Raw genomic sequence first — 57,671 nt, forward strand, 5'->3', positions numbered from 1 at the left:
GCAAGGTAACATTGCATTATTATGATTTGAAAAAGAAAAAAAACTATGCTGTTGCAATTCCATCAGGCTATGAGTATTTGCCAAGAATTTATTTTAGTAATGATGGTGCTAAGCTATACTATATGTTGATGAATAGATGGCAAAATGAATTGGGTATATATGCTTACGATATAAAATCTAAACAACATAAGTTAGTCTATGCTGAAAATAACAATACATATGTTGAGATACCAACTTTTATTTTAAATGATGATAATTCATTCTACATTACATCAGAGAAAGAAGATTATAACCAAATATACCATTATGATGCAAATGGCAAAATGATTAAAAAAATTACCAATGGAAATTATAATGTAATGGATATTTTATGTGTAGATAATCAAAATAATAGAATTTATTTTTCATCAAATATCTTTGATTATGCAGAAACACAAGTGTATGCTGTAGATGTAAAAAATCTCAATATTTATAAAGTCACACAAGAACATGGCACGCACCAAGTATTTTTTGCACCACAAATGACTTATTATATACATCAATTTAGCTCAGACACAATTCCTACGCAAACTAAAATATTGTATAATAATAACTCATCAGCAACAGTATTGATAGACAATCAAAGGTTAAAATCTAAAATAGATACATTACCTAAAAAGATATTTTCATCTATAAAAATAAATAACGAAAAATTTGGTTCATATATGATAGTTCCGAACGATTTTGATAGCACAAAGAAATATCCAATGCTCATGTGGGTTTATGGTGGACCAGGCATCAGAGAAGTAGAAAATAAATTTGGTGGCTCAATAGAAATGTGGCATAAATACTTAGCACAACTAGGATATATTGTAGTATGTGTAGATAATAGAGGAAGTAGTGGTCAATCGGCATCATTCAAAAAAAGTACATATCTACAATTAGGAAATTACGAAGTAGAAGATCAAACTGCAGCAGCGAAGTATTATGCAACATTAGGGTTTATAGATAGCAACAGAATTGGAATGATGGGTTGGAGCTATGGTGGATACATGAGTATAATGTGTTTAGCAAAAGGCAACGATGTTTTTAAAACAGCAATAAGTATTGCACCAGTTACAAATTGGCTGTGGTACAATAAAATCTACACAGAAAGATATATGAAATCAGTTTCTGAAAATAAAAATGGATATCTAAATAGCAATACACTATTACATGCTAATAAAATAAAAGGAAACTTATTACTCATTCATGGTACTGCAGATGATAATACTCAACTACAACATACGTATGAGCTGATGGCAAAACTAGATGCAATAGATATATCATATAAAAACTATATATATATTGATAAAAATCATGGAATTAATGGTGGAAATACGAGATATAACTTATTTAAAAAAGTAACAAATTATATCTTAGAAAATTTATAAGTACTTGTATTTGGTTAATTATCAATTAATAAGTTTGGGTTTTATTGATAATTGCTTAATGATTTCTTTAATTTTTTAAACTTATTTTTGTCCTTCAAAAAAAAATAATAATGAAACAAATTTATGTATTGATTCTATTTGTAATGTTTGCATTTGGCGCAAATGCACAAATTGAAAAACAAATTGAAGGTAAAACTATTACTGCTGATGACAAGAAAAAACTAGAAGACACAACACAAGGTTGGAAATTTGGCGGAATGGGTGGTGTAAATTTCAACCAAGCAGCATTTGTCAATTGGGCAGCTGGTGGAGTAAATGCCATTTCCTTAATTGCTAATGCAAGATTTTATGCAGATTACAAAAAAGGTAAACATTTAGTTCAAAATTGGTTTGCTGCTGAGTATGGTTTGCAGTTTTCTAAACAAACTTTCCCAAAAGTGAATAAAAATGCTGATAGATGGGAAGTATTTAGTAAATATGGCTATAAAATTCAAGATAAATTATACGTAGGTGCTTATGCTAACTTACGTTCGCAATTTTCTAATACATATAAATATAATGATGATAGCTCTAGATATCTTGTATCTACATTTGCTTCTCCATTAATTTTTGAAGGTGCAATAGGTTTAGATTATATTCCAAATAAATATTTATCATTCTTCTTTTCACCATTAGCTACAAAAGTTACATATGTTAGAAATGATTCATTAGCTAACGCTGAAGTATATGGAAATAAAAGTCCAAAACATACTAAAGCAGAATTTGGCGCCACATTAATAGCTCAATACAAACAAGATTTTTGGAAACAAAATATTACAGTTAGTTCTATTTTTAGAGCATATAAAAATTATTTAAGAGCAGATATCGATCCAATAGATATCTCTATTAGAGAAACAAAATCAAGCTATAGAAAAAATATTGATATAGATTGGCAAACTACTTTAGGATTTAAAGTAAATAAATTTATAACGGCATCTGTTTTTACACATCTAATTTGGGATCATGATGTGAGAATAAATAGAAAAGATAAAGAAACAGGCAAAAGTATTGACAATACTGAAAAACCACGCCTACAGTTTAGAGATGTTATTGGAATTGGTTTAGTATATCAAACAAATTATTACAAAGCAAAAGATGTAAAAGCTATTAAATTATAATATATCTTTTATACTAATAAGTATATCATGCATCTACATTTGTAGATGCATTTTTTTTTGATACAATTTGTTAGTAATTCATGTGTTTAAAATTTATAGATGTGTTTGTATCTTTCTAAATAAAATATTTTCATAGCTTTGTACGATGGTAAATTTGTCAGTAAACATTAATAAAATTGCGCTAATCAGAAATTCAAGAGGAAGCAATTACCCAAATTTGATTGAAGTTGCAAAAGATTGTGAAAGATTTGGAGCAAATGGAATTACAGTACATCCAAGACCAGATGAAAGACACGTGAAATTTGATGATCTATTGCCATTGAAAAATATTGTAACCACAGAATTAAATGTAGAAGGTTATCCAAGTCAATATTTTATAGATAAAATTTTAGCAATAAAACCACATCAATGCACATTAGTACCAGATGCAGATAATCAACTGACATCAGACCACGGTTGGGATACAATAAAAAATTTCGATTTTCTAAAAGATATAGTTCAAACTCTTCAATCAAAAAATATTAGAACTTCATTGTTTATTGATGCAGATGTTAATATGATAGAACATGCAGCAAAACTTGGCGTAGACAGAATAGAATACTACACAGGACCATTTGCAAAAGAATATTATATCAATAAAGAAAATGCAATTTCGTCTATCAAAGAAACTGTAGAAATTGCACATCAACTAGGCTTAGGCATAAATGCTGGCCACGATTTGAATTTAGATAACCTAAAATTTTTCAAAAATAATGTACCATATCTTGAAGAAGTATCTATTGGTCATGCCATTGTTTGCGATGCACTCTACTTCGGATTAGAAAATACGATAAAAATGTATTTGCACCAAATAAATGCATAAAAAATCATATACTAAATTTAATTTCATCTATTTTGATTTATAAAATTCAATGTCTAATTTCGTTCAATCATGAGTATAAAAATTACATTTCCAGACGGTGCAGTGCGTGAATATGCAAAAGGCATAACTGCATTAGAAATAGCAAATCAACTAAGCAATAGCTTAGGCAAGAAAATATTATCAGCAAAAATAAATGATACAATATGCGATGCAACATTGCCAATAGATAATGATGCAACTTTACAATTACTAACTTGGAGCGATGGTGGCGGAAAACAAACCTTTTGGCATTCATCAGCACATTTATTAGCAGAAGCATTAGAAAGTTTATACAAAGGAGTAAAGTTTGGAATTGGACCACCAATCGAAAATGGATTTTATTATGATGTAGATTTTGGAGATATTTCAATTTCAATAAATGATTTAGCAAAAATTGAAAAGAAAATGAATGAGCTTGCACAACAAAAAAACGAATTCAAAAGAAAAGAAATTTCAAAAATTGATGCTGTAAATTATTTTGAACAAAAAGGAGATGAGTATAAATTAGAGTTACTAAATGGCTTGAATGATGGAGATATAACTTTCTATACACAAGGCAATTTTACAGATTTATGTAAAGGACCACATATACCACACACAGGCTTTATTAAAGCAATTAAGCTAATGAAAGTTGCTGGTGCATATTGGCGTGGCGATGAAAAAAGAAAACAACTTACACGTATCTATGGAGTTACCTTTCCTAATCAACAAGAGTTAGATGATTATCTAAAACTATTGGAAGAAGCAGAGAAAAGAGACCATAGAAAATTAGGACAACAATTAAGCCTTTTTGCATTTTCTCAAAAAGTAGGTTCAGGTTTGCCACTTTGGTTGCCAAACGGAACATTTATTAGAGAACAACTTGGCGATTTCCTTAAAAGAGAACAATTAAAAAGAGGCTATCAACCAGTAATTACACCACACATAGGTAAAAAAGATTTATATGTTACATCTGGTCACTATGATAAATATGGCGCAGATTCATTCCAGCCAATACATACACCAGAAGAAAATGAAGAGTTTTTTTTAAAACCAATGAATTGTCCACATCATTGTGAAATATATAATCATGTGCCAAAATCATATAAAGAACTACCATATAGACTAGCAGAATTTGGAACAGTATATAGGTACGAGCAAAGTGGAGAATTACATGGTCTTACACGCGTTAGAAGTTTTACTCAAGATGATGCACATATTTTCTGTACACAAGATCAATTAAAAGGAGAGTTTAAAGATGTGATTGAATTAGTTCAATATGTATTGAATAAAATTGGATTTAAAGAATTTACAGCACAAGTTTCATTAAGAGATACAGAAAATAGAGAAAAATATATTGGTACTGATGAAAATTGGGACAAAGCAGAAAAAGCAATTATAGAAGCTGCAGAAGAAATGGGCTTAAAAACTGTAACAGAATATGGAGAAGCTGCATTTTATGGTCCAAAATTAGACTTTATGATTAAAGATGCAATTGGCAGACAATGGCAATTAGGTACCATTCAAGTAGATTATAATTTACCTGAAAGATTTCAGTTAGAATATATTGGTCAAGATAATGAAAAACATCGTCCTGTAATGATACATCGTGCGCCATTTGGTTCTTTCGAAAGATTTATTGCAATACTAACAGAACATTGCGCAGGAAACTTCCCATTGTGGTTAGCACCAAAACAAATTGCTATTCTCCCAATTTCTGATAAGTTTTTAGATTATGCAGAAAATATATCAAAACAATTAGCAGATTTGAATTTTAGAACTCAATTAGATTCAAGAGCAGAAAAAATTGGTAAAAAGATTAGAGATGCTGAAATGATGAAAATTCCATATATGTTAGTTATTGGAGAAAAAGAACTAGAAAGCAATCAATTATCTGTAAGAAAACACGGAAAAGGAGATTTAGGTGCTTACACTATTGCAGATTTTAGTAAAATTTTGCAAGAAGAATTAAATAATTAAAAATAAAAATACTATTTTTAGACTCAAATAAATTAATACATAATTTGATACCAAAAAGAAGACAGTTTGTTCCTAGAAAGAGACAAACAGAGCACAGACTAAATAGAGATATAGATGCAATAGAAGTTCGTATTGTAGGCGACGAAACCATAGAAGCTGGTGTCTACAAAATTGAAAAAGCACTTGCTTTAGCAAAAGAAATGGATGTAGATTTAGTAGAAATCTCTCCAAATGCAAAACCACCTGTTTGTAGATTAGTAGATTATAATAAGTTTCTTTACGATAGAAAGAAAAAAGAAAAAGAAATAAAAGCTAAGCAAAAGAAAACAGAAGTAAAAGAAATTCGTTTTACACCAAATACTGATGACCACGATTTAGATTTTAAATTAAAGCATGCTACAAAATTTTTACAAGAAGGTTCTAAAAGTAAAAATCTATGTACAATTTAAAGGTAGAGCAATTCAATTTAAAGACAGAGGAGAATTAGTATTGTTGCAATTTGCTGAAGCACTAAAAGAATATGGTGCTTTAGAAGCAATGCCAAATTTAGAAGGTAAAAAAATGATTGCCTTCATTGCTCCAAAGAAAAAATAATTTCTAATACATAATTGTGCTGCCTTATGAGTTTCCAGATTGCAGATAAAACATTCCAATCAAGATTACTTTTAGGCACAGGCAAGTTTGCATCATCATTGCATATGCAAGATGCAGTTCGTTCATCAGCAACAGAAATGGTAACTGTTGCTTTAAGAAGGATTGATTTATCTACGCAACGAGATACTATTTTGCCTTACTTGCAAAATTTACCAATTCAATTATTGCCAAATACAAGTGGTGTGCGTACAGCAAAAGAAGCAGTATTTGCAGCACATGCAGCACGTGAGGCATTGCAAACAAATTGGTTGAAATTAGAAATTCATCCAGATCCAAGATACCTAATGCCAGATGCAATTGAAACACTAAAAGCAGCTGAAGAGTTAGTAAAAGAAGGATTTGTAGTATTGCCATATATTCACGCAGATCCAGTTTTGTGCAAAAGACTTGAAGATATAGGCATTCAGGCAGTAATGCCACTAGGCGCACCAATTGGTAGCAACAAAGGCTTAGCATCATTAGAGTTTTTGAAAATAATTATTGAACAAAGTAATGTGCCAGTTATTGTAGATGCTGGTATTGGAGCACCATCACAGGCAGCATGGGCAATGGAATTAGGCGCAGATGCTGTATTGGTAAATACAGCCATTGCAATTGCAGGAAATCCAAGTGCAATGGCAGATGCATTTAGAATGGCAGTAATTGCTGGACGACAAGCATATGAATCTAAATTAGCAAAAGTATCAGACAAAGCATCAAATACAAGTCCACTAGATGCATTATTGTAAGGCTAATTAGTTTTGTTTTTTCTTTAAAAATGATTGTAAATCTTTGTTATGACCATACATAACTAAAATATCGTTTGGTTCAAGCTCATTGTCAGCAGATAAAACACCTTGTATTTGTGATTCAACTTTAGTTTTTCCTAATATGCTTTTTACTTCTACTTTCTTAATGATGGTTAGTACTAATAAATTAAATTCTTTCTTAAAATTTATTTCTCTAACTGTTTTTCCAATATAATCAGCAGGCACCTTTGCTTCGATGATACTAAATTCTTTATTGAGTTCAAATGAATCTACTATATTGTTTAAGCACAATTTTTTTGCCCAACGTTCAGCTGTTTCTTCCTCAGGATGCACAATTTCATCAACACCAATTGCTTGCAAAACCTTTTCATGCAATGGATTAATAGCTCTGCTAATTAATCTTTTTACTTGCAAGTTTTTCAATAATGCTGTAGTCATCACATTGGCACCTTGGTCTTCACCAATGGCTACAATAACAATGTCAGTTTCTCTTAATGGAAGACCAGATACAGTAAATTCATCTGTTGAGTCCATACATATAGTATGTGATATTTTTTCTTTGTAAGTATCTACTTTAGACATGTTAGTATCTATTCCAATTACTTCATTGCCTTCTGCTGTTAGTTTTTGTGCTAATGATGCTCCAAAATTTCCAAGTCCAATTATTATATATTTCATATGTCTTTATTTAATTTATTGTAATTTCTTCATTTGGATATCTATAGTTTTTATGTTTTACTTTTCTAAAAATTGCAATAGCAATAGATAGCATACTCACACGACCAATAAACATTACAATGATTAAAACTAACTTGCTTGCAATGCTTAATTTACTTGTTATGCCAAGGCTGAGTCCAGCAGTTCCGTATGCAGAAAAACATTCAAATACAATGTCTTTTAATTCTATTTTTGGATCGAAATATGTAATTAAGGTTACGGCAAATCCAACCACAAATAATGATAGCGTAACTATTGCAAATGATCTTTTTACAGAAATGTCTGCTATTTCTCGCCTAAATACTTCTATTCTTGTTTTGCCTTTTGCTAATGCTAATATATTTAGAATTAATACTGCAAATGTAGATGTTTTGATACCACCACCAGTTGATTGTGGAGATGCACCAATCCACATGAGCAACATTACCATCATTACTGTTGGAAGCATCATTTTAGACGAATCGATAGAGTTGAATCCAGCTGTTCGTGGCGTAGTTGCACCAAAAATTGCAGTAACAATTTTTCCAAATCCAGAATGTTCTGCAAGCGTATTGTGGTATTCAAAAATAAAGAAAAATATAGACGCAATAATAGAAATAGATATTGTGGTGATTAATGTGATTCTACTATCTAAATTGATAAGCCATGGTTTGTGTCTTCTTGTGTTTTTTGAAAATACATTTAGAATAGATAGTTTGTATTTTAAAAATGAGAGTAGATTGACAACAATTGGAAAGCCTAAGCCACCAAGTACAAATGTGAGTATGATAATGATATGGAAAAAATAATTAAACCTAAAATCTGATTCGTATAATGAATTTGATAGTGTTGAAAACCCTGCATTGCAAAATGCTGAAACTGCATGAAATATGGAGAAAAATATTTGGTCAGAATATGAATTAAAATATTCTTCTTGTACACTTATGTATATTAAAAATGCAGAAAAAGCTTCAATTCCTATCGTAATTAGTATAATATACTTTAAGATAGAAAATACTTCACCTAGCTTTTTTGAACTTGTTATGTCGCCAAGTGCAAGATGATTTTCATATGTAGTGCCATCTTTGAAAAAATAACTAAAATAACTAGCAAAAGTTAGTATGCCTAAGCCACCTACTTGAATTAATAATAGAATGATAGATTGTCCCAATTTAGTAAAATGCATATTGGTATCTACTACAGCCAATCCAGTAACGCAAACTGCACTTGTTGATGTGAATAATGCATCTATAAATGATATTTTTGTTGTGTTGCATTAGGTAATAAAAGTAAGAGCGCACCAATGATTATGATGATAATGAAACTAATAATAAATATTTGTGCTGGATTTAAAAATGTTCTATTGAAATTTATTTTTAACTCAGAAAACTCACGAATAAATGTGAAAAATACTGCAAGTTTTAACACAATAAGTTCTTTGAATAATAAATTTGATTTTAAGTAGTCATGTGATGAAATAAATATATAGAAAATCCAAATTGTGAAACTGACTGATAAAATATCAAATACTATTGCCTTTCGTTTGAATTTGTTTGTATTTTCAATATATCTTACAATAGAAGTGAATAAGCCTACACTTAGTACTATAAAATAAAAGTATTTTAGTATAAGTTGAAATGTGTTGTTTTTTGGAAATCCAAAGTCTATAATTGTACAAATCAATGCAATTAAACTGAGACTAAATGCGATGTTGTATAATTTTTTTAGATTGAATTTCATTTCTATAAATTACTATATTTAGATTTTAGTTTTGGTATTTAATCTAGCTTTGATTTTTTAATTCATATATAAATTCATTATATAAATTGTTATTACAAGCAATGATTTCTTTTCCGTATAAGAAATTATTTTCTCCACTAAAGTCATATACAAGACCACCAGCTTCTTGAACAATAAGACTTCCTGCTGCAACATCCCAAGGTGCTAAACTATATTCGAAAAATGCATCAAACTTACCACATGCAACATAGCACAAATCTACGGATGCAGCACCAAGTCTACGAATTCCTCTTGTTTTTTGCATTAAGAATTTTAAGAAATTCAGATAGGCTTCCAACTTATTAAAATCATAGTATGGAAATCCAGTTGCAATTAAACTATCTTCTAATTTTGATGTTTGTGTTACTGAAATCTTTCTACCATTTAGGTACGCACCATTATTTTTTGTGGCATAAAAGCAATCATTTTTATTGATTTCTAACACCACGCCAAGTTGTATTTCATTTTTATACGCTAATGCAACAGAAATAGCAAATACTGGAATCTGATGAATAAAATTTGTTGTTCCATCTAATGGATCAATAATCCATTGCCAATCATTTTGTGTTTTATTTATGGTTTCTTCTTCAGTTAAGAATGAAGCATCAGGTAGTATTTTTTGTAGTTGTTCTACAAGCATTTGCTCAGAAGTAATATCTACATAAGTAACAAGACTATTTAAGCTTTTTATTTCAATATCATTTTGGTTTATTTTCCCAATTTCAGATTGAATAAATTGAGTAACTTCTTTAGTTATTTCTATGGTTTGTTGTAGAATTTGGTTGATATTTATGTTTGCAGTATATGGATTATCCATTTTTTATTGGATTTATTATTTTATGAACTAAAAGTAATAAAATATATCATAAACATTCTGAAATAGAAAAGAATATTTTTATTTTACACTAGTGAAAAAAATAGAATTGATACTACAAAATAAAGTGTATGCCATTGCAATATATTTTATTTTAATTTGTGTCATTTATTCACAAACGAAGAATTTTGATTTTACGCTTGATGATGATTTAATTACGAGCAGTATTGATACAAAAATTAACAATGCAAGCGATTTATTAGATATTTTTAAAGAAAGATACAATAGGGTAGAGTATAGACCAATTGCTGTACTTTCTTTTGGAATTGAATATTTAGTACTAGGTGAATTAAATCCAAGTGTATCACATGTAGTAAATTTTATTTTATTTTTTCTAGTCATTGTATCAATATATATACTGTTTAATTTTATTACCAAATTCAAGTATAAATACGAAGTATTTTGGATCGTTGCAATATTCTGTGTTCATCCATTGTGTACAGAAGTCGTTGCAAATATTAAATCAAGAGATGGATTGCTCAGTATGTTGTTTTGTATTTGGAGTGTATACTTTTTCTTTAAAGCAGATAGAAATAATTTCTCTATTAAATATTATTTCATTAGTTGGTTGTTATTTATTATAGGTTCTTTTGCAAAATTAGATGTTTTTGGCATGGTACTATTTGTATTATTGTATAATGCCACAAAATTTGATAAGAAATCATTTGTTAGAGCTATTGTATTATTTGCAGTTTTTATCTTAGGAATTACACTAATCAGAACTACATTGGTTGACTATTTTTTACCAATTGAAGAAAGTAATTCAACATTAGCTGTTACCACTTTTACAGAAAATCCAATTGCTGATTTAGATGGTTTTTTTATAAAAATATTTGCAGCAATTCAAACTCTCTGGATTTATTTCATAAAAATTGTTTTTCCATTAGATTTAAGATATTACTATGGCTTTAATTATTATAGCATAGATACAAAACTCACGCTTTCATTATTAGCTAAAATTATTTTCTTTATTAGTTTGTTTGTTTTTGTGTTGTTTTCTAGCAAAAAGAATAAGTATGTTTTTATAGGATTAATAGGGTTTGTTTGTTTTATATTTTATGCGTTAAATTATTATACAGAAGTTGCAGGTATTGTCGCAGATAGATATGTTTTTATGTCACTGCCTTGGTTTGTATTCATAGTTTTTATGCTCATAAATAGATTTCAATTTACAAAATATGTAGTTGTAAATATTATCTTTTTTGTTGTGTTGATTTTGTTGTTATTTCTATCTTATAATAGAACAAAAGTTTGGAAAGATACCATTACACTTGTTCAAAATGATGCACCACATTTAGAAAAATCATTTGAAGGCATGCGGATTGCAGCAAGTATTTACTATTCAGAATTTGAAAAAACTGAAGATAAACAATATCTAAATTTAGCTATTGATTGTGCATTGAAAGCAAATAAAGTCTATTCAAATAGTATGTTGATAAATACACAATTAGGTCAGTTTTATTTTAAAAATAATGAAACACAAAAATCAAAAGACTATTTACTCAAAGCATCAAAAGTAGATACTACAAACTCCACAGTATTTCATTATTTAGGTGATATTTATTATTCAGAAAAGAAATACTCAGAATCAGAAAAATATTATTTTAATGCATTGAGATTATCAAAAGAAAACCAAAAAGAATTTTAATTAATAATATTTCTACAGTCTATTTCGATCAAGGATTATATGATAAGGTTTTGCAGTTTAATCATGATTTAATAAAAAGAGATAGCACCGAATTTGCACCTTATGAAAATTTAGGCTATTACTATAAATCTAAAAATGATGAAACTCAAGCCAAAACATATTTTGATTTGGCAGTAAAGCATGGTATGGCAGAAAATGAGGTGCCACAGTAATCTTAACTCACTAAAAATTATAGAATTTAGCATAGATTTATTAATACTTAGTATTTGACGATTTTTAGTATTTTCGCAGCATGAAACACTTGAGAAATTTCTGTATTATTGCTCATATTGACCATGGTAAAAGCACTTTGGCAGATAGATTGTTAGAATTTACCAAAACAGTATCTGAAAGAGATATGCAGGCTCAAACTTTAGATGATATGGATTTGGAAAGAGAGCGAGGAATAACTATAAAAAGCCATGCTATCCAAATGGATTACAAACATACAGATGGCACAAATTATTCTATTAATTTAATTGATACACCAGGACACGTAGATTTTTCATATGAAGTTTCTCGTTCACTTGCAGCATGCGAAGGTGCTTTGCTTTTAGTTGATGCAACACAAGGTATACAAGCACAAACAATTTCTAACTTATATTTAGCTATTGAAAATGGCTTAGAAATCATTCCAGTTATCAATAAAATTGATATGGATGGTGCCATGATTGAAGAAGTTACTGACCAAATAGTTGATTTAATTGGATGTAAAGCAGATGAAATTATTCATGCAAGCGGAAAAACAGGAATTGGTGTACAAGATATTATGGATGCAGTAATTGCTAGAATTCCAGCACCAAAAGGCGATACAGAAGCACCATTGCAAGCATTAATATTTGACTCAGTATTCAATTCTTTTCGTGGTGTAATTGCATATTTTAGAATTATGAATGGTACTTTGCGCAAAGGTGATAAGGTGAAATTTGTAAATACAGAAAGAGCATATATTGCAGACGAAGTAGGTATTCTAAGAATGAACTTAGAACCTAAGCAAGAAGTAAAAGCAGGCGATGTAGGCTATATTATCACAGGAATAAAAGTATCAAAAGAAATAAAAGTAGGAGATACCATCACTCAACTACAAAATCCATGTAAGGAAGCTATAAAAGGTTTTGAAGATGTAAAACCAATGGTATTTGCTGGAATTTATCCAATTGATAATGATGATTACGAAGAACTTAGAGAATCATTAGAAAAATTACAATTAAATGATGCATCATTAGTATTTGAGCCAGAAACATCATTAGCATTAGGTTTTGGCTTTAGATGTGGTTTACTTGGATTGTTACACTTAGAAATTGTTCAAGAAAGACTAGAACGTGAGTATGATATGACTATTATTACCACAGTTCCAAACGTAACTTACTATGCATACACCAAAGCAAATGAAAAATTAATTGTAAATAATCCATCAGATTTGCCAGAACCCAATCTGTTAGATTTTGTTGAAGAACCATATATAAAATCAAGTATCATTACGAAGCCAGAATATATTGGTGCAATTATGAAATTGTGTATGGATAAACGTGGTATTCTAAAAAATCAAGTATATCTTACAGAAAGCAGAGTGGAACTTCAATTCGAAATGCCATTAGCAGAAATTGTATTTGATTTTTATGATCAATTAAAATCAATTTCAAAAGGCTACGCATCATTTGATTATCATTTGTATGATTTTAAAGAAAGTGATTTAGTAAAATTAGATATAAAACTTAATGGCGAAAATGTAGATGCTTTTTCAGCATTAATACATCGTAGCAAAGCATACCATTTTGGTAGTAGATTGTGCGAAAAATTAAAAGAATTAATTCCACGCCAACAATTTATGATAGCAATACAAGCAGCAATTGGTGCAAAAGTAATTGCTAGAGAAACAATTTCTGCAATGCGTAAAGATGTAACAGCAAAATGTTATGGCGGCGATATATCTAGAAAAAGAAAATTATTAGAAAAACAAAAGAAAGGAAAGAAGAAAATGAGACAAATTGGTACAGTAGAAGTTCCTCAGCAGGCATTTATGGCTGTACTTAAGTTGAATGAGTAATTTTCTGCACAATACTTTTTGCATGTAGATAAGCCATGAAGAAACAAACCAATATAGAAATTATTAATAAGAAAGCAGCATTCAATTATCTTTTGTTAGATACTTACAAAGCTGGAATGGTTCTTTATGGTACTGAGGTAAAATCTATTAGAGAAGGCAAAGTAAATATGTCTGACTGCTATTGTTTTTTCAAAGATGGCGAACTTTGGGTGAAGAATTTACATATTGCAGAATATGCTTTTGGTACATACAATAATCACGTTCCACTAAGACAACGTAAATTATTATTACAAAAAAGAGAATTGCAAAAATTGCATCTAAAAATAAAAGAAAAAGGATTTACAATTATTCCATATAGAATTTATTTTAATGAAAGAAATCTGTGTAAAATAGATATTTGCTTAGCAAAAGGTAAAAAGTCTTTTGACAAAAGAGAAACATTAAAAGCTAAAGACGAAAAACGCGATGTGCAAATAGCTATGAAAAAATATAGATAGTTATATTTTTTTGTTAAACATCTTGCGCAAATTTTTCTATACTTTCATTGTGTGCAATTACACGTGGATTCATAATTCTAAACCAAAGTGGTGGAATTAATGCCAATGGTATCATAGCCAAATAACCTGATGGCATTTGTGGAGCATTATCAAAATGTCTTAGTATTTGATATTTTCTACTTGCATTGTAATGATGGTCGCTGTGTCTTGTTAGTTCAAATAATAAAATTCTTCCCAGTTCATGCTCAGAGTTCCAAGAATGATGTGGCTTTACTTTCTCGTAAGCACCATTCGGCAACATTTTTCTTTGTAAACCATAATGTTCTATATAGTTCACAATTTCCAATAACACAAACCCAATTGTTGCTGCTGCAATAAAAGCAAGCATGCATTTTAATCCTAAGAAAAAATAAATACTTAGCACAAATAAAACTTGTATAATTTGAAATCTCAGCATTTCATTATTTATTGGATTCCAAATATTTAGATTTAATTTTCTTAATCTATGTTCTTCTAATTTCCAAGCATCAATCCAAGAACCAATTACTGTTCTTGGTAAAAATCTATAAAAACTTTCATTTAATCTTGATGTTGCTGGATCTAATGGTGTAGATACATTTTTATGATGTCCTCTGTTGTGCTCAATAAAAAAATGCATATATAATGTTGATAGCAAAAGCATTTTTGCCATAGTTTGTTCGTATTTTTTAGACCTATGACCTAATTCGTGTGCCACATTTATACCTAATGCACCACACGCTAAGCCCATGCCTAATGTAATGCCAAGCAACTCATACCATGCTAGTGGTTGTGTGTACACAGTATATAAATAGTAGGCTAAAATAATATATTGCAAAGGCACCATAGCATAAACTAAATAATCATAATATCTGTCGCTTTTTTCTTTAGCTTCTTCTTCGTCCGAAAAGTTTTCTGTGGTGCCAGTAAAAATAAATTCTACAACAGGAATAAAACCATACACAAATGCAAATGCAAAAAATGACCAATAACCTAAGAAATTAAATGAAATATACATCAATCCAGGAATAATGATAAGTGGTAGAAAGTATTTGTATTTTCTCCATACTTTATGCCATTTTGGTATTGGTTTGCTATTAGAAATTGTGTTGTTGGGTTGTATTGTATTCATACAGTTTCATTTTATTATTGTAAATTTATACATAATAATACAAAAAATCAAACTAAAATTGCAAAAATAGTTCGATTTTTGTATTTTATTTAACATTGGTTAATTGTATGGGAAGAAAATATGTAAGCAAAACAAGAAACAAAAACTTAGATAAACGTAATTTTTATTTACAGAAATTATTGTACAATTTTAAAATACATGGAACCAAAAAACTAAGTATAGATAAACTTGCAAATGAATTAGGTATTAGTAAATCTACTTTGTATGAATATTTTAAATCTAAAGATGAGATTGTAGGTTTGCTATTAGATGATATATTATTTAAAATAAGAGATGCTGAAAAAATATTGAATGACAAACATTCATCTTACATTGATAGATATTACCATAGCATAGATTTAATTTCAGAACATCTTTCAGATATTTCAAACGTATTGTTAGATGATTTGAAAAATGATTACCCAACGCATTGGAAAAACATTGAAGCTTTGATAGAATATTTATCAGATATACTAACTATCTATTACGACGAAGGCAAGAAATTAGGTTATTTTAAAAATATTGATACAAGAATTTTAGTATTGTCTGATAGATTATTTTTTAATGCCATTTCAGACACAACCTATCTTAAGAAAAACAATATTAGTTTAAAAATTTTATTTGATGAGTATTTTAAAATGAAAAGTTTTGGTTTTATTAAAACTGAAGCATAAAAATTACGATAGAATATCAACAATCTTCTGCATATCCAAATCTTCCATACATTTAAAATGTTTTTTTGGACATGATGAACTTCCATATTTATTGCATGGTCTACACTTCAATTCATGATTTTCTATAATTACAGTATTGCTTGTGTTTTGATATGGAATGAATCCTAATTTCTTGTCTGTGCTGCCCCAAACAGAAATAATTTTTTTCTGAAAAGCAGTTGCAATATGCATCATGCCTGTGTCGCCAGTTATTACATATTTTGCTCTTTTTATAATAGATGCAGATTGTGTGATAGAAAATCGTCCGCAAGCATTCATTATTTTAAATGCATCTATTTGACTAAGTTCATTGCCTAATGTTTCGTCTTCTTTTCCACCAATTAAAATAATTGGTACTTTAATTTCCTTACACAAATACTCCAAATGATGTTTAGGTATCGTTTTGGTATAATGTTTTGCACCAATTACAATCACAATAAATCCAGCAATGTGCGTAAATGGCAAATTGCCAATTGGAATATCTTTTTCTTCAGGAATAAAAAAATCTAAACCTTGAGCATCATTAATGATATTTAGTTTTTTTACAGCAGAAAAATATCTATCAACAACATGATTGTTTAATAAATTAATTTTAAAAGATGTAAGCAACCATCGTTTAAATGTTTGCTTGTTGTAGGAATATACTTGCTTTGCTTTTAGTGATTTAATGATTTGAAACGAACGAATGTTTTTATGCAAATCTACGATAACATCATATTGTTCATTTTTTAGCTCATTAATTACTTCATCAGTATGTTTATTTATAGAATATACTTTTTGTACATAGATATTATTTTCTACAATTTCTTTGTATATGTCTTTTGTTATAAAATGAATTTCAGCAGAAGAAATTTGTTTTTTTATACATCTAATAATTGGTGATGTAAGAACAATGTCTCCAATAGAGCTAAACCTTATTATAAGTATTTTCATATTTTAATATCTATGTATTTTTTCATCTCTGAAATGTATTCTTCAACGCCTAAAATCACACGACTTTTCACAGCATCAATTGGTAATGTTTTTACAATTTTTGCTGGCGTACCTAATACCATACTTCCATCAGGAATTTTCATGTTTTCTGTAACCAATGCATGCGCACCAATAATGCAACCATTGCCTATTTCAGCACCATTTAAAATTGTTGCACGCATACCAATTAAATTACAATCACCAATTTTTGCACCATGAATTATTGCACCATGTCCAATTACATTGTCTTTTCCAATATGTATTGGCTTTCCATGGTCAACATGCATGATTACACCTTCTTGCACATTTGTACGTTCATCAATTCTTATTTCATCAAAGTCTGCACGTAGTACAGCACCATACCATATAGATACAAAATCTGCTAAAAATACTTTACCTAATACTCTTGCTGTATCAGCAATAAATACATTATTGCTGTATTGTGCCATTTGTTCTAGTTCTTTTTGATATGAATTCATACACTAAATTTATAATTTAATATCAATATACATAAAAATTCAGAACAGAAATCGTATTTTGTAGGAGATGGTTCTTTATATCATATTTATAAGTGCATTGTTTGTACAAGTAATATTTTATGTAAATTATCTTTTTTTCTTTAATAGGAAATCAAAATACAATTTAGCCTACAAGCCATCAGTAAGTATTATTATTTGTGCGAAGAACGAAGCAGAAAATCTAAAAAGAATATTCCTAAAATTGCAAAACAAAATTACGCAACATTTGAAATATTAATTGTTGATGATAATTCAAGTGATAATACTGCACAAGTTGTGGCAGAATTAAAAAGCTATATTCTAATATACAATACATAAAGATTGATAATAAAATTGGTGTTGGCAAAAAATATTTATTGCAACAAAGGCGTGCATATAGCAAAGTATGATGTGCTTTTATTGACAGATGCTGATTGTTTTCCTGTTTCTGAAAATTGGATTGCAAATATGTCTGCACACCTTTTTAATTATGAGATTGTGTTAGGTATTTCTCCATATAAAGCTACAAAAGTATCATTGTTGTCTGATATTCAGCATTATGAAACAACACAAACGTATTTGCAATATATTGCATTTGCAAATGCTGGAATACCATATATGTGTGTTGGAAGAAATGTAATGGTAACTAAATCATTATATCAAAAATACAATGGCATGATGCAGATTTTAGTCTAGCATCTGGCGATGATGATTTAATGATACAACAATTAGCAAATATGCATAACACAAATACATGTGTTTTTTCAGATAGTTTTACTTGCTGAAAGCCTAAGAAGACTTATATTGATTGGTGTAAGCAAAAACGCAGACATTATACAACGGGAACAAAATACAAGCTCAAACATCAAGTATTATTAGCATTATTTCTTTGGTCAAAATTTTGTGTGTATGTGGCATTTTTGATATGTTTTTTTCAAACAAGAAATATTTATGTTGTATTTGCTTTAATGATATATTTTATGGTATCGTTTGTTGTTTTTTATAAGATAGATAAATTCTACAGAACAGTATTTGGTTTTTTAAGGTAATGTATTCTGATTGTATATCAATATTTAATATTGTAATATTAGGTATCGCAAGCAATATTGTACATAGCAAAAATAAATGGATTTGAAAGCAGCTGATAATATATTAATTCAAGAAGCATTGAGTGGCAATCAAAGTGCTTATACATTGCTTTTAGATAAGTATAAATATGCTGTGTATGCCGTGGCTCTAAAAATTGTGAAAAACAAAGAAGATGCAGAAGATGTGGTAATGGAAACATTCAATAAGGCATTCAATCATCTAAGCACTTATAATAATGAATATGCATTTGCTACATGGTTGTTTAAAATTGCGACAAATACGGCAATAGATTTATTAAGAAAAAATAATATACAAAAACTATCCATTGATGATAATGAATTGCATTTGGAAGAAAAGTATAGCGACAATAATAATGCAGAATTTGAGTTGATAAAAAAACAAGACAAAAATTATGTATTAAAAATTATACAACAACTAGAAAATCCATATCGCGATATGATATTTTATAGATATTTTGATGAACTTAGCTATGGTGAAATTGCAGAAAAAACAAATACAAGTTTGGCTAATGTAAAGATTATACTACACAGAGCAAAAAAACAATTGCAGAAAATAATTCTACATTCTGATTTTAGTAATCAATAATAAATGTACATTATAATGGAATGTTGCCATGTTTGCGTTTTGGTCTATCAACAGTTTTGTTTTCTAGCATTTCAAACGCAATAATTAATTTTTCTCTTGTCTGTTCTGGAAGAATTATTTCATCAATAAAACCACGTTCTGCTGCTTTGTATGGATTTGCAAATGTTTCAGTATATTCATCTACTTTTTCATTCAATTTTTGTTCAGGATTTTCAGCTTTTGCAATTTCATTTTTAAAGATGATTTCTGCGGCACCTTTTGGACCCATTACAGCAATTTCAGCACTTGGCCAAGCATAATTCATGTCAGCTCCAATGTGTTTAGAGTTCATTACATCATAAGCACAACCATAAGCTTTTCTTGTAATTACAGTCACTTTAGGTACTGTAGCTTCGCTTAATGCGTACAATAATTTAGCGCCATTTACAATTATACCATTCCATTCTTGGTCTGTGCCTGGTAAAAAATCCAGGAACATCTACAAGTACTAAAATTGGAATATTAAAAGCATCGCAAAATCTTGTGAATCGTGCACCTTTTCTTGAACTATTAATGTCTAAAACGCCTGCTAAGTACGCTGGTTGGTTAGCAATAATTCCTATGCTTCTTCCTGCAATTCGTGCAAAGCCAACAACAATATTCTCAGCGAATTCTTTATGTACTTCAAAGAAAGAATTTTCATCAACTGTATTTTCAATTACTTCTCTAATATCATAAGGTTGATTTGGATTTTCTGGTAGTATTGAGTTGAGTTTTATTCTACTTTCTGATGTATTGTTTTGATAAGGAAGTTTAGGTGTTTTTTCTTGGTTGTTTTGTGGTATATAGCTTAATAATGATCTTACTTTTTGTAATGCTTCTACTTCGTTTTTTGCAGTAAAGTGTGTTACACCAGATTTTGATGTACGGTTGTTGCACCACCTAATTCTTCACTACTTACAATTTCGTGTGTAACAGTTTTTACAACATTTGCCAGTAACAAACATTTATGATGTGTTCTTTACCATTAAAGTAAAGTCAGTCATAGCTGGCGAATATACTGCGCCACCAGCACATGGTCCCATGATAGCAGAAATTTGTGGAATAACACCTGATGATAATACGTTTCTATGAAAAATATCTGCGTAGCCACCCAATGATACCACACCTTCTTGTATTCTTGCACCACCTGAGTCATTTAAGCCAATAACTGGTGCACCAACTTTTGTTGCTAAGTCCATTATTTTGCAAATTTTTTCAGCATGTGTTTCTGATAATGAGCCACCAAAAACAGTAAAGTCTTGAGAGAATAAATACACTAATCTGTCATTTATTTTTGCATAGCCAGTTACAACACCATCACCTAAATATTGTTCTTTTTCTAAACCAAAATCTGTGCTTCTATGTGTTACAAATTTATCTAATTCTTGGAATGTGCCTTTGTCTACTAAAAGTTCAATTCTTTCTCTTGCTGTTAGTTTGCCTTTTTTGTGTTGTGCATCAATACGATGTTGCCCACCACCAAGTAGTAAATCTTCTTCTTTTTGTACTAGTGTTTTTAGTTTATCTTGAATTGTACTCATGCCATGAATATTATTTACCAATATTACTAAAAATATTGATAAATAATTCCTAAAGTTTTGAATATATAAAGTTTGTTTAATATGGCTATTTGATTAATCTACATTTATAATTTTAATTTCATTCAATGGTTGAAGTCAACAATTTGTCTAGTAAGCAATTTAGCAAAGGTGTAATGATGGTGCTTTTAGGTGCTATCTGTTTTTCAACAAAAGGTGTGTTTGCCAAATTAGCATACTTACAAGGCGCCAAAGCTTTAGATATTTTATTTTTAAGAATGTTGTTTGCGTTGCCATTTTATATAGTTATTTATTTTAAAGAAACGAGAAAACGCAAGCTAGAAATATCTAAGTCAAATTATTATAATATATTATTAATTGGAATTATTGGTTATTATTTGGCTGCATTGTTCGATTTTATTGGACTACAATATATAAGTGCCAATCTTGAAAGAATTGTAATATTTACTTATCCAACATTTGTATTGATTTTAGGCTATATTTTTTATAAGAGAAATGTTAGTCGTATTCAATTGATATCAATATTTCTGTGTTATTTAGGTATACTAGTTTCATTTATGTCAGATATTAAATATCTTGATTTTAAAAATGGAATTGTTGGAATTGGTTTTGTATTGTTAAGTTCATTAACCTATGCATTCTATCTAGTTAGAAGCGATTCTATTATAAAATCGATAGGTACACTTAGGTTTACCTGTTTGTCTATGATAGTTTCTTGTTTTGCTGTTTTATTACATCATGTTATTTTTAATGGCATTCATATGTTTTCGTACAACGCAACTATTTATTTTTTAGGTGTTGTAATTGCTATTGTATCTACGGTTTTGCCATCATTTTTAATGACTTATGGTATTAGTTTAATTGGCTCATCCAATATGTCTATTGTTGCAAGTTTTGGCCCAATTGCTACCATGTTTTTAGCCTATTTTTTCTTAAATGAGAAGATTACATTATTACATTGTATTGGTACATTATTGGTGTTGGTTGGTGTGTATTTAATTGGAAAGAAAGGAAAGTAAAATCTATATTCTATAATTTTGATTCACTAAAAGATGTTGCATATTTTTGTATCTTCGCAGATTATTTTTAGATTATGCCAAATGTGTACAAACAAATTCAATTGCATGTAAAAGATGCGTTTCCTCAATTATTTGGAACTGAAGTTGCATTGAATCAAATTACAATCAATGAAACATTAAAAGAATTTGAAGGCGATATCACAGTTGTTGTATTTCCATTGCTAAAACTATCTAAAAAAGTCCAGAAGATACTGCAAAAATTATAGGTGAGTATTTAATGCAAAGCTTAGATTATATTAGGAATTATAATATAATAAAAGGATTTTTAAATATATCATTAAAAAATAATTTTTGGATAGATACAATTCATCAGAGTTTGAAAGTTGATGAAGACCATTCTGATGAAAAAATATTGATAGAATATTCTTCGCCAAACACAAACAAACCAATACATCTTGGACACTTAAGAAATAAAGTATTAGGTTATGCATTGAGTAATTTATATAAAGCAAATAATTACACTGTGTTTAAGGCAAACTTAATTAATGACAGAGGTATTCATATTTGCAAAAGTATGCTGGCTTGGCAAAAATTTGGAAACAATGAAACTCCAGAATCATCAATGATGAAAGGAGATAAGCTAGTTGGAAAATATTATGTAGAGTTTGATAAACATTATAAAGAACAAATTCAAGAATTAATAGATAAAGGCATTGCTAAAGAAGATGCAGAAAAGCAAGCTCCAATTCTGATAGAAGCACAAGAAATGCTCAAGAAATGGGAAGATGGAGATAAAGATGTAATGCAACTATGGAAAACGATGAATGCTTGGGTGTATAAAGGATTTGATGTGACCTATAAAAGACTTGGTGTTGATTTTGATAAGTTTTATTATGAAAGTGATACTTATCTATTAGGTAAAAGTATCATTGAAGAAGGCTTAGCAAAAGGTGTATTTTACAAAAAAGAGAATGGAAGTGTTTGGGTAGATTTGACTAATGAAGGTTTAGATGAAAAACTAGTTTTGCGTGCTGATGGAACATCTGTGTACATAACACAAGATATTGGTACAGCAGACTTAAAATATCAAGATTTTAAGATGGATAAATCTATCTATGTTGTTGGCAACGAACAAGATTATCATTTTAAAGTATTGAAAGTAATTTTACAAAAATTAGGCAGAACTTATGCTGATGGAATTTTACATTTTTCTTATGGCATGGTAGATTTACCTTCAGGTAAAATGAAATCTAGAGAAGGTACAGTGGTAGATGCTGATGACTTGATGGATGAAATGATACAAACAGCAAAAGCACAAGCTACATCATTAGGCAAGATTGATGAATTTTCTGATGATGAAAAAAATAAATTATTTGAAATTATAGGTTTAGGTGCACTTAAATTTTTCTTGCTTAGAGTTGATCCTAAAAAAAGAATTTTATTTGACCCAAGCGAAAGTATAGATTTACATGGCTTTACAGCAACATTTGTACAATATACCTATGCTAGAACACAAAGTGTACTTAGAAAAGTATCTGCTTTAGATAATATAAAAATAGATAACAATCAAATAGAATTAGAAGCAGCCGAAAAAGAGTTGATTGTAAAATTATACCAATATCCAATTGTACTTGAAGCGAGTTGTCAAGAAATGAATCCAGCAAAATGGATTGAATACATATATGAATTGGCAAAAACATACAATAAATTTTACAACGATTGTCAAATTCTACAAGCTGAAGAAGAAAGCGTAAGAAATATAAGAATTCTTTTAACTCAAAAAACAGCAACTGCAATTTATGCTGGATTTGATTTAGTTGGCATTCAAGTACCAGAAAGAATGTAATTTCTACTTATTTTTTTACTTTAATTATTACAATATATATTGCTGAAAATAAAAAAGATATAATCAATTGATTATATCTTAAAACTGTTTTTGTATTTTTTGGGACACCAATGGGGCTCGAACCCACGACCCTCGGAACCACAATCCGATGCTCTAACCAACTGAGCTATGGTGTCCATTGTGGAACGCAAAGATAAAATATATTTTTAATTTTTCTGCTCTTTTTTATTTGAAATAGATGTTAAGATATTTGTTTAATTATTTCTAATTGATGAGCTCAAAATCTATTGTTTTCTTTTCCATATCAACATGGCTAAGCTTTACTTTAATTGGGTCACCTAATTGATAGGTGTTTCCTGTTCGCTTGCCAATAAATTGAATGTTCTTTTCATCATAAGCATATTTATCATCAATAAGGTGTTCTGCTCTAAGCAATCCTTCGCAATTATATTCAGGCAATTCAACATACAAGCCCCAATTTTTTACACCAGATATTACACCATTAAATTCTTCTCCAATTCTATCCAACATAAACTCAGCCATTTTGTATTTTACTGATGTGCGTTCTGCTTCGGCAGCAGCCTTTTCACGTTCACTACTATGCTTACATTTTGTTCCATATCTTTTACATCAGGCAATTTCTTTCCTTCCAAAATTGCTTGTAGTAATCTATGTACCATTACATCTGGATATCTTCTAATTGGTGATGTAAAATGCGTATAAAACTCAAATCCTAAACCATAATGCCCAATATTTTTAATCGTGTATATTGCTTTTGCCATACTTCTTATTGCTAATGATTCTAATACATTTTGCTCTGGTGTGCCTTGTATTTTCTCCATTAAAATATTAAGTGATCTAGCAATTTGCTTTGGATTGTCAAATTGTATTTTATAACCAAATCTTGCTGCAAATAGTGCAAAATCTTGTAGCTTCTCCATGTTTGGCATATCATGAATACGGTACACCATTGGAACTTTGCCTGTAGCATTTTTTTCTTTACCAATAAATTGTGCTACGCTTCTGTTTGCAAGCAACATAAATTCTTCAATTAGCATATGTGCATCTTTTCTTTCTTTTACAAAAATGCCAATTGGTTTTCCATGCTCATCTAATTTGAATTTTGTTTCTGGTGCATCAAAGTTTATAGAACCATTGTTGAATCTATTTTTGCGTAGTTTTTTTGCAATAGTATTTAGTATAGTAATTTCATCTGCATATAGTTGGCTTTTACCTTCAATTACTTCTTGTGCTTCATTGTATGTAAATCTTTTATTAGAATGTATAACTGTTCTGCCGTACCATGTTTCTAATATTTTTGCATTTTTGTCAATCATAAAAACGGCAGCAAAACATAGTTTGTCTTCATTTGGTCTAAGTGAACACACAATATTTGATATATGTTCTGGAAACATTGGTGCTACTCTATCTACTAAATACACAGAAGTTGCTCTTTTTATTGCTTCATCATCCAATGCTGTGTTTTCTTGTATATAATGGCTGACATCAGCAATGTGAACACCTATTTGAAAAATATCATCCGTGATTTTTTGGAATGAAATAGCATCATCAAAGTCTTTAGCATCATCTGGATCAATAGTAATTGTTAATGTATCTCTAAAGTCTTTTCTTTTTTTAATTTCGGAATTTGATATTTTAATACTTATTTCTTCAGCTTCTTTCAATACTTCTTCTGGAAATGATGTAAAGAATCCATTGTCAATTAAAATAGATTGCATTTCTATATCATTGCCACCAGCTTGTCCAAGTACTTCTGTAATTATTCCTGTTGGATTTTTATCTTTTTTTCGCCATTCTTTAAATTGCACAACAACTTTATCGTTGTGTTTTACATTCTGTTCGTCTTTTTTTGAAATAAAAAAATCTACATTGATTGAGTTTAAATCTGGTCTTACAAAACAAAAATTACTTTGTTTATCTACAATTCCAATAAAATGCGTTCTTTTTCTTTTAATTATTTCAGTGACTACACCTTCTTTCTTTGTAGATTTCGGATTGTGTACTCTTTTTACTTTTACAGTATCGCCATCAAAAGCTGTATTTGTATTGCTTTTATGTATGTAAATATCTTTTTTTACGTCATCAATAATTACAAATCCATCGCCACTTTTTACAATATCTATTGTACCTATTAATTCATTACCTACAAGTAATTTTTCTTTCTTATTAGTTGTTTCTTTTTTCTTCATGTTTGTAAATGGATTTTTTTAAGTTGCACTTTAGTACTATTCATTCCAAATTTGCCAACTTCTTTCTGCTTGAAGATACAACATTTCTAAGCCGTTTTTAGTTTGTGCATTTTTTTCTTTTCCTTTTTTTAAGAATAATGTTTCTTCTGGATTGTATACTAAATCATACAAAAGATGTTTGTCAGAAATATATTGATATGGTATTTCTGGTGCTGCATCAATATTTGGATACATACCAAGTGGTGTCGTGTTGATGATAATATGATGTGTGTTTATTATTTCTTCATTGATATCTTGATATGAAATTATATCATTATTTGCTATTCTTGATACATATTTGTAATGAATATTTAATTTTTTTAATACATATTCTACTGCTTTTGATGCGCCACCAGTTCCAAGTATCAATGCTTGTTTGTGATGCGTTTTTAAAAATGGTAAAAGACTATATTCAAAACCATAAACATCTGAATTGTAACCAATTTTTTTATTATCAATGAACTTTATTGTATTTACTGCACCAATTTTTGTGCATCTTCATTTAGCTCATCTAAAAATGGAATTATACTTTGTTTATATGGTATCGTAACATTCAATCCTTTGAAATTATTTTGTTGACATAATTGCTCAAAGTCTTCAATTTTTTCAATAGGGAAGGTGTCGTAATTTGAATTTGCAATGTTTTCTCTAATAAATTTTTCTGCAAAATATCCTTTTGAGAATGAATGAGACAAAGGATATCCAATTAAACCATATTGATTCATGTTGTGTTATAAAATGTGGATGAAATTATATTAATAATATTGATTTTAAATCTTCGTCATCTTCTAATGATTGATGAAAATTAAATATCAAATCTATTTTTTCTGGATGCTCTGCAATTAGTTGTTGTAATCTTATTTCTGCTTCTTTAATTTTTCTTTGTAAATAATATACAATTGCTAATGCAACTTCTAAATCTACAGTATATTTGCAAACATTAATTCCATTGGTTAATATTTCTTCTGCTGTTTCTAAATCGCCTGCGTAGCAAAAAGTTTTTGCCAAAACAAAATAGGCTTCATCTCTTTTTACAAAAATATCAATTGCTGTTTGGCATGCATCAATTCCTGCTTCTATTTCATTAATTTCTAAAGCTGCTTCTGCCAATGCAATGCAAAATTCATATTGTTCGTCTTCTAAATCTTTTGCTTTCTGAAATGATTGATAAGCTTGTTCCCAATTTTTTTCTTTCTTATATGTTTCGCCTATTTTAAAGTACACTTCACTAGAACTTGGATTTTGGTGCAATGCTTTTCTATAATAGTATCGCGCCATTTTGTAGTTCTTCTGAACATTATAACATTCACCTTGTAGTAAATATACTTCATCATCTGCTTCAAAATGTTCGCAAAGTTCATTGATATTTTCTAGTGCTTTTGTAATGTCATTTTTCTTAATAAGTAATTCAATTAATTCAATATAAATGAAATCAAATTCACTTGTAATTGCAATGGCAAACTCTAATGCTTCAATTGCTTTTGGAATATCGTTAGTGCCTTTGTATGCACAACCTAAATTGTACCACGCAAGATAGTTGTACGGATTTTTATCTATAAATTTGGTATGAAAATTTATACTTTCTTGGTAGTTTTGTAAAATTTCGGTGCAATAATTTATTCTACTTATTGCTTCATCATTATCACTATTAAATTCTAAACATTTTATGAGATATCTAAATACTTCGTTGTAATTAGAACAATCTTCATAAGTATCACAGAATTGCAAATACACATCTTCAATTGTTTCTGGGTCAGCTTCGTATTCAAGTTTTCTTAGTATATCTATGGCATCATCATATTTTGATTGTGATGAGTAGATTTCTGCTTTTAATAATAATGCACCAACTTCAGATGCATCTAATGCCAAAGATTTTTCAATTAATTGTAATGCTTTTTCACTGTCTTTTAATTGAAACTCTAAGTATGCTTGTCTTAATACTATTTCAGCAGAAAAAGGATGTTGCTCTAATGCTTTTTCAGTTGCTTGTAATGCTTTGTTAAATTCTCCTAAGTCTTCATAATAATCTATTATGGTCTCAAAATCGTCTTGATCAAAAAAACATTATTATTTTTACTCAATGCATCTTCAAATTGTTGAATAAGCTCAGATGCAAATAAATTATCATTAAAATCAAAATAATCCATATATTACAAAGTTACGGTTAAAATTGTATCTTTAAATTAAACTTTGTTAATGAAAATTTATCAAATAGTTATTCACATATTCTTGATTTTTTGTCTGACAATTAATGCAAACGCAGAAGAAAACACAGATTCTGTTGCAAAATATCCAAAATTATATAAAGTACAACAGAAATATCTACATTGGATTGATAAAAAAAATATGGATTTCCCAATGGCAATGCCAATAATTGCTGGCAATAAATATGATGGTGTGCAAGTTGGTGCTGCTTTAATAAATTTAAAACAACCTGTTAAAAATGTAGATTTTACAGGCGTTTTGTTGTACGGTATAAAAAGTAAAAAAGTAAATGGAATTGCTGATGTAGCGTATTCTATTTTTCCAGAACATCCTGTGCTAAATCAAATTAAAATTGGAACCAATTTTAAATCATTTAGTTATGCAAATCAACCAAATATAAAAAAGTTTTATGCAGTAAAGCCAAGTCTTGAACTGAAATTGTTTTCTACTAAAAATTCATCAATGACTCATATTTTATCTTTTCGTTCAAATTTAATATTTGAACAAGTAAGATATTATAATTTAGGTTTTAATCATAATGAAGACTCTACAGTCAAGAAATTTTATGCAAATGAATTTCGCTATATGTTTCAATTTAAAAATAAGAATTTTCCATTTTCTGCAAGTGTGAAATTTGAACAGGCTAAACAATTTGGAAAATTGAGTTTTGAAGTAAATTCATTTATCAACTATAGAATGAAAAAATACAATTCTGGCTTGCATTTGAGATTTTTTACAGGAACATTTTTGTACAGAAATAGTCAGTTCAGACCAAGATTATATCCAAATTATGGTTTTACTTTGAGTGGTACAACAGGAATTAATGATTATAAATATGATAATTTATACTTTGGTAGAAACAATATAGATGGATTTGCATCAAATCAAATATCATCAAGTGATGGAAATATGAAAATGATTTCGCCACCTATTCAAAGTTATCAAGAAGGAAGAACTGTAAATTATTTGATGGCATTAAATATTGTTGCAGATTTTCCGATTCAATATGTGCCAATAAAACTTTTTATGGACTTTGGTTATAGTTCAGATAAGCAAATAAATACAATACAAAATTTACCATATAATAAATTTCATTACGACTTGGGTTTGATGTTTAGTTTCTTCAATCGTGGTGTTGAGTTTTATATTCCATTCTTAGTATCAAAAGAAGTAAAAGAATTATACAAAACTTATAGACCAAAATTAGGTCAACGTATTTCATTTATGATAGATATTGAAAAAATAAGTTTGCATAAGCAAATTAGAAAAATGAAGTTTCTATAAACTTTTTATTAAATTATATGTTATAGGTAGTTATGAAACTAATCTTTAATAGGAATTCAGAAGTCTTTAAAATAATATTGTTTTTTGCAGGCATATATGGAATTCTATGGGGAATTTCTGCAATATTTTTCCCAAAGTTTTGGTTTAGTTTTGCAGCATTAAATTATCCAATTTATCCAGAATTATTTCAAACAATAGGTTTGTACGAATTTGCATTAGGGTTTGCATATTTATTAGCATACAGAAATCCTATTAGAAATTGGCAAATAGTTTTGATTGGATTTATTATAAAAGTATGTATGGTTGTTGGATTTATCTATTATTATTATGCCAATAATGAACCACAAGTTATTTTTAGAATGGTATTTATTAATGATTTTATTTGGATATTACCATTTTTATTAATACTATATAATGCATACAAACACGAAGAATTATTAGATAATGAATTGGTGTATTTGCAAGAATGTGCAGATGATAATTTTTTAAAATATTACACAACAAATAAAGGAAACAATCTATCAGAAATATCCTTTCAACAACCTATTTTATTAGTTTTTCTCAGACATTTTGGCTGCACATTTTGCAAGAGTACTTTAAATAAAATACAAGTTTTACAGCAAAATTTTTCTGAGCATAATGTAAAAATTGTTTTGGTAAATATGTTGCCGGAAAATCAAGCAGCAAAACATTTACAAGACTTTGATTTGTATGATTTAGATTATGTATCTGATGAAGAAGCAATGCTATACAAAGCATTTAAACTAAATAGAGGAAAATTTAAGCAACTATTTGGGTTTAAAGTTTTTGTAAAAGGTATTTCTTTATGGATATCAGAAAAATTATTCATTTCATCATCAGAAGGAACAGATGTATTTCAAATGCCTGGTGTTTTTTTGATTAAAGATGCAATAGTCGTGAAACAATTCAAATACGATTCAGTTGCTGATGAACCACCATTTCTAGATTTTGTAAATACAGTAAAAACATCAACTACTAATAATTGTTAAAATACAAATTATTATTTTGCGATTAATTTTTTATTGACGAATATTGTTCTAAAATAATTTACAATCACATGAAATCAATCAGATCTATCTTTGTCGCGCTTTTACTTTTTGTTGGTATTAGTGCATTTTCAAGTAATTTTATGATTACTGCAACTATGAAAAACGGCGATGTTATTTCAGGAAAAACAACACTGACTAAACTGAATGTTGAAACAGCTTATGGAGAATTAAATATTCCTGCAGAAAATATTACAAACATAGAATTAGGCATCATTACAGACAAATCAAAAGAAACTGCTGTACAATTAGAGTTAAAGAAATTACAAATGGCAAGTTCTAAAGAAGCAGAAACTATTTATAAAAATTTACTAAATATGGGGCCATCAATTCTTAGCATTGTGAAATCTTATACTGAGAATAATAACTACCAAATTTCAGACAATTATGACCATTCTATAGAAAAATTATTAGACAATTTATACGATAAAGCTGATCTTGAGTATGGTGCATCAATAAATGACGTTGTTGAATTTGATTTAGATAACAAAGTTGAAGGAACTATTTCTTTGAATGAAATACAACTATTAAGCAACTATGGCACATTAAACTTAAAAAGAGAAAATATAAGTTCTATAGAATTATCAGTATTAGATGATAATGTTTCATTAGGTGATAATGTTTTTAAACTAAAAGCAAGCAAACATATTACTGGAAATGAAGATGAAGATGGTTGGTTAAATACAGGAATCAAAGTAAAAGCTGGCGATAAGATTACAATCTCAGCTTCTGGAAAAATAGTTTTAAAAAGTTTATCAGGTGGAATTTATGGACCAGATGGCTTCATAGGTGGAAAAGAAGACAGTGCATACGATGCTGAAGCAGATATACCATATGGAGCACTTGTTTATAAAATTGGCGAAGATGGCACAGAGCAAAAAGTTGGTTCTAAATCAATAATTGAAATTGAAGAGAGTGGAACTTTATATCTAAGTATATACGAAACAGTATACAATGATGAAAATACAGGTAGCTATACGGTGAAGGTAGTTACAAAATAGTTATACATGATTTTTTTTATTAGTTGCCATTGCATTTATGTAGTGGCAATTTTATTTTAATCTATTATCTTCGTAATTGTTTATAAGCATATGAAAACAAAAATATTTTTACTACCAGGATTCGGCGAAGATGCATTTGTGTTTAATGAATTAAAACCATACTTGTCTGCTTTTGAATTGATAGATGTAGAATATAGAAATGCATTAAATAAATTCATCTTTCCATTTATTACAGTAGAACGATTTGCAAAAGAACTAATAAAAGAATACAATATTCAACCAAATGATAAATTAATTGGACACTCAATGGGTGGATATTTTTCATTCCAAATTAGAGAAATACAAAACAATGAAATATGTATGATTGCCTCATTCAACGACCCAGCTAAAGTCATACATATGTTTCCAAATTTCACCAGATTTACACAATTATCAATAATCACTGGCTTAGTAAAACTACCTCAAGTCAAAAATAATTTATTAAGTAAAATCAAAGACAAACGCATACGCGAAGTACAATCACATATAGTAGATAACTTCGATAATTTTACAAATCTTCAATTGGCATTAATGGTTGAGATGAATTATGCACCAAAAATAAAATCGAACAAGCCAAATCCATTAAGAATTCATAATATCAAAGACAAGATAGTAGCACCACCAGATGAATCATATATTCAAATTGAAGGTGGACATTTTAGTCTAAACTTGGAAACAGAACGTGTTTTTAATACCATGAAAAGTTTTTTGAATATTGCATAAAATGAATACAATACATTATTCATAACTAAAATATAAAACATTAAAACAGAAATATTGATAGTCAATTCTTAAATTTGATAATGAGTAATCTTGATTTCCTTCATACACTTAAATTTCCTTATATTTTAAAACAAAATGTACTTTGGGGCGAAATGGATGCATTCGGACACATCAACAATGTAATTTACTTTAGATACTTTGAAAGTGCTAGAATAAACTTCTTTACACAAACCAATTTATGGAAAGATTTTAATAATGATGATGTAAGAATTGTAGTTGTGAAATTAGAATGCAATTATGCACATGAAATTGTATACCCAGAAGAAATTGAAATAGGAGTGGCTATCAAACAGATAGGTAACTCAAGCATGCATGTGCATCATGTAGTAAAAAGTACAGCAAAAAATATCATTTTTGCACATGGAGAAGGTGTAATTGTAAGCACAGACCCAAAAACAGGAAAATCAAAACCTTGGACAGAAGATTTAAAAAATAAACTTAATCAGTGGATATAATATGAAAGATTATTCTAGAGAATCATTAGCCTTACACGAAAAATTAGAAGGTAAAATAACAGTAGAGCTAAAAACTCCATTAGATAATAAAAATGATTTAACACTTTGCTACTCACCAGGTGTTGCAGAGCCAGTTAGACAAATTGCAAATGATGAAGAAAAAGTTTGGGATTTAACCATAAAAAGCAATACAGTAGCCATCATATCAGATGGTTCAGCTATTTTAGGTTTAGGAAATTTAGGTGCAGAAGCATCAATTCCAGTGATGGAAGGAAAAGCAATGTTATTTAAAAGATTTGCAGGCTTAAATGCATTCCCAATTTGTTTGGCAACACAAGACACAGAAGAAATAATTCGAACAATTACAAATATTGCACCTGTATTTGGTGGTATCAACTTAGAAGATATTTCATCACCACGTTGTTTCGAAATAGAAGATAGGCTACAAACATTAGGTATTCCAGTATTTCACGATGACCAACATGGAACAGCAATTGTAGCATTGGCAGCATTATTCAATGCATGTAAACTATTCAAAAAAGATTTCGGAAGTCTAAAGGTAGTTATAAATGGCGCAGGTGCAGCAGGTTTGGCAATCACAAAATTAATTTCTTGCAACGATTTAGAATCAGATGTGTGCACACCAGTACGTGAAATCATAATGTGTGATACCAAAGGAATAATACACAGTGGACGCCCAGATTTGAATGATATAAAAAGAGACGTATTAAAATATACCAATAAAAGCAAAATAAAAGGCACACTCAAAGATGCCATCAAAGATGCAGATGTTTTTATCGGCGTTAGTCAAGGTAATATTTTAAGTTCTGAAGATATTACGACTATGGCTGAAAATCCTATTATATTAGCATTAGCAAATCCAACACCAGAAATTTCTCCAGATTTGGCGTACAAAGGCGGCCCAGGTGTTGTAGGTACAGGCAGAAGCGATTTGCCCAACCAAGTGAATAATGTCTTAGCATTTCCTGGAACTTTCAAAGGAGCATTGGCAGTAAGAGCTAGAAGAATAACAAATAGAATGAAAATTGCTGCAGCATATGCCATTGCAGAATGTGTAGAAAATGTAGAAAGAGATTGTATTATTCCAAATGCTTTAGACTTTGGAGTTGCAGATAGGGTAGCAGAAGCAGTAATGAAAGCATACAAAGAAGACAAGAAAATAGACGCACCAAAGCACGAACTATAGAATAAAAGGTATTCTTTAATTTCTACTTATCAGGATATAGAGCATTAATCTGTTCTCTAAGTTCTAAAAGTGCCCAAAATGCATAAAATGTTGGTTCAATTTTACTTTTGGATTCTTTAGAGTTAGAATCTAAATTATATTCTTTAAAACCGCCATCTACTTTATTTTGACTAGATAAAAAATAAATGACTTCCTTTTGATTGTTTTTAATATCAAAATTCTTAGCATACAAACTATAAGCAAAAAAACGATATTTATCAGTTAGTGAAAATTTTGATGCATTCATTGAGTTTAATTGAGTAGTATCAGTTAGTGCATTTTCTAAAGACATATCTTCTTTCATTTTGTTATATAAAAGGTCTTTATAATATTTAGAATTGTTTATTTCATTTCCACAGTTTCTATCAAACTCAGCTAATGCATAGTAAAACTCATTTCGTATATTATTAGGATATATTAATGCTGCTTTATAAAATGTATCTAAAGATGATTCTTTTATTGCATCCGCATAATTACAAAAAATATAGAATCCATTTCTTACTTCTGTTTTGTAAACATCATTTACAAAAACCTTATTAAAATCAATTTTATTTTTTTTTGCTTCTTCTATAAATAGAATTCCTTCTTTTGTATTGCCTAGCATTGTTCCATATACTCTATCTATACCTTTGTTTAGTTTGTCGATTATTTGAGGGAACACTAAAAATGAATCAATTTTTAGATTGAAATGTTGGTTTAATCCAATAATTTGAAATGCAACTTTCTCGTTTCTTGTATTTTGTGTTGAAAATTTTATTTGATATGTTAATTTTGAAATATTTGAATCTAATTTTTGTAGAAATGCTTTTTTTCCACTCTTTGCAATTAAATTATCCAATGTGTCTGAAGTAATATGTTCAATTTTAATTGAGGATTGTTTATATTCAAATTTATCTTCTGATTTTGAAATAGATATGCTAAAGAAAATAGCGATAAGCAATAGATGTATTTTATTCATAAAAAGAATTATTTTACTAATTTAATGAATTTGTTTTAATATTAAAGTTTTTTACAAAATTTATGCCAGACTTGATTTATATATTAGATTGAAGATTATAATTATTTATATGAGCACATGAATCATTTTAGAATAAACAAGATGATTTCTTTCCATCAAATGAATTGTTTTTTTTGTATTTTTGATACTAAATATAAATGTTATAAAATAAAATTTAATTTATGAATAAAGATTGGTGGAAATGGGGCAATTCAAACGAATTTAAACATATAAATGATTATCCAAAAGCAAAAGCATACCTAGAAGATTTATGGAAAACAAACTTTAAACATGAGTATTCACCACCAAATAAATTTAGTATAGATGTAGTTTCTGAAAAAAAGAAAGAAACCATAAAAGATATTTTTGCAAGTCTAGCATCAAAAAAAATAAGTTTTAAAGAAGACGATAGATTGAAGGTTGCGCTCGGAAAAAGTTATTACGATGTAATTAGAATTGTAAAAGACAATAATATAGTTACTCCAGATGTCGTTTTAACACCAACTACACACGAGGAAATTGAATACATAATTAAGCAAGCAAATGATAATCATGTAAAGATTATTCCAATTGGTGGTGGAACAAATGTTGTAGGTGCACTTACAATGTCAGCACAACAACTAAAGTCAGATATTACATGTGCAATTAATCTTACAAATTATAATAAATTAATCCAAATTGACCACGACCACTTTACAGCCACATTTCAAGCAGGAATTTTAGGTCCAGAATTAGAGAAAATTTTAAATGAACAAGATTATACATTAGGACATTTCCCTCAATCATTTGAATATTCTACATTAGGTGGATGGATTGTAACACGAAGTGCTGGGCAAGAGTCATCTTATTATGGGAAAATCGAAGATTTAGTAGAGCAAATTAGAGTTGTAACGCCAATTGGAACACTATACTCAAATGATTACACACACGATGCATCTGGAATTAATCTATTGCAACTATTTGTGGGTAGCGAAGGTACTTTTGGTGTTGTATCTGAAGTAAAAATAAAAATAAAGAAACTTCCAAAAAATTATAGATGGGTTACTGCTTTATTTCCAAATTTTGAAACAGGAAATAAATTTTTACAGCATATTGCACAAAATGATATTAAACCATCTGTGGTTAGACTTTCTGATGCAAAAGAAACAATGCTTTTTTCAAAACTATCTAACGAACATGCAGAGCCAACAGTTTTTGATAATCTAAAAAAAGAACTTCAAAAATATATTCTAAAATGGAAAAATTTAGATGAACCATGTGTATTGATTATGAGATTTGTGCAACATGAGTATAGTGTTTCTGCACCAATTATGTATGTTAAAAATAGTATCGAAAAGTTTGGAGGAATGGTTGCGCCATCAGTAATAGGAGAGAAGTGGGCAGAAAATAGATTTAAAACACCATATTTGCGTGATACATTCGTAGAACACGGAATTTATATAGACACAATGGAAACATTAGTCCATTGGAAAGATGTAAATAAAATGCATGCCGCATTAACCAATGCCTTAAAAAAATCTAAAGCATTTAATAAAGAACAAGGCATATTCTTAGCACACATATCACATATATATGCAAATGCAGCATGTATGTATTTTACACTATTAACACCAATGCACAGAAATTCTGAAATAGAACAATGGACAGAAATAAAAGAGTTAGTAACCAATACTATTGTTCAAAATAATGGCTCTGTTTCACACCATCATAGTGTTGGTGTTGATCATAAAAAGTGGTATTTAAAAACTGCCGATCCAGTTGCTATAAATGTATTAAGGTCAATTAAAAAAATCATTGACCCAAATGGAATATTAAATCCAGGCAAATTATTCACGTAGATAAATTATTCTTAAATATAAATGTCAAGAGCACAAAATATCCTAAGCGCATCAACAGAATTGTTTGATGTAGTAATTATTGGTGGTGGAATTACTGGCGCAGGAATTGCTCTTGCCGCAGCAAAACGCGGATGGAAAACTTTAATCATTGATAAAAATGATTTTGCATCAGGCACAAGTTCTCGCTCAGCAAAAATGATACATGGTGGATTGAGATATTTACAGCAATTACAAATATCATTAGTAAAAGAAGCATTGCATGAACGCGAACACTTATTGAAAGAATATCCACATTTGGTAAAGCCACAGCCATTTTTTATGCCTATTTATAAATCAAAATTAAGCAAACTAAAACTTGCCATTGGTTTGTCTGGATATGATTATTTGAGTGGTAGTAGTAGTATGCCAAAACATGCGGAAATAGACTTAGAAGATATCAAACAAAGATTTCCATCAATAAAAAGCGATAGCATGGTTGGTGGTTTTATATATTATGATGCAAAAACAAATGATGCAAGACTAACAAATGAAGTAATACAAGAAGCAAAAGATTTAGGTGCAGTTGCAATTAATTATTTTACTTGTGTAGAATTTGGATATCAAAATGAAAAAATAAAAAGCATATTGTGTGTTGATGAGAATACAAAAAATCAATATGCAGTACATGCAAAAATTTTTATCAACGCAACTGGCATCTGGACTGGTGAAACAATCAGAAAATACAATCCTAATGATGCAAAAAATATATGGCACCTAGCAAAGGTGTGCATCTAATTGTGCATGCAGATCATTTGCCTAAAGATGCTGTAATGTTATTCCCAACAGCAAATGGCGATGGAAGGTTTATTTGGTGTATGCCTTGGGAAGATAATTTGAATGTTGTTGGTACAACAGATACTGACTATTTAGAAGGGAAAGAAAATCTAAAGGTACAACATGATGAAGTAAAGTATATTTTAGATAGTGTAAATGCACAATTAAGAGAAAAACAACTTACTGAAGATGATATTCTAAGTGTTTATGCAGGTTTAAGACCATTAATTAACGATGAAGATGAAGACAAAAAAAGCAATAAGCGTTCAAGAGATTATCAAGTTTGGTGGAATAACAAAAATATGATTACAATTTCTGGTGGTAAATTAACATCATTTCTATCGATGGCTGATAGCGTTTTAAATACCATTGATGAAAAATATAAAATACATACTATCCAAACTGATGAAGTAAAACTCATAAGTTTAATAGATCAATACAAAGAAAGATATGGTATAAAAAATGCAACCTTAATTGCAAATATTATTGCAGAATATCAAGATAATAGTATCAATCAACAATTAGAAAATTATCCATATACTATTGCCGAATTTATATTTTTTATTAGATACCAGTTTGCAATAAAACTTGATGATTTACTTACTCGCAGAACATTAATTTCTTATCAAATGAAAGTATATGATGAAGCATTTGTAAATCAGCTAGCAGATGTTCTATGTAATGAATTAAAATATAATGCTGCTCAGATTGCAGATGATAAGGTACATTACTATAACCAATGGTTGCTAATGCACACTTGGAAATAAGCTTATTTGCAATCTAGAGAACATGTTGTTTTATCAGGAAACACTGTAACGTTTCCTGTTTTGAATTTGTTTTTGATTACTGCATAAGTAAATGAAGTTACCCAATCAACTACATTTTGGTAGCTCCAATTGTTCATTGCATGTCCACTCTGACAAACTTCTATATAAAATGTTGGATTGTTCTTGCTTTTTAATGTTCTATAAATATAATCTGGAGCATACATAGTTGGATATTTAATATTTGTAGTAGCTTTTGCATCGCATTTATATGCTGCGCCACTTTCAGTATATATAAATTCATCACAAGTGCCATTTACCAAAAATGTTGGAGTATTGTTCGGATTGTTTAAAATAGTAGGATTTGTTATTGCTCCAGATAATGAAAAAACACCAGCTACATTCTTTTTAATATTTATGTTTGCTTGGCTAGTCGTAGCATCTAAACTTCCACCTACTTTATTGATAAATGCAGCATCTGTTTCATTGTTATCATAATATGCTACATCTAACGCAGTAATAGCACCAGCACTTTGTCCACCTATTATTATCATATCTGGATTGATGCCTAATCTACTTGCATTTGCTTTTAAATATTTTACAGCAGCAATTGCATCTTGTGCAGCTCTTAGTTCTGCTAATAAAAATCCTTCATAAAAGTCAGCTTTACATTGAACTGCTAAATTTGAGTTGTAAAATCCAAGTCTATAATCTATAGCAGCAACTACATATCCTTTTAGTGCCATACTCTTACAAATTTCTTGCATGCCATCATCAACTTTCATAGAAAAACCACCACCATAAATATATACAATACATGGTCTGTTTTTTTCTACATCATTTTTAGCAGAAATAATATCAACTACTAAGTTTTTTGTATTTCCTTCAAAATCCTTTACATTTTTTGCATAATATTCTGTACTAACTTGTATATCAGTAAAAATATTATCTCTATATCTTTCACCATAAGCTAGCATTTCATAGTCTATACTTTGTGCTGGTAATTGTGCTGTAGTTTTATTTCTGTCAACATTACTTGGTAGTACAATTTGTTTACTTCTGTCGTTGTTTGTGGTAGTGGTGGTGGTAGTAGATGAACTACTTTGTTGACTCTGTTGTATGTTTGCTAATGCTTCACATGAATTAAAGCTAATTAGTGTTATTAAGCTAAATAATGAAATTTGTAATTTATTCATATTATTAGTTTTTTTCTTCATTGATAATTTCTTCAGGTAAGTATACTTCACTTCTATAATATAAATATACCAATAATATACTTACAGAATTTAGAATATGCCATAAAGCATGTCCTTGGAAAGGACTTGTTGGTGAGCATAGTAAACTGGTTCTATCTAAAACCCAAAGTGTATAGGATAAAAGCAATGTAATAAAAGATGTTTGCAAAAATGCTTTGATAGGTACACTATGTTCAACTTTAGTTTGTACAATAAAGTTTGTAACGAAAAATAAAATTACCATTAATGGAAAAATTATATTGATTGGTAGCTTCCATAAGTACAAAAAGAATGCGAGCATTAATAATGATGAACATACTATTATAAATTTATGCGAACTAAATAGCTGTTTTTTATATCTTATTTTTGGAAATAATTTATACATGTTATATGCTGTTGCACTTATCAATACAAAATACATACCAGTTTGATCTATTTTTTGGAAAAAATGAGTCAAGCTTGCATGATAAAGAAAACTACCCAAGCCTAAATACAATAATGCAAAACCACTTAAATAACTAAATCCAGGATATCTTGCAAGTAGATTGTTTACACTACTTCTTTCATAATACTTCCTGTCGTTTTTTGCAATACTCAAAATGATTAATGCTGAAATAATAAACCCAATATTAGACCATGTATTTGATGGTTGCACTATTAGTTGGTCAAATCTATTTACTTCACAAAATTCTGTCGCATTACCACCAGCTTGTTTGTATTTATCCCAAATTGTTATGTATTGATTTATTTTATAAATAATAAATAACAAGACTGAAAATAACAATGTTCCAAATATTGGCCACGTAAAAACTCTTGGTCTGTGATTGTACAAATTGAATTTTACTCTAATTTTATCGAAGTCTAGTATCATAATGCACTAAGATAAAAACTTTTTTAGTTATTTGTAATCATTTCAAAAAAATTAAACTAAATAATTTGATGCAATTAATATATGATATTGTATAAATATATGTATTTACACAATAATAATTTTTTCAGTATTCTCTTTTTGTACTAAATGTGTACTTTTGTAATAAATAATTAAAGTTGTATTTGAATAGATAAGTATATTTTTTTAATTATATAAAAATAATATTAAATAGAATGAGAGTATCACTAAATTGGATTAAAGATTATATTGATATAGAACTATCTGTAGATGAAATAAGTAAATTATTGACAGATATTGGATTGGAAGTTGAAAGTGTAGAAACATATGAATCTGTAAAAGGTGGATTAGATGGTTTGGTAGTAGGTGAGGTAATTGAGAAAGAAAAACATCCAGATGCCGACAAACTTTCAGTATGTAAAGTAAATGCAGGTAATGAAGTTTTACAAATTGTATGTGGTGCACCAAATGTTGCATCAGGACAAAAAGTAATTGTTGCGTTGGTTGGCACAACATTATATCCAAAAACAGGCGATGCATTTGCAATTAAAAAAGCAAAAATCAGAGGTATAGAATCATTCGGAATGATATGTGCTGAAGATGAAATTGGAATAGGTATTAGTCATGATGGAATTATAGTATTGCCAAGCAACACAGAAATTGGTATTCCAGCTTCAAGTATTTATGACGTGTACAATGATGTTATTTTCGAAATAGGATTAACACCAAACCGTTCAGATGCACACTCACATATTGGCGTAGCAAGAGATTTGTTTAAGATACAATTTTAGATATAAAAAAGATGGTATACTAAAAATTACTGATTATAAGATAGATAACGCAACTGATAATAAGCATAACTTTAAAATAAATGTAGATAACAAAGAAGATTGTTTTAAGTATTTTGGAGTAACGATTGACAATATTACAGTTGGCGAATCACCACAATGGTTAAAAATAGATTAACAGCTATTGGGCAAAAGTCTATAAACAATATCGTAGATGTTACCAATTATGTATTGCATGAATATGGACAACCATTGCACGCTTTTGATTTAGAAGCGTGCATTGGCAACGAAATTATTGTAAAGAATGTTGCAGCAAATACAGTTTTTAAAACTTTAGACAATCAAGATGTAAAATTATTCGCAACAGATTTGATGATTTGTAATGCACAAAATCCGATGTGTATTGCTGGTGTTTATGGTGGTTTAGATTCTGGCGTAAAATCAACAACAAAAGCAATATTTCTAGAAAGTGCATATTTTAATCCAAAATCTATCAGAAAAACATCAACAGCACATCAACTAAGAACAGAAGCAGCAGTTCATTTTGAAAAAGGCATTGATCCAGATTTTACAGAAAAAGCATTACATAGAGCAGTTGAATTACTAATGTTGATTGATAATCAGATAAAAGTAACATCACATGTTTTTAAAATCGAGCATAAAACATTCATGCCATTTGAAGTAGAATTTAATCCAAATAGAGTAAGAGAATTAATTGGACATAGCATTTCAAATGAAGATATTTATACTATTTTATCACTACTTGATATAAAAATAGATAAAACTCAAGAAATTAATAAATTATATGTACCAAACTATAGAGTTGATGTACTTAGAGATGTAGATGTAATTGAAGAAATTCTTCGCATTTATGGATTTAACAATGTACCAATTCCAAGCAAAGTAAATGCAGCTCCAAACTTTGTGGAACAGAAAGACAATGAACAAATTTACAATTCAGTTGCAAACTTTCTATCTAATCTTGGATACGCTGAAGTGATGACAAATCCATTGACAAAATCAAAATGGTTACAACAACTTTCTGATAATCAAGAAAATTGGGTGTATTTATTGAGTTCCATCAATGTAGAATTAGATACTATGCGCAACAATATGTTGTTTTCTACTTTAGAAACTATTGCATACAATCTAAATCATAAAAATTCTGACTTAAAAATATTTGAATTAGGTAAAACATACCACAAATATAATGATAAGTATGCTGAAAATGAGTTGCTTGTAAATTGTATTGTAGGTAATACAAGACAGCAAAATTGGAAATCCAATGCCATAAAATCAGATTTCTACGACATAAAATCAATAGTTGATATGATTTTCCAAAAATTTGCTATTGAGTATGATGAATTGATAGAAACAACCTCAAACTACTACGAATATGGTATTAGCTATATGAAAAAAGGAGTCGAATTAGCAAGTTTTGGAAAAGTAAGTAGCAAATGGACTAATTTCTTCAGCATAAAATCAGAAGTTTACTATGCAGAGATTAACTGGCTGAAAATTATAGATATATACCAAAAAAACAAAATCACATATAAGCCAGTTTCAAAATATCCAAGTGTAAAAAGAGATTTAGCATTGCTAATTAACAAAGAAGTTAGATTTTTAGATTTAAAAAATACAGCACAAAAAATTTCTAAACAATTATTAAAAGAAATTGATATCTTTGATGTATATACAGACGAACAAATGGATAAAAACCAAAAATCATATGCTTTAAGTTTTACTTTTAATGATGACAGTAAAACATTGATAGATAAAGATATAGATAGCATAATGAATAAATTAATTGAAGCCTACGCTAAAGAATTTAATGCAGTTTTAAGGTAATGAGCAAGTTAGACGAAAAGTGGAATAGAATCGTTAATAAAGTAAATCTTCTTATTGAGAAAAATAAGAAATTAGAAGATGTTGAGTTGAATTTACAAAATAAAATTGTATCTTTAGAACATCAAAATAATATATTAAATAAAGAAAATAGTACATTATTAACAAATAACAACGTACAAGAACTAAAAGATAAAATAACAGAACTAGAAAATATTATTAACGAAAGAAATAAAGAAAATACAAATTTAAGACAGATAATAAATAATTTACAAGAACAAAAGAAAATAGAGAATACAGCAAATACCAACAACCTAAAACTAAAAGAAGAAATGCTAGTTTGTATTTCTTCAATAGATAAAATTTTAGAAAAAATAAATCAGTAGTGGCACAGGCAAGCAATATCAATATCATAGTAGCAGGCAGACCTTATAAACTAAAAGTTTCTGCTGATGAAGAAAGCTTTGTACGACAAGCTGCGAAAGAAATAAATGATAAAATATCAGAGTATCAAAAAACATTGCTTACCAGAGATAAGCAAGACTTTTTATCAATGATTGCAATACAAACCACAGCAGATATTATTCAATCTAAAAATAAAATTTCTAATTCATCTTCTTTAGAAGCAAAATTTGATGAGTTAGAACAAATCTTAGACAAGGCATTAGGTATTACTTTGTTTTAATCTCTTTCACTTTTTCTTGTTTTTATTTTCATTATCAATTGATAAATAAAATAAAAAAATAAAGAAATGCGAATAGTAGCATATATCATCATCGCAGTAGTAGCATTAGCTATTGGTGTATTCTTAGGAAAAATCTTATTCAAAGCAGATGTAGATATACATCTTAATGAAGCAAAAGCAAAAGAAGAAAAAGCAAATGCCATAAAAGAAAGTGCAAACAGAGAGGCAGAAATCATCATCAAAGAGGCAAAAACAAATGCAGAAGTTGCCAAAAAAGATAAAATGATGGAAGCAAAAGAACACTTCTTAAAACTAAAAGAAGAGCACAATAAAGAAATTGACACTAAAAACAAAAAAATTCTTGAAGCTGAAAATAGAATAAAACAAGTTGATCAATCTTTAAAAGATAAATTAGCAAATGTAGGCAAGCAAGAAAAAGAAAACGAAGAACTAAAAAGCAAATACAACTCACAATTAGAAATTCTAAATGCTAAAAAAGCTGATGTAGAAAAAGCACACCAAGAACATATTCAAAAACTAGAACAAATTGCAAAGCTATCTGCCGAAGAAGCAAAAGCACAATTAATTGAGCAATTAAAATCTAAAGCACAATCTGAAGCATTATCACACATCAAAGCTGTGGTAGACGAAGCCAAATTAAAAGCAAACAAAGAAGCAAAGAAAGTAATCATACAATCTATACAAAGAGTAGCTGCAGAAACAGCAATCGAAAATACAGTATCAGTATTTAATTTACAAAACGACGAACAAAAAGGACAAATCATTGGACGTGAAGGTAGAAATATTAGAGCATTAGAAGCAGCAACAGGCGTAGAAATTATTGTAGATGATACACCAGAAGCAATTGTTATCTCAGGCTACGATGCATACAAAAGAGAAATAGCAAGACTATCACTACAAAGATTAGTAACAGACGGAAGAATACATCCAGCCAGAATTGAAGAAGTTGTTGCAAAAACAGAAAAATTACTAGAACAACAAATTATAGAAATTGGAGAGCGAACAGTAATAGATTTAGGCATACATGGCCTACATCCAGAATTGATAAAAATTGTTGGAAAAATGCGTTTCCGTTCATCATACGGACAAAACTTACTACAACATTCTAGAGAAGTAGCAAACTTATGCGCATTAATGGCAAGCGAAATGGGCTTGAATGCTAAAATGGCAAAACGAGCAGGCTTACTGCACGACATAGGAAAAGTATCAGATGAAGATCCAGAATTATCTCACGCACTACTAGGCGCAAAATTGTGTGAAAAATATGGCGAGCATCCAGCAATTGTAAATGCAGTAGGAGCACACCACGACGAAATGGAAATGCTTTATGTTATTTCTCCAGTTATCCAAGCTTGCGATGCTATTTCAGGCGCAAGACCAGGAGCAAGAAGAGAAATAATGGAAAGCTACATGAAACGTATCAGCGAGCTCGAAAAATTAGCATTAAGCTACAATGGTGTAGAAAAAGCATACGCTATCCAAGCAGGACGAGAATTAAGAGTAATTGTAGAAGCAGGCAAAACATCAGACAAAGATGTAGAAGAAACTGCATTCAAAATTGCACAACAGATTCAAGATGAAATGACTTATCCAGGGCAGATTAAAGTAACGGTTATCAGAGAAACACGTAGTGTTTCTGTGGCAAAATAATATTTCATATTGTTAATTCATGTAATGTATTGATTAATAAGAAGTTAATACATTAATTAAATGATAATTACTATCTTTGTTTTAAGATGTTAAAGAAAATTCTATTTGTTTTATGTTCTATCCTTTTGTTAGCATCAACAACAGGAGTATTTGCCCAAAAAACAGCAGCCAACAATAAAAATATTGGTGGTATTGGTGGTTTGGCAACTTTCGATTCAATTAAAAAAAGACCAATTGTAAAAGCATTAGAATACAATGCATACTTTAATGCCAACAAACTAAGACCAGGCGATTTAATCTTAGAAGTAGATAAAGTTCCAGTACACCAAATGAGCTATGGCGAAGTACTCAAATTAGTATTAGGTAATGTTGGAACACCTATGAGCTTAAAAGTAATCAGGTACAATAGCATTGAGCATTATTTTGAGATCAATAGAATAAGAGTAACGCTAGACATGAATCCAAAATGGTGGCAGATACCAGAATACAGATACTACACATTCAATAGTGCAATAGAAACTGCAATCAAAGATATTAATGCAAACGGAGGAACAACATTAGATAGAACAATAGATCCAATTATTCCAGATACAAAATTCTATTCAACTATTATGTTGAAAGAAGCCTACGAAAGCTTATATCTAAAAGAAAATAACAAATTTTCATGGATTTGTAATCTAATACAATGCGAAGAAAAAGAAAAAGCAGAAGGATTGTACACCATGTTTGCAGCAAAACTTTCAGGTATAAAACTAGACAATACAGTATTAGAAAAAAAGTTTGACAATAAAGAGGAAGCAAAAAAAGTATACCTACAAGTAAAGGAAACCATAATACCACAATACAATGGATTAAATGTGAGTATCAATCTTAAAAAAGAATTCAATACAGATGAAAACAAAGACTTGTGGAAAGTATTTATAGAAGTAAAAAAGATATAAAAGGTAGTATTTCACGAACTGTAAGTTGAAAATTTATTCTAAAAATTTCGACCTCCTTAAAATGGTCATAAAATTTTTGGAAATAATATTTTCAAACCAATAAATTTACATGGTTATGATTGATAAAAAAAATTATTAAACTACAAGGAATTTTACAAATCCTTAAAGAATGGAACAGAATTAAGTTCATTTTTTAAAACATTGCGATGATTAAATTGCAATACAAGAATCAAAATTTTAAGCAATCAGGTCATAAGACTGTTTGAGGCAAGGCAATTATAAATATTAGTGTGTCAAAATTTAGTACATTATTGCATAATTATATTATTATTATTATCTTTGAATTAGAAACTAAGCTGCTATAATAAAACTCATACAATAAATAACATGTTTTTTCTGTGTTATTCTTGCATTTTACTTTGATAAAATTGTTTACTATCAGTAATACGTATATTATTAATATTTTTTTATGAAAAAAATTTACATTCTTACATTCTTCTTATTCTTATTAGTTTCAACATTCGCACAGAAAAAAATTTATGTAGATGCCTCTAATATGGCAACTGTACGTAATGGTAATTCTTGGGCAACTGCATATCGAACTTTCGAAGGTGCTATTTATGATCCCACTCTTTCGGTCTTCGATACAATTTTCGTAGCAAAAGGAACTTATCAGCCGTCAAAAGACAGTATTTCATTCTGGATAAACAAACCTTTTCTGACTATTATTGGTGGGTTTCCATCTGGTGGTGGAACGCTTGCGCAGAGAAATTGGCAAAATGATTCTACTATCCTTTTAGGAAGAATGAATTCTGTCATCGCTTTTGGTGGTTCATACATTTATTCTACTTTTGATGGTTTCTATATTACGGGTGGAGATGCTGAAATTGGTGGCGGGATAAATACCAATGTTGCTGGTCTCAATAATACAATTCAAAATTGTGTCATATATAATAATAAATCAAGAATATGGTCTGGTGGTGGAATGATTAATTATGAAAAAGATTCTAAACTGATAAATGTAGTATTTAAAGGAAATATAAATACTGGAGGCACTGGTGGCGGCGCTTTAGATAATAGAGGCAAAAATTTACTCTTACAAAATGTAGAATTTATTGACAACTCTAATGTTGGAAAAATATTTGCTGCTGGAGGTGCATTAATAAATGAAGGAGATAATGTACATCTACAAAATGTACTATTTAAAGGGAATACAACTTATGCTGACTCAGGAACTGTGGATGGTGGAGCTTTAAGAAATATGGGTGATAATATGCTCTTAGAAAATGTAGTATTCGAAAATAATACAGCAACTTCAGATTTTGGTAATTCATCGTTTGGTGGTGCCTTAGCAAATTTAGGCGATAATATGATTTTGCAGAATGTAACATTTGATAATAATACTGTAATAGCAACTGGGCTATTAACAGAATTTCAAGTTCCAACTGCTTATGGCGGTGCTCTTTATAGTAATGGTAGCCGCTTAACATTGCATCAGGTTTCATTTAATGAAAATAAAGCCATAGCTAATTATGGTACTGCAATTGGCGGTGGCATATATATACAGGATGAAAATACATTGACCGAAATTGAAAATACCACATTTACCAAAAATATGGTTATAGGTGGAAACAGTTTTAATGGGGGAGGAATGACTGCTGATGTTAAAAATATAAGATTGAGAAATGTGCAATTTATCGAAAATTCACTTAGACGAAGTGATAGTATTGGATTAGATGATAATGTTTATGGTATTTTTGGTGCTGGAATGAATTGTTCGGCTGAAATTGCAGATTTGCAAGATGTAAAATACTATAGAAATTCAATAGAGTTAGAATACAAAAACATTGATCCAAGTGGTGGTGGCTTATATATTAATGCACAAACACTAAAATTAAAAAATGCAGATTTTATAGGAAATTCAATAGTAAATAACGATACTCTAATTGGCGGTGGCATTAATGGTGGCGGTATGGTTATCCGAACGGTAAATGCCAATTTAGATAATATATTGGTAAAGGAAAATACAATATATAAAAAAGGAGGAGCTATGTTTGGAGCGGGTATTTATATAGATAGTTACGGTGATAATGTAGGGAATGTTAATATTTCACAATTAAAAATTATTGAAAACAAAGCAATAGGCACAACTTTTGTTGCTGGTGCAGGATTATTTAGCGGAGCAAATGCAAACTTAAATATAGAAAATAGTATTTTAAAAGATAATAAATTGCAATCCATATATATGGATATGACAGATGTAGAAGAAGGTGGTATGTTACATGTAGCTGGTGGCTTAGGTGTTGGAGGTGCCCAAACTACAAAGGTTACTAATACGCTATTTATTGGAAATGGAAGTATAAATACACCGTATGCAGACAATGCAGCTGGCTCAGCAATATTCGGTATTTCTTCTGAAGAAATTGGTGAACCACTTAATATCGAAGTAATAAACTGCACATTTGTAAATAATGAAATCAAAGTGGATGAGGTAGCAGAAGACGGTATTTTGGCTGGAGCTATAATAGGTATTGTCGATGAATTTAATATTAAAAATAGTGTTTTTTGGAATAATACCGTAAATGGACAGCTTCAGGATATTTTAAATGCTCAAAATATGACCATTAATAATTCCTATTTCGCTAATGCTATGTCAGCTTCAGGTGATACCATTCCAGGAAGTGGAAATATTAATGATACATTAAGCCCCTTCAGAAATGCCAATAATCCTGAAGGTGCAGATGGTACTTTAGGAACACCAGATGATGGCTTGGTTTTGGCGTGTGGTGCGGTTGCTATTAATGCCGGAGATGATGCTTACTTAAGCAATACGATTACAAAAGATTTAGTTGGGTTAAATCGTTTCAACGGCACTATAGATATGGGTGCTTACGAATTTAATGGTACGGTGGATAATACAGATAGCGTTCAGGCTTGTACTGGTACACCTTATGCCTGGCATGGAACTGACTATTCTGAACCAGGAACATATACATTCCAAAACGGAACAGATGGTAATGGGTGTCCGCTCATAGATGTATTAATTATGAGTTCCAAACAAGATTCTGTAATTATTACAGAAAATTCTGTTTCAACCACTTGTGTAGATGTGCCTTTAACTGCGTTGATTGCAAATACACAAAATATTACAGGGATTACCACACAAACAGGATTGCCCAACGGCATAACAGCATCCTATAGCAATGATTCGATAATATTAAGTGGTGTTCCAGCAGATACAGGTCAATTTCAATATAAAATTTCTTTAGAAGGTTGCGGAAATCCTGAAATACTTGGCTGGTTAATTGTAAAACCAAAATTTACCATTCAGCGAGATGTTCCAACACAAACAGCATGTTATAAAACACCGATTGATACTATATTTATCCCAATCTCAAATGTTAATGCAATAAATTATGTAACTGGATTACCACAAGGTTTATCTTTTACTTTTTTTAAAAATAGATATTTGAAAACACAGAGTTTATATATTTATGGAGCACCACTCGAAAGCGGCACTTTCAACTACGAAGTACATGTGTTGGGAGATTGTGGCGACGATACTGTTTTTGCAAGAGGAACTATCAATGTTTTACCAAATGTAATTGGAGCACCTTCTGTTGATGCTCAGAATATTTGTATAAACACGCCTATAGCTGAAATTACTTTTAATGTTCCTGATGAAATTACAGGCATCTATTTGAAAAAAGCATTGCCACCAGGTGTAGATGCTGTGTATTCAAATCATCAAATAATTATAAGTGGTACGCCAACTAAAACAGGTACGTATCGATATGATGTTTTTGGAACAGGAGCATGTGGCGTAGCATCAGGTGTCATTTATGTTACAGGAGAGTTAAGAGCAAAAGATTCTGCTGCAAATGCAACCGTATGTTTGGGCAATGTGATGGATTCTATTATTATTAAAACAGAAAATGTAGAAGGAATTACGAATGTACAAAATTTACCAGAAGGTGTCAGTATAAATGCATCCAGTAGTGAAGTGATACTTTATGGAACGCCAACGACAGCTGGTATATTTAATTATTCATTTACGCTTATAGGTGTTTGTGGAACATTCGATGTTTCAGGAACCATTAAGGTAGGCGAACCTTTTGATGCACAAATTGTAATAGTGGGTGATACATTAAAAGTTACTCAAAATGATGCAAACTATCAATGGATAACTTGTAACGGCGAAATAATTGACGGAGCTACTGCACAAACCTACTCACCGGATAGTAGCGGAAATTATGCCGTTATTGTTACGAATTATAACGGGTGTGCAGATACTTCAGAATGTGTTGCTTTTATATTGACTGCTATTAAAAATGATATTTTTAAAGAGACGAAAGTGTTTCCTAACCCTACCTATGGAACAGTAAATATTGATTTCGGCAGATCATTAGAGCAATGCGTAATCAGAGTGACAGATGTTATTGGCAATATTGTTTTACAACAGACTGTAAATAACCAAACAACTACACAATTGAGTATAGATAATGTTGCGAATGGAATTTATTTCTTGTACTTAAAAACTAAAAATAACGATGAAATGGTATATAAAATATTGAAAAATTAGATAAATGTCATTATGAGCAAAATAATTTAATTTTTTAAAAAAAGTAAAAAATTTCGTAACTTGTAATGACGAGAAAATAAAGGGTAAGTGATTAAGTAAAAAAAAACTGTTAATTCTTTTATCTAGTCAATGCTGATGCTGACAATGAAAAATGAAAAATGAAAAATGAACGAAAATGAACAATAAGACTAATAAATGTAATATAAAAACTAAGGCAAACATTTTAGCTAGCTACAAACAAAAGTTAAGCAATTTGTCAAAGTTTATTATAAACAACTAAAATTTTACAAAATGAAACGATTTTACATTTCTCCTAAACACATGACCATTGTACTCCTAATGATATTAGGTGTTTACGGTCATTCATTAATGGCAGCTTGCCCTAATGCAGATCCCCTAGCAGCACCGCAGGATAATACTTTAACCTTTAAAAATACAGGTACGGGAAGTATGACCATAACAAGTATTTATTTTACTGGTAGTCCTATTACTATAGCTTCTGGTGCAACTAATACTTTAACTTGTAGAGGTGGTGGTTCTCCGACGGAGTTTTTTTATTCAGGTGGTACGGCGGTTCAGGTTACAAGTGCTGCAAATGGCGGAACTTATTATACTGCAATGCTTAGTGGTGGTTTTATCATAATTCCGGGAGAAGTCTTACAAGAAAATTATTGGGGAACCGAAGCGCCTACAAAGACGTATACACCAAGTTGTAGTACGCCGTTTACTTATAAATTAGGAGCAGGAGCTTACCAAGATATTGTAATTCCAGCAAATACTTATGTTGATTTTTCATGGAATTCTAATGCAGGGTCTACTTTTGGTGGAATAAACGGCTATAAAGCAACAGTTTCAGGTGGTACAGGTAATTCTGGTGTTGATGGTGCTTTTCAATTTAATACTACGTCTGGGTGGTATTCTGGTTCTACAGATGCAACAATTAGGGTCTTGGCAAAAAGAACTAACGGTTCATGGGATTGTAATAGATATGCAACCTTAACGATTGCAACATCTCAACCCATTGCCCCAACCTTAAATACTAAAACACCAGATGTTACAAATATATGCGCTGGACAGAATGTAAGTGCAACTATTAATGCAGGTAGTGGCGGTGCTAGTGCATCAGATACATATCAATATAGTATAGATGGTGGAACTTGGACAGCATATACATCAGGTGCGACTATAAACACATCAAGTGCTACAACAAGTGTACAAATAAGAGTAAGTAGAAGCGCAGGTACTGGTTCCGGTTGTATTGCTGCTGGATCAACTGTTATTGCATCATGGACAGTATATCCACAAATTGTAGCACCAACATTAAATGTAAAAACACCTAATGTAGCTAATATATGTGAAGGTACTAATGTAAGTGCAACTATTAATGCAGGTAGTGGAGGCATTGGTGCATCAGATACATATCAATATAGTATAGATGGTGGAACTTGGACAGCATATACATCAGGTGCGACTATAAACACATCAAGTGCTACATCAAGTGTACAAATAAGAGTAAGTAGAAGCGCAGGTACTGGTTCCGGTTGTAATGCTGCTGGACCAACTGTTATTGCATCATGGACAGTAGTAGCACAACCAACAGCACCAACATTAAATGTAAAAACACCTAATGTAGCTAATATATGCGCTGGACAGAATGTAAGTGCAACTATTAATGCAGGTAGTGGCGGTGCTAGTGCATCAGATACATATCAATATAGTATAGATGGTGGAACTTGGACAGCATATACATCAGGTGCGACTATAAACACATCAAGTGCTACAACAAGTGTACAAATAAGAGTAAGTAGAAGCGCAGGTACTGGTTCCGGTTGTAATCTCACACCAACTGTTATTGCATCATGGGCAGTATATCCACAAATTGTAGCACCAACATTAAATGTAAAAACACCTAATGTAGCTAATATATGTGAAGGTACTAATGTAAGTGCAACTATTAATGCAGGTAGTGGAGGCATTGATGCATCAGATACATATCAATATAGTATAGATGGTGGAACTTGGACAGCATATACATCAGGTGCGACTATAAACACATCAAGTGCTACAGCAAGTGTACAAATAAGAGTAAGTAGAAGCGCAGGTACTGGTTCCGGTTGTAATGCTGCTGGACCAACTGTTATTGCATCATGGGCAGTATATCCACAAATTGTAGCACCAACATTAAATGTAAAAACACCTAATGTAGCTAATATATGCGCTGGACAGAATGTAAGTGCAACTATAAATGTAGGTAGTGGAGGCATTGGTGCATCAGATACATATCAATATAGTATAGATGGTGGAACTTGGACAGCATATACATCAGGTGCGACTATAAACACATCAAGTGCTACAGCAAGTGTACAAATAAGAGTAAGTAGAAGCGCAGGTACTGGTTCCGGTTGTAATGCTGCTGGACCAACTGTTATTGCATCATGGACAGTAGTAGCTGCCCCAACAGCTGGGAGTATTGGAAATGCACAAACTTTATGTAATGGTGCTGATCCTGCTGCAATTTCTAGCATAACTGATGGTACAGGAAGTGGTACAATAACTTATAGATGGGAAAGTTCTCCAAATAACTCAACTTGGACAGCTATTGCAGGTGAGGTATTGACTACATATGATCCACCAGTATTAACATCAACTATGTATTATAGGAGAGTTACTATTTCTACAAATGGTGGAAATATTTGTGAATCTACATCAGCAACAACACCAATTCAAATAACAGTGCAAAGTGTACCAACAGCAGGAGTAATTGGAAATGCACAAACTATCTGTAATAATACTACACCTGTTGCAATTAGTAGTACAACAGCTGGTACAGGAAGTGGAACAATAACTTATAGATGGGAACAAGCTGAAATCCCATACACAACTTGGACAACTGCAATAGGCACTATTTCTGGTGCTACTTTCACGCCATCTGCTTTAACTGCAAATACACAATATAGACGATTTACTATTTCAACGCTAAGTGGAAATGTATGTGAATCTACATCAGCAACAACACCAATACAAATAACGGTGCAAAGTGTGCCAACAGCTGGTACAATTTCAAGTTCTAATATAGTTATTTGTACTGGTGGTAATCCTGCTGCTTTTAATAATGATGCAAGCGGAACTGGAGATGGAACAATAACATATCGTTGGGAGAAATCTGTAGATCCATTTATTACATGGACAACAATTGGTAGTGCAACTGGCGCTACATATGATCCGCCAGCACCATTGTCACAAACGACGAAATTTAGAAGATATACAGTATCAACAGTAGGTGCCAATGCTTGCGAAAGTAGTTCAGCAAGTAACGAAATAACTATTTATACAGATGATAATAATTCCGGTGGTGTTATTGCAAGCACAAATAGCACAAGAACATGTGTTATTTACGATGCAAACTGGCATTATTTTAGAAATGATGCTGGTGAAGTAATTGCTGCTGTAAATAGTAATGGCGAAAATTTAGGTAGTACAACGATGACAGTAACTATTGAAGATAATCTTCATAATTATAATAGTATTGATTATGATTCTCCTGAACACGGAGATGGTGGTTTAGGTAGAAGTGGCTCGTGCTTTGGCTTGCCAGAATTATCTATGAGAAGATGGTACACCATAACACCAAGCATACAACCTACAGCTAATTGTAATGTGAAGTTATTTTTTACTAATAATGATTATAGTAATTATGCATCAGAAATTGGTTCTTGGGATACAGACCACACGGGACAAAATTCATATAGTTTTTGTTATGGTAGTACATCAAATAATTTAGATTTAGTAATATCAAAAGATGAGTCTTATGATTTATTATCAGTGATTGGAAAATCTGCAACAGGTGGTCCTGGTGGTACAACTGAATATGAATTTACAGTACCATCATTTTCAACATTCCGTTTTCATACTACAAGTGGTATTGGTGGTCCACTTCCAGTAGAACTTCTTTCTTTTAATGGATATTTTTCAAATAGTAGTAACGTGTTAGAATGGGTTACTTTATCCGAAATAAATTCTCAAAAATTCGTAATAGAAAAAAGTATAAATGCAACAAATTGGACTGCAATTGGTGAAGTTGCAGCCGCTGGAAATAGTAACCAAAGATTAGAATATACATTTATTGATGTTAATCCTGAAGTAGGTAATAATTATTATAGACTAAAAATTATTGATTTTGATGGTACATATAGCTACAGTGGTGTAATAGATATTTTAGTAGATGGAATTACTGAAAATAAAATTGTTAATCTATATCCAAATCCAACTAATCGTAGTACAACTATTACAACGACATTATCTTCTGTACAAAATCAGACAGCAAGAATAGATATTGTAGATATGTTAGGACGAATAATGCTTAGCCAAAATGTCGAATTGACAAGTGGATATAATAATATTAAACTTGATGTAAATGTACTTAATGGTACTTATGTTTTAAGATACATAGATAATAATGGTAAAAGCCATTATGGAAAATTTATTAAAAATTAAATAGAAATATTTTAGTTTTATTTAATAATATTAAATGCATTGTTATTATAACAATGCATTTTTTTGTTTAAAGAAATGATACATACAAGAAGTGACTTTTTTAATTTTTGTATCTTAGTATGAAAAATATATTGTTTCTATAGCTTAAAACTTATCATGGAAAATAATAATGCTGACTTTGAGCAAATCATAGCTGAATTTTCAGATGATGTGAAAAATATTGCAAGACAAACAAGAAGTCTTATATATACTATATTGCCAAATGTAGTAGAAGTGGTTTGGCAAAAACAAAAATTTCAGGATATGGTACAGGAATAAAGAAGAATACAGAACACTTCTGTTGGATAATGCCAACCAAAAATTATGTAAACTTAGGATTTAACTATGGTGCTGAATTTCCAGACTCAAAGAAATTACTTGAAGGTACAGGAAAATTATACAGACATATAAAAATAAAATCAATAAATCAATTGTCTGATAAAGACTTAATTGAACTTTTGAAATTTGCTACAATATATAAAGTACCTAAAATTTAGTTACTATTTTATTTGTTAGATCAAAACAATTTCATCAGCGTGTGCTAAAATAATATTCTGTGTTTTTAATTTTGCTTTAAGTTCTACTGCATTAATTTTTGCTTTAGCAACTGCAATTAAATTATTGTCTTCATCTAAAATTTCTATAGCTTCATTTGAGTCAAATGCTTGAATAATATTTAAAACACCAACAGCTAATAAACTTTTACGTTTTAGTAAGGCATTCTTTGCGCCATTATCAATTTGTACAGTACCAATTATTTTGCTTCCACTAGCCAGCCATTTTTGTCTTGCAGATGCCATTATACTTTTGCAAAAATAGTAGTGCCAGTTTTTTCAGCCAATGCATCAATAATTGAATGCTGTTTTTTAGCATTAAAAATATGAACTTTAATACCTAATGATGTAGCCAATTTTGCAAAAGTAAGTTTACTGAGCATGCCACCCAAGCCAACAGCACTTTTACTTTTATTAGCTAAACCCAATGTATTCGCATCAAATTTTTGAATCTTACTTACAACTTTATTTTCTTGGTCCAACACACCATCCACACTTGTTGCAATTAACAAATGCGAGGCATTCAAACCAATAGCTAATAAAGTAGCCAATTCGTCGTTATCAGAAAATTTTAATTCATAATCGCTGACAACATCATTTTCATTTGCAATTGGAATGATATTGTTTTTCCATAATTCTTCCAATGTTGAACGTAATTGTAAGAATTTTGCTCTATCAGAAAAATGATTGCGTTCGCATAGGCTTTGTGCAATTGCAATATCATATTTTTTAAATGCATTTGCATATTTTTGTATCAAAATAGGATTGCCAATAGCTGCGGCAGCTTTACGTTCTTCTATTTTTCCAGAATAATTTGGTAAGTATTTTTTTCCTGTACCAACAGCACCAGATGATACAATGAGTATACAATATTCTTTATGTAAGTTAGATAATTGCCTTACCAATTCATTTAAAACAGGAGTGTCTATTTCTCCCGTTTTTTTAGTAATTCCAGCTGTACCAATTTTATATACTAATACTTTTTTTTTGTTCATATTAATATAATTACTCAATATTATATTGTTTGTTATGTTCGCCCATTTCTGGTGGTGCACTAAACTCTTGCTGATCTTTTATTGCAGAAAATTTTATTGGTTGATTAATCATCTTAATTTTACCTAAACTTGGATGCTCAACTTCCACAAAGTTATTTCTTGCTATGTGATATGGATCTTGTTCTATCTCATCCAATTCATAAATTGGAGCAATACAACAATCAGCATTAATAGTTTGAGTTATCCATTCATCTCTTGTTTGTGTAAGAAATAAAGTTTTTAGCTCATT

45 protein-coding genes, 1 tRNA gene and 6 pseudogenes (2 of these 52 only partly in view) are annotated in these 57,671 nt (G+C 30.0%); 35 read left to right on the forward strand and 17 right to left on the reverse strand.

Annotated elements, in window-relative coordinates; genetic code table 11:
• The 6 genes and pseudogenes from IPK18_12480 to IPK18_12505 all read left to right on the forward strand — a co-directional run.
• Positions 1 to 1,412 carry the 3' portion of a DPP IV N-terminal domain-containing protein gene (locus tag IPK18_12480; protein QQR97644.1) on the forward strand. Its footprint begins 751 nt before the window's first position, so 1,412 of the gene's 2,163 nt are visible here — the last part of the coding sequence; its start codon lies off the left edge, out of view; the stop codon is at positions 1,410 to 1,412.
• A gap of 110 nt (positions 1,413 to 1,522) precedes the next feature.
• Positions 1,523 to 2,569, forward strand: coding sequence for a DUF3078 domain-containing protein (locus IPK18_12485; GenBank protein QQR97645.1), 1,047 nt, complete (start codon positions 1,523 to 1,525; stop codon positions 2,567 to 2,569).
• A 145-nt stretch (positions 2,570 to 2,714) separates the two neighbouring features.
• A complete protein-coding gene (locus tag IPK18_12490) occupies positions 2,715 to 3,431 on the forward strand; it encodes a pyridoxine 5'-phosphate synthase (protein QQR97646.1) in 717 nt (238 codons plus the stop codon).
• Between the two features lie 69 nt (positions 3,432 to 3,500).
• A complete protein-coding gene (gene thrS, locus IPK18_12495) occupies positions 3,501 to 5,429 on the forward strand; it encodes a threonine--tRNA ligase (GenBank protein QQR97647.1) in 1,929 nt (642 codons plus the stop codon).
• Positions 5,430 to 5,476: 47 nt separating this feature from the next.
• A pseudogene (locus tag IPK18_12500) lies at positions 5,477 to 6,023 on the forward strand (translation initiation factor IF-3).
• Between the two features lie 26 nt (positions 6,024 to 6,049).
• On the forward strand, positions 6,050 to 6,811 hold the full coding sequence (locus IPK18_12505; protein QQR97648.1) for a thiazole synthase: 762 nt from the start codon (positions 6,050 to 6,052) through the stop codon (positions 6,809 to 6,811).
• A 6-nt stretch (positions 6,812 to 6,817) separates the two neighbouring features.
• On the opposite strand, the gene IPK18_12510 is transcribed toward IPK18_12505, so the two are convergent.
• The 3 genes and pseudogenes from IPK18_12510 to IPK18_12520 all read right to left on the reverse strand — a co-directional run bounded on the left by IPK18_12510 (position 6,818) and on the right by IPK18_12520 (position 10,124).
• Positions 6,818 to 7,510 carry a TrkA family potassium uptake protein gene (locus tag IPK18_12510; GenBank protein QQR97649.1) on the reverse strand — a complete coding sequence of 231 codons (693 nt, stop codon included), beginning with the start codon at positions 7,508 to 7,510 and terminating at the stop codon, positions 6,818 to 6,820.
• A gap of 10 nt (positions 7,511 to 7,520) precedes the next feature.
• Positions 7,521 to 9,268 (reverse strand): annotated as a pseudogene (locus tag IPK18_12515) (ATPase).
• A gap of 43 nt (positions 9,269 to 9,311) precedes the next feature.
• Positions 9,312 to 10,124: an inositol monophosphatase gene (locus IPK18_12520; GenBank protein QQR97650.1), complete on the reverse strand. Its 813-nt coding sequence runs from the start codon at positions 10,122 to 10,124 to the stop codon at positions 9,312 to 9,314.
• 91 nt (positions 10,125 to 10,215) lie between these two features.
• Between IPK18_12520 and IPK18_12525 the strand changes: the two genes are divergently transcribed.
• The 4 genes from IPK18_12525 (at position 10,216) to smpB (ending at position 14,412) form a co-directional block, all read left to right on the forward strand.
• Positions 10,216 to 11,829: a hypothetical protein gene (locus IPK18_12525; GenBank protein QQR97651.1), complete on the forward strand. Its 1,614-nt coding sequence runs from the start codon at positions 10,216 to 10,218 to the stop codon at positions 11,827 to 11,829.
• Positions 11,830 to 11,879: 50 nt separating this feature from the next.
• A complete protein-coding gene (locus IPK18_12530) occupies positions 11,880 to 12,041 on the forward strand; it encodes a hypothetical protein (GenBank protein QQR97652.1) in 162 nt (53 codons plus the stop codon).
• An 80-nt stretch (positions 12,042 to 12,121) separates the two neighbouring features.
• Complete coding sequence (gene lepA, locus IPK18_12535) at positions 12,122 to 13,915, forward strand: elongation factor 4 (GenBank protein QQR97653.1); 1,794 nt, start codon at positions 12,122 to 12,124, stop codon at positions 13,913 to 13,915.
• 35 nt (positions 13,916 to 13,950) lie between these two features.
• Positions 13,951 to 14,412, forward strand: coding sequence for an SsrA-binding protein SmpB (smpB, locus tag IPK18_12540; GenBank protein QQR97654.1), 462 nt, complete (start codon positions 13,951 to 13,953; stop codon positions 14,410 to 14,412).
• Positions 14,413 to 14,425: 13 nt separating this feature from the next.
• Here smpB and IPK18_12545 read toward each other — a convergent pair whose 3' ends face one another.
• Positions 14,426 to 15,448 (reverse strand): alkane 1-monooxygenase, encoded by a 1,023-nt coding sequence (locus IPK18_12545; protein ID QQR99352.1) that lies wholly within the window; start codon positions 15,446 to 15,448, stop codon positions 14,426 to 14,428.
• 221 nt (positions 15,449 to 15,669) lie between these two features.
• Between IPK18_12545 and IPK18_12550 the strand changes: the two genes are divergently transcribed.
• On the forward strand, positions 15,670 to 16,275 hold the full coding sequence (locus IPK18_12550) for a TetR/AcrR family transcriptional regulator (protein ID QQR97655.1): 606 nt from the start codon (positions 15,670 to 15,672) through the stop codon (positions 16,273 to 16,275).
• A 3-nt stretch (positions 16,276 to 16,278) separates the two neighbouring features.
• Here IPK18_12550 and IPK18_12555 read toward each other — a convergent pair whose 3' ends face one another.
• On the reverse strand, positions 16,279 to 17,247 hold the full coding sequence (locus IPK18_12555) for a glycosyltransferase family 9 protein (protein QQR97656.1): 969 nt from the start codon (positions 17,245 to 17,247) through the stop codon (positions 16,279 to 16,281).
• Positions 17,244 to 17,735 (reverse strand): gamma carbonic anhydrase family protein, encoded by a 492-nt coding sequence (locus tag IPK18_12560; GenBank protein ID QQR99353.1) that lies wholly within the window; start codon positions 17,733 to 17,735, stop codon positions 17,244 to 17,246. The genes IPK18_12555 and IPK18_12560 overlap by 4 nt, the downstream gene beginning before the upstream one ends.
• Before the next feature lie 225 nt (positions 17,736 to 17,960).
• Between IPK18_12560 and IPK18_12565 the strand changes: the two genes are divergently transcribed.
• From IPK18_12565 to IPK18_12575, 3 genes are all read left to right on the forward strand, one after another.
• The gene (locus IPK18_12565) at positions 17,961 to 18,122 is read left to right on the forward strand and encodes a glycosyltransferase (protein ID QQR97657.1); all 162 of its coding nucleotides are present in this window, start codon (positions 17,961 to 17,963) and stop codon (positions 18,120 to 18,122) included.
• A 51-nt stretch (positions 18,123 to 18,173) separates the two neighbouring features.
• Complete coding sequence (locus tag IPK18_12570) at positions 18,174 to 18,479, forward strand: hypothetical protein (GenBank protein ID QQR97658.1); 306 nt, start codon at positions 18,174 to 18,176, stop codon at positions 18,477 to 18,479.
• A 429-nt stretch (positions 18,480 to 18,908) separates the two neighbouring features.
• A complete protein-coding gene (locus IPK18_12575; protein QQR97659.1) occupies positions 18,909 to 19,478 on the forward strand; it encodes an RNA polymerase sigma factor in 570 nt (189 codons plus the stop codon).
• 10 nt (positions 19,479 to 19,488) lie between these two features.
• On the opposite strand, the pseudogene IPK18_12580 reads toward IPK18_12575, so the two are convergent.
• Positions 19,489 to 21,040 (reverse strand): annotated as a pseudogene (locus tag IPK18_12580) (acyl-CoA carboxylase subunit beta).
• A gap of 143 nt (positions 21,041 to 21,183) precedes the next feature.
• Between IPK18_12580 and IPK18_12585 the strand changes: the two are divergent.
• Both IPK18_12585 and IPK18_12590 read left to right on the forward strand, forming a co-directional pair.
• Positions 21,184 to 22,077, forward strand: coding sequence for a DMT family transporter (locus tag IPK18_12585; protein ID QQR97660.1), 894 nt, complete (start codon positions 21,184 to 21,186; stop codon positions 22,075 to 22,077).
• A gap of 74 nt (positions 22,078 to 22,151) precedes the next feature.
• Positions 22,152 to 23,923, forward strand: a pseudogene (locus IPK18_12590) (arginine--tRNA ligase).
• Between the two features lie 102 nt (positions 23,924 to 24,025).
• On the opposite strand, the gene IPK18_12595 reads toward IPK18_12590, so the two are convergent.
• From IPK18_12595 to IPK18_12615, 5 genes and pseudogenes are all read right to left on the reverse strand, one after another.
• Positions 24,026 to 24,099 (reverse strand) — tRNA-His (locus IPK18_12595).
• 88 nt (positions 24,100 to 24,187) lie between these two features.
• Entirely contained in the window at positions 24,188 to 24,466 is a 279-nt protein-coding gene (locus IPK18_12600) for a S1 RNA-binding domain-containing protein (GenBank protein ID QQR97661.1), read from the reverse strand.
• Between the two features lie 8 nt (positions 24,467 to 24,474).
• On the reverse strand, positions 24,475 to 26,133 hold the full coding sequence (locus IPK18_12605) for a VacB/RNase II family 3'-5' exoribonuclease (protein ID QQR97662.1): 1,659 nt from the start codon (positions 26,131 to 26,133) through the stop codon (positions 24,475 to 24,477).
• 36 nt (positions 26,134 to 26,169) lie between these two features.
• Positions 26,170 to 26,897, reverse strand: a pseudogene (gene aroE, locus IPK18_12610) (shikimate dehydrogenase).
• Between the two features lie 25 nt (positions 26,898 to 26,922).
• Complete coding sequence (locus IPK18_12615) at positions 26,923 to 28,041, reverse strand: tetratricopeptide repeat protein (protein QQR97663.1); 1,119 nt, start codon at positions 28,039 to 28,041, stop codon at positions 26,923 to 26,925.
• A gap of 327 nt (positions 28,042 to 28,368) precedes the next feature.
• Between IPK18_12615 and IPK18_12620 the strand changes: the two genes are divergently transcribed.
• The 6 genes from IPK18_12620 to IPK18_12645 all read left to right on the forward strand — a co-directional run bounded on the left by IPK18_12620 (position 28,369) and on the right by IPK18_12645 (position 34,213).
• A complete protein-coding gene (locus tag IPK18_12620) occupies positions 28,369 to 29,661 on the forward strand; it encodes a hypothetical protein (GenBank protein ID QQR97664.1) in 1,293 nt (430 codons plus the stop codon).
• 32 nt (positions 29,662 to 29,693) lie between these two features.
• On the forward strand, positions 29,694 to 30,671 hold the full coding sequence (locus IPK18_12625; protein ID QQR97665.1) for a redoxin domain-containing protein: 978 nt from the start codon (positions 29,694 to 29,696) through the stop codon (positions 30,669 to 30,671).
• Between the two features lie 68 nt (positions 30,672 to 30,739).
• A complete protein-coding gene (locus IPK18_12630) occupies positions 30,740 to 31,729 on the forward strand; it encodes a hypothetical protein (GenBank protein ID QQR97666.1) in 990 nt (329 codons plus the stop codon).
• 90 nt (positions 31,730 to 31,819) lie between these two features.
• A complete protein-coding gene (locus tag IPK18_12635) occupies positions 31,820 to 32,491 on the forward strand; it encodes a hypothetical protein (protein ID QQR97667.1) in 672 nt (223 codons plus the stop codon).
• A gap of 80 nt (positions 32,492 to 32,571) precedes the next feature.
• Positions 32,572 to 33,006 carry an acyl-CoA thioesterase gene (locus tag IPK18_12640; protein ID QQR97668.1) on the forward strand — a complete coding sequence of 145 codons (435 nt, stop codon included), beginning with the start codon at positions 32,572 to 32,574 and terminating at the stop codon, positions 33,004 to 33,006.
• Between the two features lies 1 nt (position 33,007).
• Positions 33,008 to 34,213 (forward strand): NADP-dependent malic enzyme, encoded by a 1,206-nt coding sequence (locus tag IPK18_12645; protein ID QQR97669.1) that lies wholly within the window; start codon positions 33,008 to 33,010, stop codon positions 34,211 to 34,213.
• Positions 34,214 to 34,235: 22 nt separating this feature from the next.
• Here IPK18_12645 and IPK18_12650 read toward each other — a convergent pair whose 3' ends face one another.
• Positions 34,236 to 35,210: a hypothetical protein gene (locus IPK18_12650; GenBank protein ID QQR97670.1), complete on the reverse strand. Its 975-nt coding sequence runs from the start codon at positions 35,208 to 35,210 to the stop codon at positions 34,236 to 34,238.
• Between the two features lie 221 nt (positions 35,211 to 35,431).
• Here IPK18_12650 and IPK18_12655 point away from each other — a divergent pair, with 221 nt between their 5' ends.
• The 3 genes from IPK18_12655 to IPK18_12665 are packed head-to-tail and all read left to right on the forward strand — an operon-like array spanning position 35,432 to position 38,667.
• Positions 35,432 to 37,087 carry an FAD-binding oxidoreductase gene (locus tag IPK18_12655; GenBank protein ID QQR97671.1) on the forward strand — a complete coding sequence of 552 codons (1,656 nt, stop codon included), beginning with the start codon at positions 35,432 to 35,434 and terminating at the stop codon, positions 37,085 to 37,087.
• 21 nt (positions 37,088 to 37,108) lie between these two features.
• Positions 37,109 to 37,861 (forward strand): FAD-dependent oxidoreductase, encoded by a 753-nt coding sequence (locus tag IPK18_12660; protein QQR97672.1) that lies wholly within the window; start codon positions 37,109 to 37,111, stop codon positions 37,859 to 37,861.
• Entirely contained in the window at positions 37,834 to 38,667 is an 834-nt protein-coding gene (locus IPK18_12665) for an FAD-dependent oxidoreductase (protein QQR97673.1), read from the forward strand. Before IPK18_12660 ends, IPK18_12665 begins: the two co-directional genes overlap by 28 nt.
• Before the next feature lie 2 nt (positions 38,668 to 38,669).
• Here IPK18_12665 and IPK18_12670 read toward each other — a convergent pair whose 3' ends face one another.
• The gene (locus IPK18_12670) at positions 38,670 to 39,860 is read right to left on the reverse strand and encodes an alpha/beta hydrolase (protein ID QQR97674.1); all 1,191 of its coding nucleotides are present in this window, start codon (positions 39,858 to 39,860) and stop codon (positions 38,670 to 38,672) included.
• Between the two features lie 4 nt (positions 39,861 to 39,864).
• Complete coding sequence (locus tag IPK18_12675) at positions 39,865 to 40,770, reverse strand: ceramidase domain-containing protein (protein ID QQR97675.1); 906 nt, start codon at positions 40,768 to 40,770, stop codon at positions 39,865 to 39,867.
• 233 nt (positions 40,771 to 41,003) lie between these two features.
• On the opposite strand from IPK18_12675, the gene IPK18_12680 reads away from it, so the two are divergent.
• From IPK18_12680 to IPK18_12725, 10 genes are all read left to right on the forward strand, one after another.
• On the forward strand, positions 41,004 to 41,579 hold the full coding sequence (locus IPK18_12680) for a hypothetical protein (protein ID QQR97676.1): 576 nt from the start codon (positions 41,004 to 41,006) through the stop codon (positions 41,577 to 41,579).
• Between the two features lie 156 nt (positions 41,580 to 41,735).
• A complete protein-coding gene (gene pheT, locus IPK18_12685; protein QQR97677.1) occupies positions 41,736 to 43,424 on the forward strand; it encodes a phenylalanine--tRNA ligase subunit beta in 1,689 nt (562 codons plus the stop codon).
• The gene (locus tag IPK18_12690) at positions 43,424 to 43,807 is read left to right on the forward strand and encodes a hypothetical protein (protein ID QQR97678.1); all 384 of its coding nucleotides are present in this window, start codon (positions 43,424 to 43,426) and stop codon (positions 43,805 to 43,807) included. Before pheT ends, IPK18_12690 begins: the two co-directional genes overlap by 1 nt.
• Positions 43,807 to 44,106 (forward strand): cell division protein ZapA, encoded by a 300-nt coding sequence (locus tag IPK18_12695; GenBank protein ID QQR97679.1) that lies wholly within the window; start codon positions 43,807 to 43,809, stop codon positions 44,104 to 44,106. Before IPK18_12690 ends, IPK18_12695 begins: the two co-directional genes overlap by 1 nt.
• Positions 44,107 to 44,172: 66 nt before the next feature.
• Positions 44,173 to 45,777 (forward strand): ribonuclease Y, encoded by a 1,605-nt coding sequence (rny, locus tag IPK18_12700; GenBank protein ID QQR97680.1) that lies wholly within the window; start codon positions 44,173 to 44,175, stop codon positions 45,775 to 45,777.
• 86 nt (positions 45,778 to 45,863) lie between these two features.
• A complete protein-coding gene (locus IPK18_12705; protein ID QQR97681.1) occupies positions 45,864 to 46,718 on the forward strand; it encodes a hypothetical protein in 855 nt (284 codons plus the stop codon).
• A 469-nt stretch (positions 46,719 to 47,187) separates the two neighbouring features.
• Positions 47,188 to 51,300, forward strand: coding sequence for a T9SS type A sorting domain-containing protein (locus IPK18_12710; GenBank protein ID QQR97682.1), 4,113 nt, complete (start codon positions 47,188 to 47,190; stop codon positions 51,298 to 51,300).
• Between the two features lie 291 nt (positions 51,301 to 51,591).
• A complete protein-coding gene (locus tag IPK18_12715) occupies positions 51,592 to 55,794 on the forward strand; it encodes a T9SS type A sorting domain-containing protein (GenBank protein QQR97683.1) in 4,203 nt (1,400 codons plus the stop codon).
• A 156-nt stretch (positions 55,795 to 55,950) separates the two neighbouring features.
• Complete coding sequence (locus tag IPK18_12720; protein QQR97684.1) at positions 55,951 to 56,112, forward strand: hypothetical protein; 162 nt, start codon at positions 55,951 to 55,953, stop codon at positions 56,110 to 56,112.
• Positions 56,073 to 56,330 carry a DUF1801 domain-containing protein gene (locus IPK18_12725; protein QQR97685.1) on the forward strand — a complete coding sequence of 86 codons (258 nt, stop codon included), beginning with the start codon at positions 56,073 to 56,075 and terminating at the stop codon, positions 56,328 to 56,330. Before IPK18_12720 ends, IPK18_12725 begins: the two co-directional genes overlap by 40 nt.
• Positions 56,331 to 56,345: 15 nt before the next feature.
• Here IPK18_12725 and proB read toward each other — a convergent pair.
• Both proB and IPK18_12735 read right to left on the reverse strand, forming a co-directional pair.
• Positions 56,346 to 57,382, reverse strand: a pseudogene (gene proB / locus IPK18_12730) (glutamate 5-kinase).
• Positions 57,383 to 57,392: 10 nt separating this feature from the next.
• Positions 57,393 to 57,671, reverse strand: the 3' end of a protein-coding gene (locus IPK18_12735; protein QQR97686.1) for a CoA transferase. 765 nt of this gene lie beyond the right edge of the window; only the last 279 of its 1,044 coding nucleotides appear in the window; its start codon lies beyond the right edge, outside the window; the stop codon is at positions 57,393 to 57,395.

It is taken from the genome of Sphingobacteriales bacterium, from assembly GCA_016699615.1.
Taxonomy (GTDB): domain Bacteria; phylum Bacteroidota; class Bacteroidia; order Chitinophagales; family JADIYW01; genus JADJSS01.

Excerpts from the sequence above, each read along its gene's own strand:
- IPK18_12655 (QQR97671.1), top strand. The coding sequence starts at position 35,432 with ATGAATAAAGATTGGTGGAAATGGGGCAATTCAAACGAATTTAAACAT.
- IPK18_12715 (QQR97683.1), top strand. The coding sequence starts at position 51,592 with ATGAAACGATTTTACATTTCTCCTAAACACATGACCATTGTACTCCTA.
- lepA (QQR97653.1), top strand. The coding sequence starts at position 12,122 with ATGAAACACTTGAGAAATTTCTGTATTATTGCTCATATTGACCATGGT.
- IPK18_12680 (QQR97676.1), top strand. The coding sequence starts at position 41,004 with ATGAGAGTATCACTAAATTGGATTAAAGATTATATTGATATAGAACTA.
- IPK18_12630 (QQR97666.1), top strand. The coding sequence starts at position 30,740 with ATGAAATCAATCAGATCTATCTTTGTCGCGCTTTTACTTTTTGTTGGT.
- IPK18_12600 (QQR97661.1), bottom strand. The coding sequence starts at position 24,466 with ATGGCTGAGTTTATGTTGGATAGAATTGGAGAAGAATTTAATGGTGTA.
- IPK18_12675 (QQR97675.1), bottom strand. The coding sequence starts at position 40,770 with ATGATACTAGACTTCGATAAAATTAGAGTAAAATTCAATTTGTACAAT.
- IPK18_12635 (QQR97667.1), top strand. The coding sequence starts at position 31,820 with ATGAAAACAAAAATATTTTTACTACCAGGATTCGGCGAAGATGCATTT.
- IPK18_12545 (QQR99352.1), bottom strand. The coding sequence starts at position 15,448 with ATGTATATTTCATTTAATTTCTTAGGTTATTGGTCATTTTTTGCATTT.
- smpB (QQR97654.1), top strand. The coding sequence starts at position 13,951 with ATGAAGAAACAAACCAATATAGAAATTATTAATAAGAAAGCAGCATTC.
- IPK18_12710 (QQR97682.1), top strand. The coding sequence starts at position 47,188 with ATGAAAAAAATTTACATTCTTACATTCTTCTTATTCTTATTAGTTTCA.
- IPK18_12625 (QQR97665.1), top strand. The coding sequence starts at position 29,694 with ATGAAACTAATCTTTAATAGGAATTCAGAAGTCTTTAAAATAATATTG.
- IPK18_12575 (QQR97659.1), top strand. The coding sequence starts at position 18,909 with ATGGATTTGAAAGCAGCTGATAATATATTAATTCAAGAAGCATTGAGT.
- IPK18_12555 (QQR97656.1), bottom strand. The coding sequence starts at position 17,247 with ATGAAAATACTTATAATAAGGTTTAGCTCTATTGGAGACATTGTTCTT.
- rny (QQR97680.1), top strand. The coding sequence starts at position 44,173 with ATGCGAATAGTAGCATATATCATCATCGCAGTAGTAGCATTAGCTATT.
- pheT (QQR97677.1), top strand. The coding sequence starts at position 41,736 with ATGGTTAAAAATAGATTAACAGCTATTGGGCAAAAGTCTATAAACAAT.
- IPK18_12640 (QQR97668.1), top strand. The coding sequence starts at position 32,572 with ATGAGTAATCTTGATTTCCTTCATACACTTAAATTTCCTTATATTTTA.
- IPK18_12645 (QQR97669.1), top strand. The coding sequence starts at position 33,008 with ATGAAAGATTATTCTAGAGAATCATTAGCCTTACACGAAAAATTAGAA.
- IPK18_12660 (QQR97672.1), top strand. The coding sequence starts at position 37,109 with ATGTCAAGAGCACAAAATATCCTAAGCGCATCAACAGAATTGTTTGAT.
- thrS (QQR97647.1), top strand. The coding sequence starts at position 3,501 with ATGAGTATAAAAATTACATTTCCAGACGGTGCAGTGCGTGAATATGCA.
- IPK18_12705 (QQR97681.1), top strand. The coding sequence starts at position 45,864 with ATGTTAAAGAAAATTCTATTTGTTTTATGTTCTATCCTTTTGTTAGCA.
- IPK18_12605 (QQR97662.1), bottom strand. The coding sequence starts at position 26,133 with ATGAAGAAAAAAGAAACAACTAATAAGAAAGAAAAATTACTTGTAGGT.
- IPK18_12720 (QQR97684.1), top strand. The coding sequence starts at position 55,951 with ATGGAAAATAATAATGCTGACTTTGAGCAAATCATAGCTGAATTTTCA.
- IPK18_12550 (QQR97655.1), top strand. The coding sequence starts at position 15,670 with ATGGGAAGAAAATATGTAAGCAAAACAAGAAACAAAAACTTAGATAAA.
- IPK18_12505 (QQR97648.1), top strand. The coding sequence starts at position 6,050 with ATGAGTTTCCAGATTGCAGATAAAACATTCCAATCAAGATTACTTTTA.
- IPK18_12490 (QQR97646.1), top strand. The coding sequence starts at position 2,715 with ATGGTAAATTTGTCAGTAAACATTAATAAAATTGCGCTAATCAGAAAT.
- IPK18_12650 (QQR97670.1), bottom strand. The coding sequence starts at position 35,210 with ATGAATAAAATACATCTATTGCTTATCGCTATTTTCTTTAGCATATCT.
- IPK18_12560 (QQR99353.1), bottom strand. The coding sequence starts at position 17,735 with ATGGCACAATACAGCAATAATGTATTTATTGCTGATACAGCAAGAGTA.
- IPK18_12520 (QQR97650.1), bottom strand. The coding sequence starts at position 10,124 with ATGGATAATCCATATACTGCAAACATAAATATCAACCAAATTCTACAA.
- IPK18_12485 (QQR97645.1), top strand. The coding sequence starts at position 1,523 with ATGAAACAAATTTATGTATTGATTCTATTTGTAATGTTTGCATTTGGC.
- IPK18_12670 (QQR97674.1), bottom strand. The coding sequence starts at position 39,860 with ATGAATAAATTACAAATTTCATTATTTAGCTTAATAACACTAATTAGC.
- IPK18_12620 (QQR97664.1), top strand. The coding sequence starts at position 28,369 with ATGAAAATTTATCAAATAGTTATTCACATATTCTTGATTTTTTGTCTG.
- IPK18_12510 (QQR97649.1), bottom strand. The coding sequence starts at position 7,510 with ATGAAATATATAATAATTGGACTTGGAAATTTTGGAGCATCATTAGCA.
- IPK18_12690 (QQR97678.1), top strand. The coding sequence starts at position 43,424 with ATGAGCAAGTTAGACGAAAAGTGGAATAGAATCGTTAATAAAGTAAAT.
- IPK18_12665 (QQR97673.1), top strand. The coding sequence starts at position 37,834 with ATGGCACCTAGCAAAGGTGTGCATCTAATTGTGCATGCAGATCATTTG.